This is a genomic window from Vibrio sp. Vb1026 (assembly GCF_033338745.1).
Lineage (GTDB): Bacteria > Pseudomonadota > Gammaproteobacteria > Enterobacterales > Vibrionaceae > Vibrio > Vibrio alginolyticus.
Genome location: NZ_JAWOTH010000022.1, coordinates 1 through 52,593, shown reverse-complemented (window position 1 = coordinate 52,593; position 52,593 = coordinate 1). Strand labels below are relative to the sequence as shown.

General features: G+C 43.4%; 44 protein-coding genes and 6 pseudogenes. 30 read left to right on the top strand and 20 right to left on the bottom strand.

Going from position 1 to position 52,593, the window contains the following annotated elements:
• The first annotated feature begins 95 nt into the window (after positions 1–95).
• The 8 genes from R7E47_RS21810 to R7E47_RS21775 all read left to right on the top strand — a co-directional run bounded on the left by R7E47_RS21810 (position 96) and on the right by R7E47_RS21775 (position 4,945).
• Positions 96–713, top strand: a complete 618-nt coding sequence (locus R7E47_RS21810) for a LysE family translocator (protein ID WP_258483146.1) — start codon at positions 96–98, stop codon at positions 711–713.
• 646 nt (positions 714–1,359) lie between these two features.
• Entirely contained in the window at positions 1,360–1,758 is a 399-nt protein-coding gene (locus R7E47_RS21805) for a DUF6232 family protein (RefSeq protein ID WP_025539256.1), read from the top strand.
• 133 nt (positions 1,759–1,891) lie between these two features.
• Positions 1,892–2,227: a hypothetical protein gene (locus R7E47_RS21800; RefSeq protein WP_258483147.1), complete on the top strand. Its 336-nt coding sequence runs from the start codon at positions 1,892–1,894 to the stop codon at positions 2,225–2,227.
• Positions 2,228–2,230: 3 nt separating this feature from the next.
• Positions 2,231–2,677 (top strand): hypothetical protein, encoded by a 447-nt coding sequence (locus R7E47_RS21795; RefSeq protein WP_258669389.1) that lies wholly within the window; start codon positions 2,231–2,233, stop codon positions 2,675–2,677.
• A gap of 360 nt (positions 2,678–3,037) precedes the next feature.
• Positions 3,038–3,358: a type VI secretion system amidase effector protein Tae4 gene (locus R7E47_RS21790; RefSeq protein WP_250156243.1), complete on the top strand. Its 321-nt coding sequence runs from the start codon at positions 3,038–3,040 to the stop codon at positions 3,356–3,358.
• On the top strand, positions 3,340–3,711 hold the full coding sequence (locus R7E47_RS21785; RefSeq protein WP_250156242.1) for a hypothetical protein: 372 nt from the start codon (positions 3,340–3,342) through the stop codon (positions 3,709–3,711). The genes R7E47_RS21790 and R7E47_RS21785 overlap by 19 nt, the downstream gene beginning before the upstream one ends.
• Positions 3,712–3,848: 137 nt before the next feature.
• Positions 3,849–4,376, top strand: a complete 528-nt coding sequence (locus R7E47_RS21780) for a CbrC family protein (RefSeq protein ID WP_318085056.1) — start codon at positions 3,849–3,851, stop codon at positions 4,374–4,376.
• Between the two features lie 143 nt (positions 4,377–4,519).
• Positions 4,520–4,945, top strand: a complete 426-nt coding sequence (locus R7E47_RS21775) for a hypothetical protein (RefSeq protein WP_258483165.1) — start codon at positions 4,520–4,522, stop codon at positions 4,943–4,945.
• 185 nt (positions 4,946–5,130) lie between these two features.
• Here R7E47_RS21775 and R7E47_RS21770 read toward each other — a convergent pair whose 3' ends face one another.
• The 3 genes from R7E47_RS21770 to R7E47_RS21760 form a co-directional block, all read right to left on the bottom strand.
• A complete protein-coding gene (locus R7E47_RS21770) occupies positions 5,131–5,496 on the bottom strand; it encodes a hypothetical protein (RefSeq protein WP_025998596.1) in 366 nt (121 codons plus the stop codon).
• Between the two features lie 740 nt (positions 5,497–6,236).
• Positions 6,237–7,679 carry a tetratricopeptide repeat protein gene (locus R7E47_RS21765; RefSeq protein WP_318085055.1) on the bottom strand — a complete coding sequence of 481 codons (1,443 nt, stop codon included), beginning with the start codon at positions 7,677–7,679 and terminating at the stop codon, positions 6,237–6,239.
• 22 nt (positions 7,680–7,701) lie between these two features.
• Positions 7,702–8,403: a Crp/Fnr family transcriptional regulator gene (locus tag R7E47_RS21760; RefSeq protein ID WP_318085054.1), complete on the bottom strand. Its 702-nt coding sequence runs from the start codon at positions 8,401–8,403 to the stop codon at positions 7,702–7,704.
• A 212-nt stretch (positions 8,404–8,615) separates the two neighbouring features.
• On the opposite strand from R7E47_RS21760, the gene R7E47_RS21755 reads away from it, so the two are divergent.
• The gene (locus R7E47_RS21755; protein ID WP_017634331.1) at positions 8,616–9,422 is read left to right on the top strand and encodes a class I SAM-dependent methyltransferase; all 807 of its coding nucleotides are present in this window, start codon (positions 8,616–8,618) and stop codon (positions 9,420–9,422) included.
• A gap of 3 nt (positions 9,423–9,425) precedes the next feature.
• The gene (locus R7E47_RS21750) at positions 9,426–9,749 is read left to right on the top strand and encodes a cupin domain-containing protein (protein WP_017634330.1); all 324 of its coding nucleotides are present in this window, start codon (positions 9,426–9,428) and stop codon (positions 9,747–9,749) included.
• A gap of 80 nt (positions 9,750–9,829) precedes the next feature.
• Here R7E47_RS21750 and R7E47_RS21745 read toward each other — a convergent pair whose 3' ends face one another.
• Together R7E47_RS21745 and R7E47_RS21740 are read right to left on the bottom strand one after the other, a co-directional pair.
• Positions 9,830–10,534, bottom strand: a complete 705-nt coding sequence (locus R7E47_RS21745) for a nickel/cobalt transporter (RefSeq protein WP_017634329.1) — start codon at positions 10,532–10,534, stop codon at positions 9,830–9,832.
• A 259-nt stretch (positions 10,535–10,793) separates the two neighbouring features.
• Positions 10,794–12,887: a TonB-dependent receptor gene (locus tag R7E47_RS21740; protein WP_017634328.1), complete on the bottom strand. Its 2,094-nt coding sequence runs from the start codon at positions 12,885–12,887 to the stop codon at positions 10,794–10,796.
• 186 nt (positions 12,888–13,073) lie between these two features.
• Here R7E47_RS21740 and fes point away from each other — a divergent pair, with 186 nt between their 5' ends.
• The 3 genes from fes to R7E47_RS21725 are packed head-to-tail and all read left to right on the top strand — an operon-like array spanning position 13,074 to position 23,127.
• Positions 13,074–14,393, top strand: coding sequence for an enterochelin esterase (gene fes, locus R7E47_RS21735; protein ID WP_053306971.1), 1,320 nt, complete (start codon positions 13,074–13,076; stop codon positions 14,391–14,393).
• Between the two features lie 23 nt (positions 14,394–14,416).
• Complete coding sequence (locus R7E47_RS21730; RefSeq protein WP_017634326.1) at positions 14,417–14,611, top strand: MbtH family protein; 195 nt, start codon at positions 14,417–14,419, stop codon at positions 14,609–14,611.
• A 53-nt stretch (positions 14,612–14,664) separates the two neighbouring features.
• Positions 14,665–23,127: a non-ribosomal peptide synthetase gene (locus R7E47_RS21725; protein ID WP_318085053.1), complete on the top strand. Its 8,463-nt coding sequence runs from the start codon at positions 14,665–14,667 to the stop codon at positions 23,125–23,127.
• 79 nt (positions 23,128–23,206) lie between these two features.
• Here the strand turns inward: R7E47_RS21725 and R7E47_RS21720 are convergent, their stop codons facing one another.
• From R7E47_RS21720 to R7E47_RS21710, 3 genes are read right to left on the bottom strand one after another with little or no spacing between them, the layout of a single operon-like run.
• The gene (locus tag R7E47_RS21720; protein ID WP_017634324.1) at positions 23,207–24,028 is read right to left on the bottom strand and encodes an ABC transporter ATP-binding protein; all 822 of its coding nucleotides are present in this window, start codon (positions 24,026–24,028) and stop codon (positions 23,207–23,209) included.
• Position 24,029: 1 nt separating this feature from the next.
• Entirely contained in the window at positions 24,030–25,070 is a 1,041-nt protein-coding gene (gene fepG / locus R7E47_RS21715; protein WP_054579173.1) for an iron-enterobactin ABC transporter permease, read from the bottom strand.
• Positions 25,070–26,149 carry an iron chelate uptake ABC transporter family permease subunit gene (locus R7E47_RS21710; protein WP_318085052.1) on the bottom strand — a complete coding sequence of 360 codons (1,080 nt, stop codon included), beginning with the start codon at positions 26,147–26,149 and terminating at the stop codon, positions 25,070–25,072. Before R7E47_RS21710 ends, fepG begins: the two co-directional genes overlap by 1 nt.
• Before the next feature lie 128 nt (positions 26,150–26,277).
• On the opposite strand from R7E47_RS21710, the gene entS reads away from it, so the two are divergent.
• The gene (gene entS / locus R7E47_RS21705) at positions 26,278–27,561 is read left to right on the top strand and encodes an enterobactin transporter EntS (RefSeq protein ID WP_017634321.1); all 1,284 of its coding nucleotides are present in this window, start codon (positions 26,278–26,280) and stop codon (positions 27,559–27,561) included.
• 31 nt (positions 27,562–27,592) lie between these two features.
• On the opposite strand, the gene fepB is transcribed toward entS, so the two are convergent.
• Positions 27,593–28,594: a Fe2+-enterobactin ABC transporter substrate-binding protein gene (fepB, locus tag R7E47_RS21700; RefSeq protein WP_236147244.1), complete on the bottom strand. Its 1,002-nt coding sequence runs from the start codon at positions 28,592–28,594 to the stop codon at positions 27,593–27,595.
• 216 nt (positions 28,595–28,810) lie between these two features.
• Here fepB and R7E47_RS21695 point away from each other — a divergent pair, with 216 nt between their 5' ends.
• Complete coding sequence (locus tag R7E47_RS21695; RefSeq protein WP_176311020.1) at positions 28,811–29,692, top strand: isochorismatase family protein; 882 nt, start codon at positions 28,811–28,813, stop codon at positions 29,690–29,692.
• Positions 29,693–29,734: 42 nt separating this feature from the next.
• On the opposite strand, the gene R7E47_RS21690 is transcribed toward R7E47_RS21695, so the two are convergent.
• Together R7E47_RS21690 and R7E47_RS21685 are read right to left on the bottom strand one after the other, a co-directional pair.
• Positions 29,735–31,354 (bottom strand): (2,3-dihydroxybenzoyl)adenylate synthase, encoded by a 1,620-nt coding sequence (locus R7E47_RS21690; RefSeq protein WP_017634317.1) that lies wholly within the window; start codon positions 31,352–31,354, stop codon positions 29,735–29,737.
• Positions 31,355–31,359: 5 nt separating this feature from the next.
• Entirely contained in the window at positions 31,360–32,541 is a 1,182-nt protein-coding gene (locus R7E47_RS21685) for an isochorismate synthase (RefSeq protein WP_318085051.1), read from the bottom strand.
• Positions 32,542–32,718: 177 nt separating this feature from the next.
• Between R7E47_RS21685 and R7E47_RS21680 the strand changes: the two genes are divergently transcribed.
• Positions 32,719–33,498, top strand: a complete 780-nt coding sequence (locus R7E47_RS21680; RefSeq protein WP_017634315.1) for a 2,3-dihydro-2,3-dihydroxybenzoate dehydrogenase — start codon at positions 32,719–32,721, stop codon at positions 33,496–33,498.
• 30 nt (positions 33,499–33,528) lie between these two features.
• Here R7E47_RS21680 and R7E47_RS21675 read toward each other — a convergent pair whose 3' ends face one another.
• A complete protein-coding gene (locus R7E47_RS21675) occupies positions 33,529–34,605 on the bottom strand; it encodes a 3-deoxy-7-phosphoheptulonate synthase (protein ID WP_017634314.1) in 1,077 nt (358 codons plus the stop codon).
• 296 nt (positions 34,606–34,901) lie between these two features.
• On the opposite strand from R7E47_RS21675, the pseudogene R7E47_RS21670 reads away from it, so the two are divergent.
• From R7E47_RS21670 to tnpA, 4 genes and pseudogenes are all read left to right on the top strand, one after another.
• Positions 34,902–35,139: pseudogene (locus R7E47_RS21670) on the top strand (transposase); the annotation flags it as partial.
• Between the two features lie 3 nt (positions 35,140–35,142).
• A complete protein-coding gene (locus R7E47_RS21665; protein ID WP_017634313.1) occupies positions 35,143–35,292 on the top strand; it encodes a hypothetical protein in 150 nt (49 codons plus the stop codon).
• A 214-nt stretch (positions 35,293–35,506) separates the two neighbouring features.
• Positions 35,507–36,202: a 4'-phosphopantetheinyl transferase gene (locus R7E47_RS21660; RefSeq protein WP_017821449.1), complete on the top strand. Its 696-nt coding sequence runs from the start codon at positions 35,507–35,509 to the stop codon at positions 36,200–36,202.
• Between the two features lie 109 nt (positions 36,203–36,311).
• Positions 36,312–36,527: pseudogene (gene tnpA, locus R7E47_RS21655) on the top strand (IS200/IS605 family transposase); the annotation flags it as partial.
• A 7-nt stretch (positions 36,528–36,534) separates the two neighbouring features.
• On the opposite strand, the pseudogene R7E47_RS21650 reads toward tnpA, so the two are convergent.
• Positions 36,535–37,038 (bottom strand): annotated as a pseudogene (locus R7E47_RS21650) (MFS transporter); the annotation flags it as partial.
• A 738-nt stretch (positions 37,039–37,776) separates the two neighbouring features.
• Here R7E47_RS21650 and R7E47_RS21645 point away from each other — a divergent pair.
• A pseudogene (locus tag R7E47_RS21645) lies at positions 37,777–37,938 on the top strand (group II intron reverse transcriptase/maturase); the annotation flags it as partial.
• On the opposite strand, the pseudogene R7E47_RS21640 reads toward R7E47_RS21645, so the two are convergent.
• From R7E47_RS21640 to R7E47_RS21630, 3 genes and pseudogenes are all read right to left on the bottom strand, one after another.
• Positions 37,938–38,169 (bottom strand): annotated as a pseudogene (locus R7E47_RS21640) (DDE-type integrase/transposase/recombinase); the annotation flags it as partial. The pseudogenes R7E47_RS21645 and R7E47_RS21640 sit on opposite strands and share 1 nt — an antisense overlap.
• 44 nt (positions 38,170–38,213) lie before the next feature.
• Positions 38,214–39,554: a relaxase/mobilization nuclease domain-containing protein gene (locus R7E47_RS21635; protein WP_191116302.1), complete on the bottom strand. Its 1,341-nt coding sequence runs from the start codon at positions 39,552–39,554 to the stop codon at positions 38,214–38,216.
• Positions 39,544–40,293 carry a chromosome segregation ATPase gene (locus R7E47_RS21630; RefSeq protein WP_182016525.1) on the bottom strand — a complete coding sequence of 250 codons (750 nt, stop codon included), beginning with the start codon at positions 40,291–40,293 and terminating at the stop codon, positions 39,544–39,546. The genes R7E47_RS21635 and R7E47_RS21630 overlap by 11 nt, the downstream gene beginning before the upstream one ends.
• Positions 40,294–41,035: 742 nt before the next feature.
• Between R7E47_RS21630 and R7E47_RS21625 the strand changes: the two genes are divergently transcribed.
• The 3 genes from R7E47_RS21625 (at position 41,036) to R7E47_RS21615 (ending at position 42,508) form a co-directional block, all read left to right on the top strand.
• The gene (locus R7E47_RS21625; RefSeq protein WP_012841704.1) at positions 41,036–41,326 is read left to right on the top strand and encodes a helix-turn-helix transcriptional regulator; all 291 of its coding nucleotides are present in this window, start codon (positions 41,036–41,038) and stop codon (positions 41,324–41,326) included.
• 154 nt (positions 41,327–41,480) lie between these two features.
• On the top strand, positions 41,481–41,966 hold the full coding sequence (locus R7E47_RS21620; RefSeq protein WP_318085050.1) for a hypothetical protein: 486 nt from the start codon (positions 41,481–41,483) through the stop codon (positions 41,964–41,966).
• 287 nt (positions 41,967–42,253) lie between these two features.
• Complete coding sequence (locus R7E47_RS21615) at positions 42,254–42,508, top strand: helix-turn-helix domain-containing protein (protein ID WP_017634307.1); 255 nt, start codon at positions 42,254–42,256, stop codon at positions 42,506–42,508.
• Between the two features lie 292 nt (positions 42,509–42,800).
• Here R7E47_RS21615 and R7E47_RS21610 read toward each other — a convergent pair whose 3' ends face one another.
• Positions 42,801–43,610: a class I SAM-dependent methyltransferase gene (locus R7E47_RS21610; RefSeq protein WP_104979426.1), complete on the bottom strand. Its 810-nt coding sequence runs from the start codon at positions 43,608–43,610 to the stop codon at positions 42,801–42,803.
• Positions 43,611–43,898: 288 nt separating this feature from the next.
• Here R7E47_RS21610 and R7E47_RS21605 point away from each other — a divergent pair.
• A pseudogene (locus R7E47_RS21605) lies at positions 43,899–44,914 on the top strand (IS110 family transposase).
• A 329-nt stretch (positions 44,915–45,243) separates the two neighbouring features.
• On the opposite strand, the gene R7E47_RS21600 reads toward R7E47_RS21605, so the two are convergent.
• The 3 genes from R7E47_RS21600 to R7E47_RS21590 all read right to left on the bottom strand — a co-directional run bounded on the left by R7E47_RS21600 (position 45,244) and on the right by R7E47_RS21590 (position 48,361).
• Entirely contained in the window at positions 45,244–46,017 is a 774-nt protein-coding gene (locus tag R7E47_RS21600) for a hypothetical protein (RefSeq protein ID WP_017634305.1), read from the bottom strand.
• Positions 46,018–46,031: 14 nt separating this feature from the next.
• Positions 46,032–46,874: a hypothetical protein gene (locus R7E47_RS21595; protein ID WP_104979425.1), complete on the bottom strand. Its 843-nt coding sequence runs from the start codon at positions 46,872–46,874 to the stop codon at positions 46,032–46,034.
• Positions 46,875–47,014: 140 nt separating this feature from the next.
• A complete protein-coding gene (locus tag R7E47_RS21590; RefSeq protein WP_318085049.1) occupies positions 47,015–48,361 on the bottom strand; it encodes a tyrosine-type recombinase/integrase in 1,347 nt (448 codons plus the stop codon).
• Positions 48,362–48,705: 344 nt separating this feature from the next.
• On the opposite strand from R7E47_RS21590, the gene R7E47_RS21585 reads away from it, so the two are divergent.
• The 5 genes from R7E47_RS21585 to R7E47_RS21565 all read left to right on the top strand — a co-directional run bounded on the left by R7E47_RS21585 (position 48,706) and on the right by R7E47_RS21565 (position 52,407).
• Positions 48,706–50,037: a hypothetical protein gene (locus R7E47_RS21585; RefSeq protein ID WP_318085048.1), complete on the top strand. Its 1,332-nt coding sequence runs from the start codon at positions 48,706–48,708 to the stop codon at positions 50,035–50,037.
• Between the two features lie 139 nt (positions 50,038–50,176).
• Entirely contained in the window at positions 50,177–50,671 is a 495-nt protein-coding gene (locus tag R7E47_RS21580) for a GNAT family N-acetyltransferase (protein ID WP_115386097.1), read from the top strand.
• Between the two features lie 137 nt (positions 50,672–50,808).
• Positions 50,809–51,159, top strand: a complete 351-nt coding sequence (locus R7E47_RS21575) for a hypothetical protein (protein WP_318085047.1) — start codon at positions 50,809–50,811, stop codon at positions 51,157–51,159.
• 157 nt (positions 51,160–51,316) lie between these two features.
• Positions 51,317–51,826 (top strand): GNAT family N-acetyltransferase, encoded by a 510-nt coding sequence (locus tag R7E47_RS21570; RefSeq protein WP_031779151.1) that lies wholly within the window; start codon positions 51,317–51,319, stop codon positions 51,824–51,826.
• A 134-nt stretch (positions 51,827–51,960) separates the two neighbouring features.
• A complete protein-coding gene (locus R7E47_RS21565; RefSeq protein ID WP_238762441.1) occupies positions 51,961–52,407 on the top strand; it encodes a GNAT family N-acetyltransferase in 447 nt (148 codons plus the stop codon).
• Positions 52,408–52,593 lie beyond the last annotated feature (186 nt).

Below are 52,593 nucleotides of genomic sequence, written 5' to 3'. Positions count from 1 at the left end.
GTATGCGGTGCTTTTGGTGTTGAAGTGCCATGCGGCGGCTTGGTCATTGCGTACTTCACACCTTAGCAAGGCGTTAGTTTTATGGAGGAAATATTGTGGAAATCTGGAAGTTATTGTTCTTTATACCTGCGTGTTTTGCGCTCAATATGACTCCTGGTCCAAACAATCTATTGTCCATGAACAATGCTCGCTGTTACGGTTTCAAGTCCGCTTTTATTGCTGGGCTTGGTCGTATTGCTGCATTCGCTGTAATGATTGCCTTGGCTGCTTCTGGCTTAGCAGTCGTGCTCTATGCTTCTGAGACTCTATTTCTAACGATTAAAATTGTGGGCGCGGCTTACTTGTGGTGGATTGCCTTTAATCTTTGGCGTTCGGAAGCAAGTCCTGTTTCTGAACTAGAAAATACTCGCAACCGATTAGGTTTGGCTAAACAAGAATTTCTGCTAGCCGCCGGTAATCCAAAGGCGATCTTAATCTTTACCGCCTTTCTACCACAGTTCGTCGATGTTTCAGCGAGTGTAAATGAACAGTTCTTTGCTTTAGGGGCTACGTCCCTCATTTTAGAAATGGGTGCAATATCGATTTATGCGATATTTGGAATTTACTTAAGGCAATGGTTTACGAAGCCGAAAATGGCAAAGCGCTTCAATAGAGGTTGTGCAACTTTTTTGGCGATGTCTGGAGCAAGCTTGTTACTGAGTCGCCAGCAATAAAACTAACAAACTGTTTAAGAGTGATTCGCAACGCGTGGCATTTTTACTATGCGTTGCTTTTAGTGTTTAAGGTGGTATGCGGAAGCATCGGTATTGCGTTGCTCACACCTTAACAGGGCGTTAGCTTACTCTCTAAAAATCAGAATCTTATAGCAAGTGTCTAGCTCCGAACTAAACCGAAATATCGTGCTCTGGCAATGTTTTATCTAGTACTCGTCTTGCTCCTATCTAAGCTGTATCGGTTATCGGTTTGATATTAAGGCGGTGCAAATTCAAGCATCGCCTCGCTAGGTGCAAGTGACAAAGTCCTCGCGTGAAATCAGCAATTCAAATGTCAGCTTTTGTATGTGAAGTTCCGTGAGTCTCCACGCTCGGCGGTTTTGGTCTGGTTCAAGGTAATTCAAAGCTCAAACCTGTAAATTCGGCTCAGTCGCATGTCTCAATTTCCTACTGCATGGCGTAGTGGGGTCAGTTTTTGGTATACAATGGCTTGCATGAATTAAGCTAACAAAGCGTTCAAGAGGGACAGTCAACGCGTGGCGACTTTGGCTTAAGTCTTGGTATTTGTGTTTATGGTGGTAAATTGAAGTTTGGTGGTAGCGCGTTGCTGCCCCTTAACGCGGCGTTATACGAATAGAGGGAAATTATGTACAAAAGTAATGATTTTAACTTGGATTCAAAAGAGTTCAGGTTTAAGAAAGACTCATATCCTTTGTCTAAGATAAACAATGTTAGGGTTAAAAAGTTAAGTTTTCTTGATAATTTAGGTCAAGTTTTATTTTGGGTATGTGTTTTTTCAGGGGCAGTTTGGTTAGTTATTCCAAGGTTGGAAGAGGTGCCACAATGGCTACTAGTTTTAGTTCTTAGTCTGACGGTTGTAGGTTTGGTTTTTGCTCTTTTTCGTTGTTCTAAATATGCACTTCAAGTCGAGTTTCGCCACATAGATGAAACGGGCGTTCAATGGGTTAATGTAGCTAAGTCATACTCAAAGTCAGATTGTGAGTTATTTGAACAGCAAGTGTTGGCACTGAAGAAATTCGTATAACAAATTGTTCAAGAGTGATTCGGCACGCGTGGCATTTTTACTATGCGTTGGCTTTAGTGGTTAAGGTGTTATGCGGAACCTTCGGTATTGCGTGCCTCACACCTTAACAAGGCGTTAGGGCTCAGGAGTAAATATGGACAATTTAGGTAACTTCCCCCCTCATTTTTGGAAGCAACTAGAGTGGATTGAAAAGGTAACTAATCCAGTTATTAACATAATTCCTCCTGCTTTAAGTCGGCAGCTTGAGCTGATAGATAAGCTGTTTCCTCCGGGTCTTCGTGATTTATTAAATGATATTGAGAATCAGCAAGATCAACTTAAAGAGGCTATCATCGCGTTAGCTAATAATGGTTGGTTTGTAGGTTTGTCTTTGCCTCTACGAATTCAAAAGCAAGTGCTTGAGAAAATTTCAGAATATCCTGAACAAGTCGATAGCATTTTGTGTGACTATTATGAATCAAACCTCTAAAGCATGGAGCAGACTCTAATTACTGGACAACCAGACCGGAGTTCCGTCATAAGAGATATTTTCGCAGGGCATAAAGCTAAACTTTATTCATTAACAGTCCCTACAGCATTTGCTCAAGTAGATGGTATCTGTGTTTCAAGCGAGTTTCAGGGGCATTTATTCATGCGCCCTCGTGGTAGCGAGTTATCTCAGTTTGGCAAAAACATAATTGAAGCCGATTTATGCGACTACCAAAAGTTACTGTTTAGTCCATTTATGATGAGCTTACCTATAGCATTCAACATGAAAGAACGTGAGAGTTCAGAAGTTAACAAATTAAACAGACATACTGTAATTCATGGTGAGTCAACAGATTACGGAAATAGGGTAAACTCATTAAAGTCGATAGTTTTGCTGTGCTACGTGAGTGAAGCCCTAACAAAGCATTTAAGAGTGATTCCCAACGCTTAGCATTTTTTATTCCATTGTTTGGTTTTGTGTTTACGGTGGTATGGTTAGGGTTTCGTGGTAGCGTTGCTCACACCTTAATGCGGCGTTAAGGCTCTTATATTATTGCGCAATCTTGAGAAAAGCATAATTTACTTGGCTAGTGTTATTGAGCTGGCTAATATGTTGATTTCTAATGTTCTTATTTGTTAAAGGAGTAATGTAAATGAATAGTAGACCAAGCCTGCTAAAAATGAAATAGCATTTGATCAGGTTAATATAAGTGTCAGCGATGTTGGAACTCTTATTGGAGGGAAAGTCAATTACAATATAAATGGGCTAACACCAAGTCAGGGACAGTTTCAAAATGCCTGTGCTATTAGAATGTCATATGCACTGAACAGTGCAGGTTATAAGATACCATTTATGCGTGGAAGCACTGTATCAGGTGGTAAGGGAAACTGGTATATCTACAAAGTGAAAGCTTTGGTTGATTTTCTGCGGAATGAGTTTGGTGAGCCAGATCAGACAATAGAAAACCCTACTGTAGAAAAGCTGTCAAAGTATAGAGGTATTCTAGTTGTTGACGTTGAGTCTTGGAGTGATGCGTCAGGACACGCTACTTTATGGTATGGATCAAGATGTAATGACGAATGTTATTTCCCATTGGCAAAAAAGGCATACTTATGGAAATTAGAAGACTAATATTACTTCTTTTGGTGTTTTGTAATGTTTCGTGGGCTCATAATTTAGACGAAATGTCTGAGGTCGAAAGGTATAAAGCATATGCTTTGTCAATGTGTTTGTCAAATTTCTATCAGAAAGGTGAGCTATATTCAGATGCTATAAAGGCAATGCAGGGGTATAGAGAGTATTCAAATCTACCACTAGAAGCTTTTCATGAACTAATTCCTCTTCTGGAAGGTGCTGATCTTCGTCTTTACTCATCTAAAAAGGGTGGAAAGGTGGAAATTGCTTACTGTATCGATTTTGCTCAATCAAGTAAGCTACTGAGCATATTCAACATTCATAGTGGTGATAATGAAAGTAAGCCTTAACAATGCATTTAAGAGTGATTCCCAACGCTAGCATTTTCAGTGCTGATCGTTGGGTTGTGTGTTTATGGTGGTATGGTTAAGTTTCGTGGTAGCGTTGCTCACACCTTAATGCGGCGTTAGCTTTACTCGGAGGTACAATGGAATTACCAACATTTAAGTATCATCCAGATCCCATTAAAACGGGTGCTTTAGAAGTTACAGATGAAAATTGTGAATGTTGTGGTGTCAGTCGTGGCTACAGGGCAACTTCTACTATTTACTCTGAGCATGACATAGAAACTATTTGTCCCTGGTGTATTTCTGATGGCTCGGCGGCGAAGAAATTCGACGGAGAGTTTGCTGATCCACATCCATTGATGAAAGCTAGACTTGATAAGTCTGTGGTGAAGGAAGTTTGCGAGAGAACTCCAAGCTATATTTCATGGCAGCAAGAAGTGTGGCTATCGCACTGTGGCGATGCTTGTGAATTTCATGGAGATGCAGAGAGGTCTGATCTATTACAGGTAAAAGAAGCTGAATTAGAGGTTTTACTAAACGATCAGCTAATAGGTATTAATGAGTGGCATCAAATAGTCACTTACTATGAAAAAGGTGGAAACCCAGCAATCTACAAGTTCAAGTGTAGATCATGTGGCATATTTACTTATTCGCTGGACTTTGCGTAAAGCTAACAAACTGTTTAAGAGTGATTCGCAACGCGTGGCATTTTTACTATGCGTTGGTTTAAGTGTTTAAGGTGGTATGCGGGAGCATCTGTATTGCGTTGCTCACACCTTAACAGGGCGTTAGCTTTCTTTGGGAGAATGAAATGAGCCAATATTTGATCGAACCAGAAGTTCCAGGAAGCTTGGGTGAAAATACGCTGGTAAATTTCGATTTGCATCCACCGATAATAGAAAAGCTACATTTTCAGTTTGATGGTTGGTTAGGTGATGATTTATTGACTTCATTTCCATGCTTTTTAGTCTCTGAGCGTTTAGTAATGGCCTTACGCTCATCGCAGTTGTCAGGATACAATCTGGAAGTGGCTGAAATATCTACTTCTGACGTATTTGCAGAACTATATCCAGAGTGTACGTTACCTCGTTTTTCGTGGTTCCAAGTCTCTGGAACTATAGATCAAGACGATTTTAGCGTGACAGATACAGGGCTACTCTTAGTTTCTGAAAGGGCAATGGTTTTGTTACAAAGGTATCAACTAAAAAATGCTGAAGTCGTAGAGTACGAAAGCTAACAAAGCATTTAAGAGGGATTCTGGTTTTTTGTTCAAGTTTTTGTTTTATATGAATAAAATAAATTTTGCCCTAGGTTGGGGTGACATTTGGGGTTACACCGGAAAATAACTTTTAAATGTGATTTGTATCACGTTATTTTTGTAGGTGATTCTTGTGGAATGGTCTTGTTCCATGCTCAGCCACTTTAGGTGGGCAGTGGTATTTTGCTGACCGAAACTTGCTTCATCTGGGAACCTACATTTACCACTTCAAGTTCCATGTGTTCTGGGATCTTGATGACTTCAATTTCGATTTTTTTTAAAGTCGTCTTGGGGGCTCTGGGATTGATTGGGATGTTTGTTTGGGGCGTGAAGTTATCTAGGAAAAACCATGTGATTGAGCAATTAGTAGATTGGATCCGGATAATAGTGCTTACCAAACCTTCCTTAACAATATAAGCATGAATATCGCGATCAGTTAATCGCCCACCGGATGAATCCATCGCTCGGGTCATAATATACGGGCGTAACTGCTTACGCTCCCCCTGCGCTAAGAGAAGCTGGTTGATCATTCATGTAATCCTTCAGCCTCCTCAGCTAGGAGTATTTGTACCTATTTGTTCAATCTGCTTCAGCTGATTTCGAGGAGCCTAGTGATTTGGATTCGAGACTGCGCGTCTTTGAAATGTGCTAATGCGAGCAAGCGCATAAACCTGCAAATCACCCGCAGCCCCACAATACATAATCTGCTGAGTTCCTAGTGATGCAATTCTTAGACAACCAAATCCTGTTTGAACTCTACCACAGCAAGTTAGAGCAGGAGAAAGAAGAGTAATGATATTTGAAGAACTAAGGTATAAAAGCGATAAACAAACCGAGCAAGACGCAGTTCAATCAGTACGCAATGGGAACTGAACTGGTGGTTAGTGTTGTTTAAGATCCACAAAACCTAGGCTAACACTTGAGAAAAGTGATCAAAATACAGCTGATTCGTCGAACGCATTTTCGACCGCGTCTATGGTTGGAGTAAAGGAGCCGGATGAAGTCACTAAAGACTGGTTTGTTTCCCCCCGACTTCATGACCTTACACCATAGTAGCGAATTGGGAATTTTGACAAATGACAAACCAAGATAGAATTGAGTAGTTTTCCACTATTTGCAGTATTTTTTTTCTAGAGAGCAGGCTGTTTCACGATCCTTATAAGCCTGCTCCGACTTCCCTAGATGGTCAGCTGCGATAGCACGAACATCAAAGTATACGGCTTTAGTCGGATCGAGTGCAATCGCCTTATTCAAATCAGCAAGAGAGGCATTATAGCGTTCTATAAGCCCTAAACCATATCCACGGGAAGCAAATAAGTTTGCCATTGTGATCTTGTCCTCGCTTCCGTCTTCTTTGATTGCTCCCAGATCGATCAGGTATCCACAAGCGCTGATTGATCTGATACCCGAGTGTATCCCAATAGGAAGGAGCGGACTCTGGGTTAGCTCTCTGAACCCGTTTGATGAGATCGGAAAGTAGTGCTTTAACTTGCCTGCAATTCGCTTGCCCCTTACAGAACAGTCCTGGTGGAATAAGTCCTCGTCGCGTTTCCTCTCCTGAAGCCTGATAGCTAAAAATGCCATCGTCAATACAATCGCGCCATCCTATTTTCTCTTTATCCTTAGTGTAGCCAAACTGAAGAATGGCTCCTTCACCTACAGAAATTGTTGAAGTCGGTTCAATAATATCAAGTGAGAATGGGTCTGCTTTTAAAAGATCGACCATTAGGTTTGAAACATTCCATTGTCGCAGGTCTTTCGGACATCCTTTAATAAGGCGCTCTCCTTTCGTAACAGGATGGAGGTCACTTTGAGGGCCATCGCTGACGCAAGTCACGTTAACGATCTGAAGATGACCTGATAGGGCGGGACGCAATGTCGCAGGGCTGGCTTTATATTCTATACGGTTCTTACCATACATGATCCACTTGCCACCACGTACAAGTTCTTTGATTTGGTGCAACAATGCTCGCTCTCCTTTTGCCTCCAGACGCGGTTTGAGGCGGTTGGAGGCAGAGATTCCCGATTGGTCGGCTAACGTAGGAATTCTGACCAGTTTTGACCTGAATTGTTTGAAGTCCTCTGGAGATTTTTCTTTAAATTCGATGAAACTGATATTTGCCTCATCCAGTTTTCCAGAATCTGCAAGCACGAGAATGAGAGCCTTGCGTGCTTCAACATTACTTGGTGCTATCGCAATCAATCTCCGGTAGTCCGTGATCGCTTCAGGAAATTGTCCAGCTTTTGTCAGAACTTGTGCACGATAAAGGAGATGACGATTATAGCTGTCACTTCCGGTATCTGACATTGAAAGAGCAGTTGTGTAGTCGGTTATTGATGAAGTTAAATTGCCTATACTGGCGTAACTGCTGGCGCGGTTGGCATAAAGCGCAGCCGATGGGATGACTCGGATAGCTTGGGTGTAATCTGAAATAGCGTCGTCATGTTTCCCTGCAAATGTGAATGCCATGCCTCGGTCAAAATGGGCACTAGCGCGTTCGTAATCGTTACGAGCGAGTATTAGGAATTTGCTTCGAACTTTTGCTGATTCATCGAACTTACTATTTGCGGAATAAGCTTGGGCGATGGTATCGAGTAAAACAACATTATTGGGCTGTTGGATTAGATCATAATTCGCGGCTTTGATGATGAGATCAGGGCAGTAAAACATCGCACCGGGATTTTCGGTGAGCTTATTGAGTTGTGGCAGCAATCTGAAGCCTCCTCTCACTGATTCAGTTTTGTTGACATCTGCGCTTCGAGCGTCGGAATATTTCTGGTGTCAGTTCAACGGCTTCGCACATGGCGGGAATGTCTAGCAGCGTGATATGACTTTCGCACTCAGTAATAAAACCATCGTTTTTCAGTTTTTTGAACGTTCTAGAAAGCGTCTCTGGCGTCATACCTAGCTGTGTTGCAAGCAGCTTTTTCGTCACGGGTAACGTAATTTTCCCTTCGCTTCTCGATTGAGCGCGATAGAAGTCAGCCAGCTTCATCACCAGTCTTTGATTCGCGTTTACTTGCGTCAAAATGTTCACGGTATCCATCAGCTGGTGGATGCGATTTGTCATGTAGTTCATTACTTTTAATGAAGTTTGTGGAGATTGAGTAAACACCGCTAACACATCTTGGTAGTGGAAAACAGACAGCTCGGTGTCCTGAACGACGCGGGCACTCATCGGATAGGTCCTTGGGGACATAAACATCGCCATTTCCGCAATCATTTCTCCCGCCATGAATACTCGAAACAGCTTTTCGTCGCCGTTTGGCATCAAACGAAACAATGAAACTTTTCCTCTCTCTACCAAATACATTTTTTCCGCAGGTTCGCCACGTTCAAACAGTTGATGCCCTGCATCGCAATGCAAAGGCGAGCGTTTTGAGAAGAGTTGTGTTTTTTCTTCTTCGTTAAGGAGCGAAACAATAGAGCCGGGCACGCTGTTTTCCTTAGCTTGATAATTATCAAGCAGCAAATTCGGACTTGGAGGATAAGATACAAATAATAATCATTATTGATTAATGTGCCAACTTATCCAACCTGAGAAAGGAGAACAGTTATGGACGGTATTAGCCACGTATTTCGATGGGTTGCCTTGTGCGGTCTGGTCGTTCTTTTTGTTCCCGTCGCCATCTTTGCTTAGGAGTCATTATGTCTAAACGATTAGCCATGCCTAATGAAGGGCGAGAAGTGACAAAAACACCGGGACACTGGGTACTCGCTCAACTGGGTAAGAAAGTGCTGCGTCCTGGTGGCAAAGAGCTGACACAAAAAATGTTGCAAGGGTTGGCAATTACCCGTGATGACCGCGTTGTCGAATTCGCGCCCGGTATGGGTTACACCGCACGTTTGTGCTTGGAAAAATCCCCAGCAAGCTACACCGCTATCGAACAAAATCAGCAGGCAGCCGAGATTGTTCGCTCTTACTTACAGGGTTCAAACCAACGTTGTCATGTCAGGAATGCACAAGAGACAGGGTTAGAGCCGGAATGCGCTTCTGTGGTTTACGGCGAAGCCATGCTGACGATGCAATCTGATGCGCGTAAAAACGAAATTATTGCCGAGGCTGCTCGAATCCTCGCGACTCATGGGCGTTACGGTATCCATGAGTTGTGCATTACGCCAGATACAATCGATGAAGATAAAAAGCGCGCGATTCAAAGAGAAGTTTCCGAGACCATTCAACACCCCGCCAAACCCATCACACCGGCTGAGTGGAAAGCTCTGATGGAAGAGAATGGCTTGGTCGTTGAATTTGAAGCCGTTGCTCCAATGCATTTACTCGAACCAAAACGTGTTATCGCCGATGAAGGCTTGAGTGGGTTCTTAAAAATCGTGAAAAACGTACTGACTAAACCGCAAGCGAGAAAGCGTGTGTTAGGCATGCGTAAGATTTTCCGCAAACACGAAAAGAACCTATCTGCGATAACGCTTGTCGCAAGAAAGAAGGAAAACTAAATCATGTTTGAATACACCTTGTATGAAGATCTCGCCAGCGAAGTGGATATCCCCAAAGCGGGCATTACGAGTTGTCCTATGTACAAAAGTGAGCGTTTGCGAGGCGTTATCTTCGGTTTCGCCGAAGGTGAAGAAATGAGCGAACATACTGCAGCAGTGTCAGCGATTGCACAAATACTCGAAGGAGAATGTACGTTCACGTTAGAAGAAGAGGCGAAGGAACTAAAAGCTGGCGCTTGGTTGTTGATGGACGCGCATTTGCCTCACAGCATTATCGCGAAAACGCCATTGAAGCTGATGCTGTACCTGTTGCGCGAGCCTAAGTAACACGTAGTATTGAAATACAAATCAATGTAAATTCAGCCCCAACCAAGTGTTGGGGCTTTTGCGTTTATTGCTGGCGGTACTTATCTGACGAAGTTCTGCAATCCTGCCACGCTGGCAAAGTTATAGAGAATAAAACCCGATGCCACCATGGTGACTGCTAACACGAGGTTAAGCGTATTGCTCAAGTTGGCATTGGGTTTGGCGCTGTGATTTTTCATTTGGCGTTGAATCGTTAAAGCGTTGAACACCAATATCGAGTTGGTCATTGCCGTTCCTAAAGCCATCACGAATGTCGCGACCATGCCCCACATTAAGCTGCCTAGCATGTTAGAGAGAAACAGAACCAACACCGCACCAGTACAAGGGCGGAAGCCGATGAGTAGCAGTGCTTTCCATGAAATATTGTCATTAGAACCTGCGGAATCATCATCTTCTTGAGATCGTGTTTGCTTGATGCGGCGCTTGACCACCGACGCAAACTCTTTCAGCGCCAATAAAACAATAAACACCGCACAACCTTGCGTCAGCAGACGAACATTATCGGAAAGGCTGAAAGCAAACTGCTCTGCAATCTTGGCAGTAATCACGAAAAGAATGCACGCGCTCGCGGCTTGTAGGGCGGCAATAATCGCCATTAACACAAGTGCTTGTCGGCGACGGTAGCCATGAATCAAGCTCATTGACGTCACTGCCGTTTTACCGTGTCCAGGGGCAACCGAATGCAGTAAACCATACAGAAAGCTGAAGCCCAACAAGTACAACAGTTGCCCTTGGCTGATGAGCATCAGGTATTCACTGATATACCGTAGTTAATCATTTTAGCTTTGTGAAGAAAAAAATGGATTCCTTTGGAATCCATTGAGTTGACTAATTGCGATTCTTTATTTTGTCTTTGGTAGGGAGTAATACTATTCTCTATACATGCCGTACACACAAGTCACGATGTACTTAATAAACGTTACGAAAAAAGCAGATTTATCTGCCTTAATAGACAATACATCCTTAAGTTACTATATAACAATAACATCGGAGCACTTTGTGTTGTTAGAATTGGTAATCAGCCACAAGACCGAATGTACGAGGTCCGCCCATTTCGATAAGATCATTCTTATGGCGAAGAACGTAATCTTCATCTGTTGCATTCTTAATGTAGGCCCGAATGGTGAGATCATTCATGGCATAACCTGCATTGAGATTCAATATGGTGTAGTCGCCTGCTGACGTACTTCGGGTGTTGGCGAGATCTGTAAAGTAATCCGTTACGTGATTAACACGAGCACCAAAGAAAATGCCCGAATCTAGCTGTTGGGTGAAGCCAAGACCAGCCGACACTTCAGGTGCATAGCTGAACTCATTCCCATTTAAGTTTTCAACAGTACCGCTTGGTCCTTCGGTGATTTCTGTTTTTAACAAGCCTACAAATGCGAATACGTCCAGACCTGAGTCAAACCAGTAATTGGTTTCAACTTCAGTACCGTATGTTTTTCCTTTAGGGATGTTTGCTATGTAATTGTCGAAACGATTTCCACTGTCACCATACACGACCGTTTGATAGTTTTCATAGTCGTTGTAGAAGACATTTGCAGTCAAACCAAGTCTATTTTCAAGGAAAGTTGAACGGGAACTTAGCTCATAAGTCCAGACTTCTTCCTGCTCAAACACAAAGACCTGTTGTTGGTACTCGTTGTATCCAAGTCCACCAGCGTTGTATCCTTTACGAGCAGTAAGTCCAAGCATTGAATTGTCTGATACATTTAAAGTTACACCGACTTTTGGTAGCAAAATACCGTTACTTTCATCAGCATTGAAATCGAGTGGGAACCTTGCGTGGTCAAAATCACGCTTCAGCTCATCTTTTTCGTAACGAGCGCCAAGTAGCAAGCCCCAACGGTTATTGAGCTGGACTTTTGAATCGAAGTAAATTGAGTTGGTCAGAACTTTATCTTTACGCTTCATCGAGTCTGTTTGCGTATCCTGATCTTTGTAAAAACTGCTTACCCCGACAATGGCATTGTATTTGTCATCTAACGAGTTATAAGATAGCTTCGCTTCTGCGGTGTAGTTTTTTTCATCAACATCACCCCACCAGTCCGTACGAGGATAAGCTTTGAATTTCGTATTATAGTCTCGGCGCGCAAGCAATACATCAAGGGTTAATTCATCATTGATTAAGTAATTTATGTCAAAATTTGCATTCCAGCTTTCGGTTGTTTGACGTCGAGTACCGTTTTCATCAATGTATTCAAACTTACCTTTTTCAGAAACCAGATTTGTATATTGACCTTCTTCATTACGGCTAGCCAATGTTAGTTTTAGCGTAAGCTTATCGTTAGACATCGGTTTGAATAACAGCTTACCTCTCACATTATAGGATTCAACTTCAGAAGGGTCCCATGGATATTGGTCATTATCGGGCAGCGAGTAATCAATTGGTGTATTACCCTTTGTGCCCTCGGCGGCTAATCGAAATGCGAGCTTTTCAGACACGATTGGGGCAGAAACAACACCAGCTAAGTGATATTTGTCATCTTCGTTTTCGTAGCCACCACGAACTTTACTTTCAAAGTGGAACGTTGGATCTTTGGTTTTGATGACCACCGCGCCGCCAATACTATTTCGGCCTTGGTTGGTTGATTGAGGGCCTTTATAAATCTCTACTTGTTCTGTATCCCACAATCCGGCTTTACCAAAGGCTTCACCAGTCCATGACTCTGACACGCCATCAACGGTTGTATTCACCCTTGGTGTCGCTCCTGTCATGAAGGAAAGGAAGCCTTCACCAGGCCCACGACCATCGACACCTCGAATATGTGGAATACCAGAAGGGGCATTCAGTACATTCGGGACGCGATCGAGTAGATCGTAGTATGTTTGATCTTCGCCATTGTCTGCTTCATCAGTAAAAACGGTGACTGAGCTTGTGTTCTCAGCAAGTGTACCACCGAGTTTTTCACCAAGTACCACAATGGTTTCTAGGGTTGTTAGGGTTTCTTGGCCTTTCTTAGTATTGCTGTTGTCCACTTGCTCTGCTGAAAGAGTGGTGCTGGCTCCAAGGCAAATTACACCAATGAGCATGGCAAGTTTAGTCTTGCCAGTATTAGTGATGGTGATGCCACTGTTTAAATCCATGGGCTTCATGACCTGAGTATTCCTTAATAAAAAAAGAAGAAAACATTTGATGTTGTAACAACATTTATGTAAAAAAGTGTTGCGGCAATAATACTAATGATAATTATTATTATTTACAACAATGATGATATAAGTTTGTGCTATCTCATTACTAGAAGATATGCATGAAGTATCGACGTACAAGTTGGATTTGTGATGGATATAAAGGCTTTTCGAATAATAGAAAATAAGAATATCAATAGTGTTTTAAGTGGTTTGCTTGAAGATAATGAAGAAGTAGGAGCCCCATGTTGGTGGAACGAGGTGCAGACAAAAGGAACACCTTTTATCCTTTCCCAAGATAATACAAGCGTTGAGCTGCTATTTCTTTGGCGAAACACGGATGACAGTGTTAAGGAAATATACATTGATATCAATGGTATTACTGATCATCACAGCTTTGATATGGCAAGGCTTACTCATGTCAAAGGAACGGATGTTTGGTTTTATAAGGCAAGGGTAAACAGTACGTGGCGTGGGAGCTACACGTTTATTCCAGTGACACATGAACGCGTCCAACCAGCGTACCACGGAACATACCAAGAGAAACGCACCAAGCATCGGGAGTGGTTGAGAACCATTTTTCCTCTTAGTGTTCGCGATGATTTAAGTAAAAACAATTTGTCAGCCTGCGAATGGGGACGTTCGAAAACGCCGCTATCTATGCCAAAGGCAGTATCGCAAAGTGCTTGGTCAAGGTTCGATACAAAAAATGGCAATGTTCAGGCAGGAGCGGGCATGCAGCTGGCTTGGACTAGCCAGTGTTTAGGTAATGAGCGCTATGTTTGGTTGTATTCGACAGCCAGCGCTGACCAAATGGCTGAACTGCCATTGGTTTTAGTCTTAGATGGTCAATTTTGGTCTCAATCCATGCCTCTGTTCAGTGCGCTGACCGATGCGACGAGCAGCGGTCAGCTTCCACCTGCCTTGTATGTCTTCATTGATGAAATCAATGGAGCGCTGCGTAGTGAAGAATTCAGTTGCAACCCTTTGTTTTGGCAGGCTATCACTCAAGAACTGCTGCCGTTGGTTGGTCATTATTTCCCAATTACTAATGAGGCTAATCGTACGGCTGTTGTTGGGCAAAGCCTTGGTGGTTTGAGTGCGATGTATGCCGGATTGAACCATCCGGACCGTTTTGGTGCGGTTGTTTGTCAGTCGGGTTCATTCTGGTGGCCTGATTTTTCGTTAGTGAAGCCACCTAGTGAATATTCTCCTCTTCAAACAAGCGAACCTTTAACTCAAATGAGTCAATTGGTTCATTCTGGCCTTGGTTCTAACGTAAAGCTAAGTGTTTTTATGGAAGTTGGGTTAGGGGAAGACATCATGGTGGACTTGAGCCAAGACCTATACCAGCAACTTAAGCAACAAAACCATCGGTTATCGTTTCGCACCTTTGATGGTGGACATGAACGCCTGTGTTGGCGCGGAGGCATCATTGATGGGTTGTCATATGTTTTTAATTTTGAATCCTGATTTTTCTATGATTGGAGTTAACTATGTCTGAGAAATACATTAATCCTTTTGACGAACCTGAAAACCAGTTCTTTGTGCTGATTAATCACAACAATCAATATAGTTTATGGCCTGAGTTCAAAGGGATCCCTCCTGGCTGGAAAAGCACATTTGGTCCGTCACTAAAGCAAGACTGCATTGATTATATCGAAGCGAATTGGCACGACATTCGTGTGTAAAAAACAAACAAATAGCCACGACGATAATAATTAAATTTCTAAGGAATAAACCAATGCGCACTCAACAAGTGCAAGATAATTTATGGCCTCTATTGGGCACACAACAAGGAATTTGGTTCGCTCAGCAAGTGATGCCAAACCCTGAAGAATTCAACGTCGCACATTATGTAGAAATTGAAGGTCAAGTTGATACGTCGGTTTTTAGGCAGGCAGTGGCCAAAGGGCTTAACACTGCAGATTCATTACATTGTCGTTATGTAGAAGTCGAAGGCGTAATCAAACAGCAATTTCTAGCCGGAACGGCTTTAGAAGATGTTCTGGAGGTTTTCGATTTTTCCCATTTAGAGCAGCCAAAAAATGCTGCATTGGAATGGATGGAAAAAGATCTGCAAACAGCCATTGATATTCAAGGCAATGTAAGACGCTACCGTCACTGTCTAATTCAAATTGGCTCCAAGCAAGCACCAAAGTGGCTTTGGTACCAGCGTTATCACCATATTGATGTTGATGGATTCAGTTTTAACGCAATTAGCCAAAATATCACCCGTCACTACAATCACATGACACTCGGAACGTCCGAGCCTGAAGGTTTTACACCAATGGCCAAGGTAGTCGCGGAACATGGTCAATTTATCGAATCAGAGCAATACGACAAAGCACGATATTTTTGGAAGGAGGCCGGAAGGTCGTTGCCCGCTCCGCCTTCTTTAACCACAGGTGGAACCGATAAGGCACGTTTTGGTGTTGTTAAGCAGCACATTAGTCTTCGTGGTGGCGATTGGCTACATGCGCAAGGCAATAATGTACTGCCTTCAGAGCTCGCAATGGCTCTTGTGTTTGCGTATTTACATTTACACAGTGGCAATGACGACGTCTGTGTCGGCTTCCCGTTTATGCGCCGAATGGGCAGTTCGGCAATGAGTGCCTCTGGTGCGGTTGTGAATGTACTACCTTTGGCATTTTCTGTTGATAAAACTATGAGTATTACTGATGTCGCTCGGGTGATGAATAAAGCCATCAGACAAGCTCGTCGTTACCAAATGTATGATGCAGAGCAAATCTCGCGTGATTTAGGCAAAGTAGGGCAACCCTTGTACGGACCAATGCTCAACTTCAAGCCATTTGAAGATGAACTGCATGTTGGTAGCAATAAATCGAAAACGAATATCTTATCTGCAGGTCCGATCGATGATATTGAATTTTCTCCTGCATTAAGTAACAGCAAGCTCGAGATTGAGATCACAGCCAATGCGCAAAAGTATAATACCCAATCATTAACGATTCATGCTAATCGATTTGCCAACATGGTAGAGCAAATCGCGCAAACCCCATCCATTACACTCGCTGAAATTGCACTTGTTCCTCAAAGTGAACAGCAAAGTATTGATGATTGGTCTGTTGGCAATCGATGGCAAGATCCGTATCAAGATAAGTCTGTTCTTGATGTTTTGGAACGCAATGCTGCACAAACACCAGATGAAACTGCGCTCGTTTATAAGCAACAAAAATGGAGCTTTCAGTCACTGCGTGAAGCCATTGAGCAGCGCGCTGCTCAGTTGCGTACTTTGGGTATAAAACAAAAGCATGTTGTAGGCGTGGCATTGCCTCGAAGTCCAGAAACCGTGGTTACTATGCTGGCTATCATGCGCTGTGGTGGGGCTTACTTGCCAATAGATCTTGATTATCCCCAAGAGCGTATAGAGACTATCCTTGAACAGGCTCAACCTCAAACAGTTATTGTTGAAGATAGAGAAAACCTGTCATGGGGGGAATTAGCAAACTGCACAACACTTGCTGAATTAACCGCTCAACAGATTTCAACCCCAGAACAGATTGATATCTCCAAGCATGATGTCGCCTATATCGTATTTACCTCAGGCTCAACAGGTAAGCCGAAAGGTGTTATGAACACACATGGCGCGTTACTTAATTTACTTCATTCTCATCAAAACTCTATCTTTGGGAAGGCGATATCAAGCCTAGCGACAAATCGTTCAACTGAGCCGGAAAAGATTACGGTCAGGGCCTCACATACGACTTCATTTTCATTTGATGCTTCTTGGGAACAAGTTATTTGGATGCTATGCGGGCACACGCTTTATCTTTACGATGATGATCAGCGCAAAGATGCCTATGAATTAGTTAAATGTGTAGAAAACGACCGCATCGATGCAATGGACTTACCCCCATCGCTGTTTAATCAGATGCTTGATAGTGGGCTTATGGAGCAGGTTTATACTCCGACTCTGGTTCTCATCGGCAGTGAAGCGATACCAGAAAAACTGTGGGAGCGGGTGGGGAATTACCCTCAATTGTTGGTAGAGAACTTCTATGGCCCAACAGAATTTACCGTAGATGCCGTGAGTGCTCCTCTAAATGCAGATACCACCCCTGTGATTGGCCGTCCGATACTCAACGCTAAAGCCTATGTTTTGAACAATGCATTGCAAGAAGTGCCTGTCGGCGTAGCCGGTGAGTTATACCTTGCAGGTGCAGGGCTGGCGAAAGGCTATTTGAATCAACCGGGAATGACAGCAGATCGATTTGTTGCCAATCCATTTGAGCACGGTCAGATAATGTACCGTACGGGTGACTTAGTAAAATGGCGCGAGAATGGGCAGTTAGACTTTATTGGTCGAACGGATGATCAAGTCAAAATTCGTGGTTTCCGTATCGAACTTGGGGACGTAGAAAGCGCAATCAACAATATCCCAGATGTGGATTCATCCGTGGTGATTGCAGAACGTTTTGGAGATTCACACCGTTTAATTGCGTATTGCACATTAGTCAGTCATGCGAAGGGGCATACCTCTGAGCAGCAATTACTCGATGAAATGAGTCAGGCATTACCAGAATACATGGTTCCGGCAGGTTTGATGATCCTTGACGCGTTTGCGTTAAACGTCAACGGGAAAATCGACAGAAAGTCATTACCAAACATTGATCTTACCAATCGCGAAGAAGTGATAGCTCCGGTTACAGCAGAAGAAGTTGCTCTATGTAGTGCCATTGCAGAATTGCTTGGTGTTGCTGATGTTGGCATTTCAGATGATTTCTTTAACCTCGGTGGGGATAGTATCTCCGCAATGGGGCTTGGCACCATTTTGCGTAAAGTTGGCTTCGAACTCCGCCCCAAAGAAATCTTTGCCGCCCGTAGAGTCGGTGATATGGCAAAAGTGATGAAGCTACTTAACCAGCAAGAGCATGTGGCGCAAGAAGGGCAAATAAAGCCGTTGCCAATGTGGCGATGGTTTGAAGATACCTTCTCGGAGGACACCAACTATGTTCAAAGTGTCTTTGTCGAAATCGAAGCTGATGTTACGTTGAGTGCGCTACAACGAGCGCTGGTGAAACTGGTATCGATGAATTCGGTGTGTCGCTTAATAAAGAAAGAATCGCAATATTATATCGAATCGATAGATCAACTTGATGTCGCATCGTGGGTGGAGCATCTAACAGTAGGCGAGCTAAAACATGCCGATATTGATGCCATATTTGATCAGTATGGTAAGACAATGAGCTTGGCTAATGGTCAGTTATTACGGTTAGTGATGTTAAGTGATAGTAAAGGGCAATGTGGCCTGATGATCTTAGCCCATCACTTGTTGATTGATGGTGTCTCTTGGCGTGTGTTATTGCCTCAGCTTAAATCACTAACTCGCGCGGAAGTTTCCGGTCATGACATCGTTATTCCAAATGAAGTCACGGGTATTAATACCTGGTCTCATGCGCTGCACAATTATTTGGATGTTGCTGCTCAGCAAATGGCGGATTGGCGAGTACGAGAAAGTCGTCCTGTCATACCGTTCAAACCTGCGCAAGAGGATTGCCGAGTTAAGCATTGCCGAAATAAACTGGCAGCTGCTACCACAGAGCGTGTGCTTGAGTTCGGTCAACTGTCAGAGTCGATTGATATTGAAGAAATCTTACTTTCATCCGTAAGTGCAGCCATTGCTAATGTGTTTGGCAACGAGGCGATTAAATTCAATCTTGAATCTCATGGGCGGGAAGAGTTTGACTCGTCCATCAACCTAAGCCAAACCATGGGTTGGTTTACCACAGAGTATCCTTTGGTTGTGGCGTTGCCGGAATCAGGGACAACGGTTGACTTGCTGCGTGAGGTAAAACAAGCCAAACGGAGTATCAAGGATAAAGGGTTGGGGTATATGGCCTTGCTCCATCTTGATAATCCGCATCGTAACGAGTTAAAAGGATTAGCAAGTCGTTATAAGTCGTCGGTACTCTTTAACTATTTGGGCCGATTTGAGCAATCGTCAGAGAAATGGTCGCCGCAAAGTCGAGCTGGAAAATTTGCTGATACCTTTGCTGTTCTGTTAGACAGTGAACAAGCACTACAGCACGATCTCGAACTGAATATCTTTGTCGATGAAAATGCAGCGGCGCCCGCATTTGCATTGAACTGGTCATGGAACGAATTCCAGTTTAGCCAAAATGAAATCGATGTTATTAGTGACAAAATTGAAGAGAATCTGAATTCTATTGCTGATTGGCTTTCTTCGAGAACAAGGTTGGCTGAAGAGCTAAAAGTGCCAGCAGAATTGACGGTTGCCGGTATTTCATTGCCACAAGCTTCAAGTCTTGAAAAGCGATATGGGGAGCTTTCAGATGTGCTTCCTGCCTTGCCTTTACAAGAAGGGTTGTTATTCCAGTCGCAACTGGGTGATGAGAACAGCAATTACAATTCAACAACGCGCTTAACCTTTAATGGTGAGATCAATATTGAACATGTTAAGCGTGCTCTTAATGTGGTGATAAGCCGTCATCCTCAATTAAAAGCTAAGTTTGATAGCGATATGTTGGGTAAAGCCGTTCAGCTTATTCCCAAGGTGCTCGGTGAGTGGCCAATCGAAAGTCATAGCATTACTTCGATGGAAGAAAGCGAGCAGCAAGCGTATCTGACTCGTTTTGAGAAAAGTGAACTGACGCGCCAGTTTGATCTCAGCAACCCTGAACAATCACTATTAAATGCGAGTGTGATTTATCATGGTGATAACCAAAGTACTTTGTACATCTCAGCTCATCACTTGGTGGTTGATGGTTGGTCGACGCCGATCTTGTTGAGAGATTTCCTAGCGGCATATGCATGTGGTGCTGATGTCTTAACGCCGATTAGTGCAAGTTATGCCAGTGTTGTTGAGCAGCTTACGGGAAGAGATAAAAAAGCCGCTCAGCAACGATGGGTGGATGTGTTACAGGGCGTGAACCCAGCCATTGCATTTGAAGATATCCCCGTCACAGATAAGCTCAACGAGCTCGAACTGTTTATCCCAGAAGACAAGACTCGAGCGATCAATCAGCTACTTCGCCACTATGGCCTTACCATGAACTCATTAATGCAAGGTGTTTGGTCGAGCATTCTTGGCAGCATGATGGGCAGAGAAGATGTGGTTTTTGGTACGCCGATATCTGGTCGCTTTGGTCATGTGGAAGGGATTGATGAACATATTGGTTTGTTCAGCAATACCATTCCGGTAAGGATGAAACTCAAACCAGAGCTAAGTTTGCTTGAGCAGCTAAAAGCGCATCAAGAAATTCAGATTCAACTACTAGAGCATGATGAGCTTGGTTTGGGGGAAATTCAGCAATTGGCTGGCGGCGAAACGCTATTTGATACGCTGCTGGTGGTTGAAAATTATCCAGATCATTCAGATTGGTTTAACAAAGACTATGCTGGAGCGCAGCTGTGCGATATTCATAACCGTGGCTACACTCATTACCCATTAACGATCTTAGTGTTACCCGGTGAGCAGATCCATATTCTGTTTGAATACCGCGATACAGCGGGTGTCGCTGAGCAAATAATGCAGCGCCTTGAACAAGTGTTAGATGCGATTATCGCGTCACCAGAGGCAAGCTTGACCCAGTTAGATTTACGTCTTGCTGATGAAGTTGAGTTACAGCTGCGTGTCAACCAGACCAAAGTTGCGTTACCAGAGCAAACCTTGCGTTCGTTGATGGTGCAACAAGCTGAGAAAACGCCCGAAAAATTTGCTTTGATTGATGAAGAACGAAGTTTCACTTATCGCGAAATGAGAGGGCAGGTAAAAGCGATAGCGGAGTTACTTTGGCAGCATAATGTGAGTGTTGGCGATATTGTTGCCGTTGCTTTGCCAAGAAGTACGAAGTTAAGTCTTGCGTTCAATAGTATTATTGAATGTGGGGCCGCTTACTTACCGCTTGATGTGGGTTATCCAGACGAAAGGTTGGCGTACATGGTCAATGATGCGAAACCTAAGCTGATCATCACGACATCTGAGCACCAAGCGCGCTTTTCTGCATTCGGAGAGTTGTTGATTTTGGATGACCTTCCTGAGCCAGTGGCTTCCACGCTGACTGAAGAGAAGGATGGACTTGCGCCTTATCATGGGGCCTACATCATCTATACCTCTGGCTCGACAGGGAATCCGAAAGGCGTGTTAGTTTCGCATCAGGCTATCGTAAACCGCCTGAAATGGATGCAGCATGAATACACACTCAATGCGCAAGATGTGGTCTTGCAAAAAACGCCATGCAGTTTTGATGTTTCCGTCTGGGAGTTCTTCTGGCCGCTGATTGAAGGTGCGAGCTTGGTCATGGCACCACCGGAATCGCATAAAGATCCGGAGTGGTTAATGCAGATCATCAATGACTACAAAGTGACAACCATGCACTTTGTACCGTCTATGCTTGCTGCGTTTATGGCATCGATAGAAAACAGTCATGAACAAGGTGAGCGTGTCGCTCGAAGTTTGCAGCGTGTTTTCTGTTCTGGTGAGGCATTATCGAAAGAACTGTCTAATCAATATGCACGCTGGATAGAGGCGCCATTACACAACTTATATGGTCCAACTGAGGCGGCGGTTGATGTGACGTATTGTCCGGCTTTTGGTTCTGCTTTAGCTGAAAGCTTAGGGACGAGTGTGCCGATCGGTCTACCCGTGTGGAATACGCAGGTGTATGTGCTAGATAGCTTCCTGAGAGAAACGCCAGTGGGTGTTCCCGGTGAGTTGTATTTAGCTGGTGATCAATTGGCTATCGGTTACTTGAACCGCAGTGGACTAACGGCAGACAGGTTTATTACGAATCCGTTCTCGAGTGGAGATCGTATGTACCGTACTGGGGATGTTGTTCGTTGGCTGCCCTCTGGAAAAATCGAATACCTTGGTCGAAGTGATGATCAATTAAAAATTCGTGGTCAACGGATTGAACTGGGAGAAATCGAAACTGCGCTTCAATCGCTTGCAGGTGTTAAGCAGGCCCTTGTCTGTGCAAAATCCTTGAGTAATGAAAAGGCTATGGCGGGTGCGGATGATCGCCAGCTTGTGGGTTATGTGATCCTCAATGATGGTGTCGAAACGGAGAGCGAAACTCTGCGCAACAAACTGGCAGAGCATTTGCCAGCGCACATGGTTCCTGTTGCCATTATCCTGATGGAAGAATACCCGTTAAGTGCCAACGGCAAACTTGATCGCAAAGCATTGCCTCTCCCGAGTGACGTTGTCACTGGGTCTGGGCGAACAGCACGACCAGGGATGGAAACGCAACTTGTGAGCATATTTGCTGATGTGTTAGGGCTGGATACTCTGTCTGCAGAAGATGATTTCTTTGCCTTAGGTGGTCACTCATTAATGGCAATGAAGCTGGCAGCAGATATTCGCCGAATTCTTAATGTTCCTGTGACCATTGGTCAAATTATGGTGAATCCAACACCAGAGAAACTGACGGCATTATTGTTAGATGATGAAGCGCTAAACGATCCAACTCTTGCTGGCTTTGGTGAAGTTCTGCCAATAAGAGCGGGATCTGGTCCTGCGCTCTTCTGCATCAATTCCGCCTCTGGTTTCGCGTGGCAATATACAGGTTTACCTAAATATCTGGATGGTCATTATCCAGTGTTTGGCCTGCAATCACCACGTCCAAATGGTGCCATCTCTGCGGGGCGAGATATGGAAGATGCTTGTGATATTCATATGAAAGCATTGAAGCAATTACAGCCTGAAGGACCATACCATTTACTAGGCTATTCCTTTGGTGGAACAGTAGCTCAAGCATTGGCATCTAAACTGCAACGTCAAGGTGAAGAAGTTGCATTCCTAGGCTTGCTAGATACTTATCCACCTGAAGGTCAAGATTGGGAAGGGCCAATGAATGAAGAGGCGCAAGACGAGATCGAAAGAGAAAAGGATTTGTTCTTAGCAGCAAATGACATCACAGATGATGAGTTGGACAAGCAACGTATGGCGATGTTTAAAGATATTACCTCGAACTATGAAGATGCTGTCCGGCTATTATCTAGTGCAAAATCATCACTTTATGATGGTGAAGTGAACTTATTTGTGGCTCAACGTACCTTACCGGAGGGGTATGACATTGATGCGCATTGGAAGCCATTTATCACCAGCTTGCACAAGCATTATTTTGAGTGTTCACACGAAGATATTATCGCGCCTGAAAACGTTGGTGATGTTGGGGAGCAGCTAAATATGTTGCTTAGTGGGCTCCCAAGCTTGAAATAACAAAAATAAAACCGGCGAAATCGCCGGTTTTTTATTGGTGTTAATTCTTTATGTGAAACGCATGATATCGTCAGAAACGCTAATCGACTCTAGAATCTCGAGGAATGATCATTGGCGTCTTGGTGAGAGGGTCGGGCATTACTAAACAACGTAACCCATATACGTGTTGGATCAGTGTTTCTGTGATCACCGTATTGGGTGTCCCTTCTGCAATGACTTGTCCTGAATTCATCACGATTATGTGATCAGCATAACGACATGCATGATTGAGATCGTGCAGCACCGCAACGATGGTTGAACTGTTTTGCCGATTCAGTTTCCTGAATAGATCCAATAATTCGATTTGATGTGCAATGTCTAAATAAGTTGTCGGTTCATCTAACAACAAATAAGGTGTTTTTTGCGCCAGAACCATAGCAACCCAAACACGTTGTCGCTGTCCTCCGGATAATGCTTCAACGTTTTGGCCTAGTAATGGCTCAACCTGAGTTGCCTCTATTGCCTGTTGTACGGCCTGTTCGTCAGCTTGTGTCCAGCGTTTCAAAAATGATTGATGAGGGAAGCGCCCTCGACATATGAGATCGTGAACAGTTAAGCCAGATGGCGCAATTGCAGATTGGGGCAGTAGTCCCAGCTGCTTTGCCAGTTCTTGACGAGGAAAGTGGCAGAGATTTTTGCCGTCTAACAAAACAGATCCAGATTTGGGCATGAGCAGATTGCTTAATCCGCGTAGTAATGTTGATTTACCGCAGCCGTTTGGTCCTAAGATGACAGTGAATTTATTGTCTGGGATGCCAACTGACAAAGATTGAGATATGACGTTATCTTGGTAGGCGAGTGTGACTTGTTCCGCCTGCAATCGATAGCGCGAGTTTATTTTATGTTGTGTTGCGTTAGTCAAATTATGATCTCTCTGATTGGCGAATAAGTAAATACAGCAAGTAGATACCTCCAATACTTATGGTTATTACGCCGACGGGTAATTGGTTTGGTGCAAATAAATTAACGGCAGTGAAATCGGACAGAGTGAGTAACATCGCTCCCATCAATGCAGAGGCCATCAGTCCCACCGAGCCATCTTTGGTTAGCTTTCTAGCAAGTTGTGGGGCGACTAAAGCGATGAATGAAATCGGGCCCGTAGCGGCAGTGACTGCTGCTGTCAAAATGACGCCAGATAGCATCGCTAACCGCCGAGTGCGTTCACCACTTACGCCAAGCATTGCGGCATTGTCATCACCCATTTCTAAAATGTTCAACTTTCTGACAAGTGTTGCAGATATGACAAAAGCGACAGCAATAAAAACAAACGATGGCAAAATTTTACTCCATCCCAGTCCATTCAATGTTCCAGCACCCCATATGGCGGCTGTCATTGCTGTCTCCAACTTGCTTGTGAGCATCAGCCAGCTATTAAAAGCGCTTAACATGGCGCTGATGCCAATACCAATGATGATTAATCTAAATCCTTGGATTCCTTGTTTGTATGCCAGCAGGTATACAGCCGTTGCGGCAATTAAGCCGCCTGCGATTGCACCAAATGCAACCTCAAAATAGCTTCCCCCAAATACAATGATGACGACTAGTGCACCTGTGTATGCACCAGTGTTAAAGCCAATAATGTCAGGGCTTCCTAATGGATTACGGATGAGTGATTGAAAAAGTGCACCACTGACTCCGAGCGCTGCGCCAAAAACAAGCGATGCAAATAACCTCGGTAGTCGCCATTCAAGAATCACAATTGAAGTGAATTGTTCAGCGGTGCCGAATGCGACCTCAACAAGATCGGTCAGGCTTGTTCTTAGCTCTCCTTGAGACAAAGCGAAGGTGGCAATGATTGTTGTGGCTATCGTAAGCAAGATGCACCAAGCGACAGTTCGTTTGGATAATAGAAAATTGAAACGACCACTTTTGCGGCCAAGCAGGTAAGTACCTGATGGTTGCATTAGAGTTTACCAAAGGAGTTCAGTTTACGAGCGAGGTAGATTAGGACTGGAGCCCCGACAAATGCTGTCACAATAGAGACTCGGACTTCATTGACAGCAATAACACGGCCAATGATATCGGCGCTAATCAAAAGGAGAGGACCAAGAACCATTGCATAAAGCGTCAACCAGCGTTGGCTTGAAGAAGCCAGCTTTCGAGCTACGTGTGGGATCATCAAGCCAACAAAGCCAATTGGACCTGCAAGCGCTGTGGCACTGCCACATAAAATAGCGATCACTAGCAGGGCTAAAGCTTGCGTCTGTTTGACATTCGTCCCCAGTCCTTGCGCAACATCTTCACCAAGGGCTAAGTTATCCAACCCTGGTGCAATCAATAACGCGACGATCAATGCAAATGTAATGGGAGCGATGGCCGCAAAAGTCAAAGAGAGGTTTCTGATATCTAATGAGCCAGCGTCCCAGAAACGCATTTCGTCAAAGGCTTGTGGGTTTAAAAGCGTCACTGATGACGACACCCCCGCAAGAAGTGCACCTAGAGCCACACCGGCAAGCGTAATTTTTAATGGATTCACTCGGGCTTCTTTATATGTTCCTATGAAATAGACAAACAAACTCGTAGTGAGAGCACCGAGAAAAGCGAACCACAGGTGTTCACTCATCAAATGGTTACCGAAAATTGCGACACCAATAAGCACGAAAAAGCTGCTACCAGCATTCACACCGAGGATGCCGGGATCTGCAAGGGGATTTCGTGTCAAAGATTGTATTAAGGCTCCTGCCACAGCTAACGCCGCTCCGACCAGCAACCCAACGAGGGTTCGTGGGACTCTTGCTTCGAGGATTATTTGGCTTGCTGTTGATGTTACTGTGCCTCGCAAGCTCTCAAACACAATGCTTGGCGATATACTTTTGGCACCGATCACCAAACTTAAGATGCATGTGAACAGCAGTAGAACACATAAAGAAAATAACGTTAAAGAGTGGCGATAAGTACGTTTTTTACGGGAGTCTGGCGTTTGGGGGAGTGCCGTTTTACTTGGTAAGAGAGAAGAGATTGAAGGCAACTTATGAATACTCATAAATACAATTGTAAATAATTATCATTGCCATTATTGTAACTTGATGCGTAGAATGTTCAAGCAATAAGCATCCTCTTTCAACGTGTTGATTTCACGACTCACAATATTTGACGTAAGAAATAATGAAAATGCCCAAAATTATGCTGGATTTCAGCTTACTTAAAGAAAACCCGAATTTTAGAATGGTATTTATTGCAAGGATGATGTCGATTCTTGCTCTTGGCATGATGACCGTCGCTGTACCAATGCAGATACATCAAATGACTGGCTCGACCCTTCAAGTCGGAATGATCATGGCATTAGATGGCATCGGCATGTTTGTCGGGTTGCTCATCGGGGGCGTTTTGGCAGATAAATACGACCGACGCAAACTGATTCTATTCGCCAGAACAACGTGTGGCATAGGATTTGGGGCGTTAGCCTTAAACAGCCTATTGGCGGAATCTTCCTTGGTTGCACTTTATGTACTTTCTGTGTGGGATGGTTTTTTTGGCGCGATGGGAATGACGGCCTTGATGGCTTCGTTGCCCGTTATTGTTGGGCGAGAGAATTTGCCCTCAGCGGCGGCACTGAGCATGCTTACCGTTCGCATGGGAATGGTTTTGTCACCAGCGATTGGTGGGTTGCTCATCTCGTTTGGTGATGTCAGTTGGAACTACCTTGCTGCTTCAATTGGTACCTTGTGCACCTTATTCCCGTTGTTCAGACTTCCTTCCATGAAACCGAGTCATGACGCACCAGAAAATCCGTTGTTGTCATTGTATGAAGGCGTAAAGTTTCTCTTTTCGAACAAGGTTGTGGGGTGTGTGGTTGTTTTTGGTACCTTAGAAACACTCGCAACAGCGGTTAGAGTTATGTTTCCTGCGTTGGCTCTTGAAACATTTACCGGGAATGCCGCGAATGCTGGTTTGATGTACTCAGCGATCCCATTAGGTGCAATGGTCGGTGCATTAACATCAGGCTGGGTAAAGCAATCTCAACGGCCGGGAATGGTTATGATCTACGCAACCATGGGAACATTTTTAGCCATTGTGGCCATGGGATTGGCAGGAAACTACTGGTTATTCCTTGGTATATTGGTGATATACGGATACTTAGGTTCTGTGGCTTCGCTTATTCAATATTCTATTGTCCAAGGACATACACCGGATCATTTATTAGGCCGTGTAAGCAGTTTATGGACAGCGCAAGACGTAACTGGAGACTCAATGGGTGCTATTGGATTAGGTGCTTTAGGTAAGGTTATGGCGCCAGCAATGTCGATATTTTCATTTGGATTGGGGGCGACAGGGGTAGGGATGTTAATGGTTATTCTGTTCCGACCGCTGCGCCGAGCAAAGCTATTTGATCCTGCTTTGGCTCCGCCACCAGAGCCAACCGGTTCAGCAAAAGAAGCCACAGCGACAAGTTAGAATAAACCGCCCTATATGGGCGGTTTGTTTTCTATTGAGCACTGAAAAGTGTTTCAATGTTCTCAAGTAAATTCATGGAGCTGTAATAATCAAGTCTAAATGAATCATTACCCATTGCGTAAACATGGTGATCTCGAACCGCTTTCAAATGGGCGATGAACTTATTTTCTCGTAATTGCTGAATCACAGGTGCTTCTGCGGCGAACAAAAGTATGGATTGACCTGTTATCGCATCGGCAAAGTTCTCACCATTGACTGGAACAATATCTTTTCGTCGTCCCATTTGATGATTGTCTGTGAGTGGTTCTGGGATTTCACTTAACTCAAACCCTAAAGCTTGCAAAACTCTTCCTTGGGCGGAGTTTACTGTCCAAAAATTAGCGCCACGACCATCGCCATAATACACCATAGCAGTCGTTGGTTGAGGTGGCAGTTTAATGCGTTCTTTGATTTCTGCGACCCTATGATTGAAGCGTTGAATTGCGTTTTCCGCTTGCGTTTCCCGATCAGTAAAGGATGCCAATAGTCGGGCAAGCTCTTGCCAGCTCTTATCGTCATAATTAATAACCAGCGTCGGAGCGATAGCTGAGAACTGGTCATACATTTTTATTGCTGAGTCACCACCCGTTGCGGACACAATAATCAAATCTGGTCGTTCTTTGGCGACGGCTTCTGCATTAGCTAGGCCTTGATACAGTGGTTTAACGTTTCTTTCATTGGCAACGGAGCGCCATTGATAAAAATACCCGTCTTTATCTGCGACAGGACTGTTGGCAAGCGTCCCACCCGAAGCAATTACTGGAGCATCAATAGCCAAAAGTGTTCCTGTGATGGAAACACTGGTGGAAACGATTCGCTTGGGTGGCGATGTCAGTGTGATGTCACCATAGCTTGACGTTATTTTCTTCGGCCAACCGTCCGAAACAGTTAATGGCTTAGACTGCTGGTCTGAAATTGTAGCGTCATTGCATGCCGACAATAAGGTCAGAAAAAGCAGCCCTATAAAAATTCTCGCATAGTGGTGTCTCATCATCAGTTCCCGTGGTTAATCGCTCTATAACGAACGCGTATGACTTCATTATTGGTAGAAGGTAGCTACTTTATTGCGAATTACTATCATTATCAATTGATTTTGTCTTTGTTGCTGCTTACCATTGGTTAAATGATAATTGTTACCATTTATTTCTTTGTTCATAAACAACGTCAACCAATTCCTATATAGGAAATAACTTACTAAGGATTATAAAAAATGGCGATTCCCAAGATTGCTGGCTACGAAATACCAGAAGTTGATACTTTCCCTGATAACAAAGTCAACTGGAGTATTGAGCCAGACAAAGCGGTGTTATTGGTTCACGACATGCAGGAATACTTTATTAACTTCTTTGATAAAGCCAAGCAACCTATCCCACATTTACTTCGCAATGTACAAAATATCGCACAGACAGCTCGTCATGCGAATATCCCCGTGGTTTATACGGCGCAACCTGCGAATCAAGATCCTAAGGAACGTGCTTTACTAACGGATTTCTGGGGAACTGGGCTCACGCAAGAAACAGAAATCATTGCAGAAGTTGCCCCCGAACAAGGTGATATTCAGTATAAAAAATGGCGCTATAGCGCGTTTAAGAAGACGCCTCTATTAGATTGGATGAGAGAAACGGGGCGTGACCAACTGATTATTGTCGGGGTTTACGGTCATATCGGTATTTTGTCCACTGCGCTAGATGCATTTATGCTAGACATTAAGCCCTTCATTGTCGGGGATGCGATTGCAGACTTTTCTTTGGAAGATCACCAGTACGCGTTGAAATACGTTGCAGGCAGAGCGGGTTGCATTAAATCAATGTCGCAGGTTATCAATGAAATAGCACAGGGTGGGCAACTGAAGTCAGAGCTGAGCCTAGCTTCCATGCGCGTTGATGTCGCAGAGATTCTAGATATGGATCTTGAAGACGTTGATGTTGATGAGAACCTAATGTTTTTAGGCCTAGACTCCATAAGAGCAATGACGTTATTTGAAGCTTGGAGAAAGCAGGGCATTGATATTGCCTTTTCGGACATCATGCAAAAAACCACCTTAAGAGAATGGTGGCAAATGATTGAATCGAATTTGGAAGTTGCCGCTTAGAGCTAAAGTAAAAACCGATTTCTAATGAAATCGGTTTTTTTATTATGAAGAGAATTGTTCTCTTAACACTTTCTTGTTTATTTTGCCCACCGGAGTTTTCGGTAAGGCTTCAGCAAAATGGATTTGGTCAGGAATCTTGAATTGAGCAAGTCCTTGACTGTGCAAGAAGCGTTTTAGTTCAACAGGCTTTGGTTTCTGGTTGTTTTCAGGAACAATAATCGCACAGCTTCTCTCGCCCAGAAACTCATCAGGTATGGCGACTAAAGCGACATCATGTACGCTGTCATGTTGAAGTATTAGGTTTTCTACTTCTTCTGCGGCGATTTTTTCTCCTCCTCGGTTGATTTGGTCTTTATCACGTCCAGTAACAATGATGTTGCCGTCAGAGGTTAGTCGAACGAGATCTCCCGTGGCGTAAAATCGTTCTGTGTTAAATGAACGTTGATTGTGTTCTTTGGCGCGGAAATAACCTTGGATCGTATATGGGCCTCGGGTTAATAGTGCACCTTCTTCACCAACAGGGACGGGTTTGCCTTCGTCATCAACCACGAGCACTTCATCGTCTGGCGACATTGGCCGCCCTTGTGTTTTTACGATGACATCAATCGGGTCATCTAAACGTGTATAGTTGACCAAACCTTCCGCCATTCCAAAGACTTGTTGTAATTGGCAGTTTAGCTTATTAGGTAGCTCTCTGGCTGCGGTTTCACTGAACTTGGCGCCGCCAACTTGCACAAATTTAAGACTAGAAATATCGTCACCGGCAGTCTCTGCATGTTTCATCCAAAGTAACGCGAGTGGTGGTACAAGAGCGGAGACAGTGATCCTATGTTGTTCAATCAGCTTGAACGCATTTTGTGGTGAGCTATCTTGTGCCAGTACCACACAGCCTCCAGCAAAGAAAACGCCTAGCGCACCCGGGGAACTTAATGGGAAGTTATGTGCTGCTGGTAATACGCACAGATAGCGTGTTTGTTCACTGAAGTCACAGATTGCATTACTTGCGATAACGCTATATGCATAGTCATTGTGTGTTCTTGGGATCAGCTTTGGAGTGCCTGTAGTGCCACCAGACAGCTGGAAGAAAGCGACATGGTCAGCATTGCTGTTTTGAGCAATACCTTGTGCTTTATAAAGCGTACTTAATTCGGTAATTTGAGAATCTACCGATTGGTCTGTGTGAATGAGGTATGACAATGATGCACATTCATCCTGCAAAATTAAGGCCGTCTTTTGGGCATCAAAACCCGGCGTGTCATCAGAGAAAATATACGCTTTTGCTTGTGCGTGACGACAGAAATAGCCGAGCTCAAGAGTTCGGTGGGCCGGCAGTGCAACAACTGGCTTTATCCCTTGTATGGTCAGAGCAAAGAAGCAGATATAAAACTCCGCTCGATTACTGATTTGCATGACAACATTGTCACCCGATTTCAGGCCTAATGTAATGAATCCTGCAGCGAGCTGGGTGATTTTGTCATGCAACTGTTGATAGGTGTATGAGCATTCACCACTGATGATGGCTAAAGCATCTGGATGAGTCTTAACCGAGTCCAGAAAATGGTCGAATAATGTTTTATCTTGCCAATATCCCTTTGCTCGATAGTACTGAGCGGACTCTTTTGGCCATGGTGTAAAATCTAGCGTGTGCTGTGTGTTCGTCATGCGTTCTATACCGTAAGTAATTCGTCAATTTGAATGCCAGCAGCACGTAAAATTGTTCCCATCTTTGCTCCTGTTTCATCTAGCTCACTCTGAGGTGAAGAGTCCGTGACGATACCTGCACCCGCAAACACGCACATTTCGTGCTGGTTTACTTCTGCGCAGCGAATGGTTACCACCCACTCACCATTACCCCTTGCATCACACCAACCAACCATGCCGGTAAAGTAGCCACGGTCGAAGTTCTCTATCTGCTTAATGGCTTGATAAGCCGAATGTCTCGGGAACCCACAAACCGCTGGAGTAGGGTGGAGCTCAGCCGCGATTTGCAGTGCATTTGTTGTTGGATCGTCTGCCTGACCTTCCAATACGGTCGACAAGTGCAGCATTGTTTCCGTTTCAATCACTGAAGGCACCATTGGAGTAAACAGGTTGTGGCAATAACGACTCAAGACTTTTTCGACTTCCTCGACTACAAAACTATGTTCATTCAGATCCTTTTGGGTATCTAACAAAGAAGCACGTAAATGAAGGTTTTCTTGAGTGTTTTGAGACTTGGGACGAGAGCCGGCTAACGGGTTAGAAATTACATGGCCACCTTTTTTGGCCAGTAGTAGTTCCGGACTGGCTCCCATCAACTTAACCCCACTTCCAATGTCTGAAGCAAAGGTGTAACCATTGGCATTGATGGACAATAAGTTACGCAGTAGCACTGTTTGGTCGATTGTGTGATCTGTTGCCAGCCTGAGTGAGCGTGAAAGTACGACCTTTGATAGCTCTGTGGTATCAAACAAATTCAAGAGAGTAGATACCCCTTGTTTATAATCGTTTCCGGTTGGAGCAGACACTATGGTCGCTTTATTTGAACTTTGTTTATCTTGTCCTCTTGCTCTGTGGCTACTGGAAACATAAAGCTTCTCTGGGATAACAAATCTTGTTGGCGTATTTTCATCAAAAGGAACGGTGGCAAACAAGACAGGGTTGTCGTTGTATTCAGACTTTGCTTTTTCCAACATTTCATTGGCTTGAACTGCCAGTTGTGAAAATGGAATGGCTTGCTCAAGTTGTTGTTCAATACCGACGCCTAGCATCGAACTATGGGGGGAAGCAAAGAAGAAAGGGGACTCATCTAATCGCGCATCCAAAATCTCATCAGTCATTTTGGAGAATCCAACAACTTCACGTTTCATAAACCTAACCTCTAAATATTACGTTACTCATATTTACAAATTGTTTCACATGCAAATGTAGTGCTAGAGTATAGGTGAGAATGATTATCAACATCAAACGATAATTAATTGCATTTTAATAAGGAGCGATAAATGACGTCAGATTTCTGCTACCACTTGAATGTTGGGGTAAGGTAAATGAATAGTACTTTTGAAACGGTACTCCTCACTGGATCAGGTAAAGGTATTGGTTATGCTGTGTTGGAACATCTGTTAGAAAATGGCTATCGAGTGGTAGCGACAGATAAGGATATTTCGTTGTTGAATCAAAGTATTGAAGCTCTTCGAGCTCGCTTTGATGAATCTAGGTTATGTTGTTTCGAATTGGATTTATTAAAACACGATGAGGTGAATGACAAAGTTTGCCAACTCGATCGTGAGTTTCAGTTTGACCATTTAGTGAGTTGTGCTGGAATATTGCATCTGGGTGCCGTGAACGATATGTCTTTGGATGAGATCAAACAAATGTTTGATGTAAATACCTTTGGTGCTTTGGCGTTAATCCAAGCGATTTCAAACAGCATGAAAGATAGACAGCAGGGAAACATTGTCGTAATTGGCTCAAATTCGGCAAATACACCTAGGTTGAATATAGGGGCATATGCAGCAACAAAATCAGCCTTACATATGCTAGTGAAGTGCGTTGGTTTGGAACTTGCTGAAAAGGGCATTCGCTGCAATCTTGTTAGCCCTGGTTCAACGAGAACAGACATGCAGACCCAGCTATGGAACGTCAACTACGGCGAGAATGAAGTCATAAAAGGCAACTTAGAGCAATATCGGCTGGGGATTCCATTGGGGCAAATGGCAGAACCAGAAGACATAGCTAAAGCAGTTCTCTTTCTGATGTCTGATGGTGCTAAACAGATCACAATGCATGATCTTCGTGTGGACGGAGGGGCTACGTTAGACAACTAATGAAGCCGGGCGTTATGCCCGGCTAAATAGTTAAGCGATCTCAGAATGAAGGTATTCGTTTTGGTAAGCAATCTTAACAGCTTCATCGAGTTTAGATAAGAAGCTTACGGAATCATCCCAGTTCAAACACTCGTCGGTAATCGACTTGCCGTAACACAACTCTTCTGAATTCAATGCTTGGTTACCACCTTGCAAAAAGCTTTCACACATCACACCTGAAATGCTCGTTTCACCTGCGGTCAATTGATCGCAAATGTTATTGATAACATTGAGTTGGTTTTTTGCAATCTTACCACTGTTGCCATGACTGCAGTCGATAATGAGGCTAGGTGCTAACTTGTTGTACTCAAGGTCATAAGCAGTACTACGAACATTTGGACTAAAATAGTTTGGAGCCAATCCTCCACGAAGAATGACATGACAATGGGGGTTGCCTGGTGTCTGGAGTACGATTGGATGCCCATTGGAACCGAAAGTCACCAGTAAGTGAGAGTCTCCTGCCGCATGTATTGCGTCAATGGATATGGAGGTGTTTCCGTCTGTTCCATTTTTAAAGCCAATAGCACAATGAAGTGCTGATGCAAGTTGTCGATGAGGTTGTGACTCTGTTGTACGTGCTCCAATCGCCCCCCAGCAAACAAGGTCAGCAATATATGGAGCAATGTTTGTATCGAGAAATTCTGTTGCAGTAGGGACGCCTAGCTCTAGTATCGATTTCAATAATGAGCGGCTTTGATAGATACCTTGCTCTAAATTGAAATCGCCTGTTAACTCTGGGTCGACGATAAAACCTTTCCAACCTTTTCGTGTTCTCGGCTTTTCGAAATACGTTCGCATGACAATTTTTAACGTTTGACTAAATTGTTTTTGAACTTTGGCTAATCTATTCGCGTATTCCAAAGCTGCATTAGGGTCATGGATTGAACACGGGCCAATGATCACAAGCATACGCTGATCTTTTCCCGATAGAATATCTTTGATCTCGTCACGTTGAGTCTCTATAAAACGCTCTAAGCGCTCATCTACTCCAGATTTAGATAACACAGTGTGTAGTGTAGGGAGTTGTATGGCTGACGCTGCGTTGATGGTGTTGTGTAAAGGTTGCATGACTAATATCCAAATAAACCAAAAGACGGAAAATGTAATGATGTTTTATTAGAATTGATAATGGTTCTCATTTCGATTCCAGGGTAGATAGTGTGAAACATTTTGTAACTTGTCAATACTGGTGGTAGTAAATAAGAGCGAAATTGTATATTTAAATTATGCACTGGCTTTGTTGCGGAAATCGAATGGACTAAACCAAAATCTTACGATCAGATCAGGGAGATTCATTCACAGACTTTGATTTCATGCCTAAGCCTCGCTACAAAACTATTAACTAGAGCAAGTACAATAACTCCTTGGCTAACTGAGGTTCACTCACGTTTTGGATTGACGAAGAGGCGATAGCTGAGTGGAAGCAACCCAGACAGAATAGACGTGGTCGCCCCGGATTGTTTAGTGACCTTGCTATCACGACCGCTCTCATTGTAAAGCGCGTCTTTTCCTTACCTTTAGCCTACAAGGCTTCATCGATTCTGTTTTTAGATTGGCAGAGTTCCCATTGGTTTGTCCCAATATTCTTGTATCAGTCGCCGAACTATGTATGATTTTGATGTTCATGCGTACAAATGGATCAACCTACGGGGCGTACATAGTGGTCAATCTAAAGCGGTGGCGTTATTGATTCAAAATGGTGCTGATGCATGTGCTCGTGACGAACGTGGTAACACCGAATCGATGGGGCATTAATTAAAGGTGAGCTATCAATCGCTAACCCCCTTTTTCAACAGACCTATTCTGACCGTCCCAATAAAGATCGGTAACATTATCTGAGTTTGCCAAGATGTCTGGGCAGGCTGATACGCTGAAAGAGTTTGTGAACAAAGATAAGTGACAACAGCTTTCAAAACGCTCATCGATATAAGATAATAATTCTCATTATAAAATAATTTTTGTAAGTTTTATGAAGCTTTTTCCGTGGTCTGATAACTTGGTTTCCCTCTACCTAAGCGTGGATTACAGCCCTGATTTTATATCGAATATAGAGTTGCAAGGTATCCATTTACCAAGTAATTTTTGTAAAGCGGCACTTAAGCGCCGTTGTGAATTCTTGGCAGGACGAGCGTGTGCGCACCAAGCGTTAACCTATTTAGGTCATGAAACTGCCGGCAGTATTGGTATTGGTCGTGGGAATGAACCTGTTTGGCCTGAAAATATTGTTGGGTCTATTTCCCATTGTGTGGGACATGCTGTCGCATCTGTTGCTCACTGTAGTGAAGATGTCGTTGGGGTAGGGGTAGACATTGAGAAAGTGATGTCTCGTCAGTGGGCGAATCAACTATCATCACAAATTGTCTCGCTTAATGAACGGCATCACGCTGCTCACTTTGATGATATTTGTCAGTTTCTAACGCTAATATTTTCCGCAAAAGAGGCTATCTATAAAGCGATTTTCCCTACCGTTCAACAGATTTTAGATTTTGATTCAGTCGTTCTTGAGCAGATTGATTGCGATAGACAAGAACTGACTTTTGCGACAAGCCTTATTCTCGATGAATATTTGAACAGTGAGGTGAATATTAAAGTCCGCTATTCAATGATGGATGATACACATTACATTACATGGTGTGTGATTGGTGAACATCACCTGAAACACTAACTAATTAAATACTGGTAAATCCCCAGCTAAGCTGGGGTGACTCGCATAGGTTTGACCATGACAACGGTGTAACTTCTTTTCTCGACCAAAAGTAAAGAGGAAACAACCTATGCGAGGCTATAAGAGTCTGTCTCATACCCGTTGGGATTGTAAATACCATGTGGTTTTTATACCGAAAAAGAGACAAAGATTGATATATGGTGCACTGCGAAAACATCTAGGTTCAACGTTTCATGAGTTAGCGAAACGGAAAGGCGTGACTATTGAGGAAGGGCACTTGATGAAAGATCATGTTCACATGTGTATCAGCGTCCCCCCCCCCCACACACACAGACATAGAAGAGCTTTTGTGGGTGCGCCAGCGCTAGAGTGATGCCCACCAAGGGCTCGATAGATCCACCGAGATTGATCAGAAAATAGCGCATATTCAGCGCCAGTTCGCGGTCTTTTTTGTCGGGCAGAGAGCCGCTAATCACTGCCTTGGAGGGTGCCTCAATGGTCGGACGCATCAAGCCAGTGATCAGCAGCAAGGCAAAGAAGTGCCAGATTTGATCAGCCAGCCCAATGCCAGTATACGCCAGCGCAGCGATCACATTACCGCCGAGCATCATCACTTTGCGGCCAAATTTATTTGATAGGTAGCCGACATAGATCCCAGAGGTGCTGCCTACCAGCGCCGAAAGCGCCAACATGGTGCCGATGGCGATCTCGCTGGCAGCGTAATCTTGATAGAGGAAGACAATCAGAAACGGCCAGGCCAGAAACAAGCTAATGCGTGAGAATAGGGTACCAAACAATACGATCCAAACCGGACGAGAAAGCGCTGGTACGTAAATAGGCTCTGATGTTCCATATAAACCTTCTTATTGCACAGAATCTATTCAGTATATCTACTCTTAATTTCAGTGCTATAGGTCAGATTTAGAGCAGTGCAATTAGTTGAATTAGTTAATTTGGTAACATTTTTATTTGGATTTTTTCTAACGGAGAGGCTGGAGATTGGTGAATTGCTCTGTGCATCAAAATCACTGATAAAAAATCATATTAGCAGGATTAAATAAATTAACCCATTCGTTGCAACACTAGCTAGTGTTGACCTGAGGGGGCTAAGAAACTTTGGGGCGTGCGACGTGAGGTCGTATGAAGCGCTGTTCACCGCTCAACGAGTAAACCTTCTGTATCACCAGATGAACCTAGGACTCTGAATAAAGTAGCGAGTCTGACAATGTAACGAAGGTTGGTATTTACCAATCGGGATTGAAATCGCGAGAGGACGATCCTCCTGATAACCACATGAATCGGGCGAGTGCTAGGTAGTCAGCATGATGAACATACGTGAATCCGTCTAAGGTGCGTTATGCTATGAAACAGCGGAAGTGGTTAATACGCTGTGGCCAAAAGGCATGAGAGTCGGAAAGAGATTGCCCCATGCTCTTTCGTGATCGTTGAACTCTCCGCACTATAGCGGGCATCTACACTGACATACGGAACACGGGAAGCCTGTATTGTAACGATGCAGATACAGATACTTATCTGGCACGAAAGTGAGCTGACTTCCGACTGGCCTTCCGTTGCAAGAGAATTTGAAGAACGATATCAAACCGTTGATTGCTGATTTCTTAGCAGAAAGAGGCTTAAGACTCTCCGAAGAGAAAACGCACATTACCCATATCAGCAGAGGTTTTGATTTCCTAGGTTTTAATCATAGGAAGTTCAAAGGGAAACTGCTCATTAAATTACCTCGACGGGTCATACTGGCTTCCAGTCCATGTTGCTTTAAGAACTTATTCCAGTCGTGACTCGTATAGACTGCCTTGCTCTGAATGCGCGAGTACCTTTTGGATTGGAGAACGTCACCATATAGCCATTAAAAGCGCATCCCAAACCAACTTTTTAGTTATTCGACTTTTCATCGACCAGCTAATCACTCTTCTTTAGAAAAGATCGACAACAACGGCAAGATACAACTAGCTTAGGTTGCATAATGACCAATCCAGCTACCAGTTTTCAATTATGGATTCCTGAAGTGATTTACAGGCTCTAGCAAGTCAGTTTGTCGTTTATCTAGCTGTATTTTCTCAGCTTGTATTTCCTGTAGCGGAGAAATAGTTACTAAGTCTTTTGCAATTTGTGAGTACTCAAACATGATGAGTAAGATGTGATAAAACCATTTGCTCATCGTATTTGAGGCTTGATAAATCCCGCGCTCACATTCATAAATAGCCCGTACGACCGCTTTATCCCGAACCGCGTGTATTTTTTTAGCGTAGTCACACCAAAGCTCAAACTGCTCCTGTGCTTCCGTGTGCTTCTTGGCTATCAATAGCAGGTGTCGGTAACGCTGGTGGTTGTATTCTTCTATTTGTTTTTTTACCTCATCAGCATGAGCGATCGCCAGTTTTCGTGTTGCATTGAAGTGCGCTTGTGCCTGCTGTCTCTCGACATGATGTTTATCGTAGTCTGAGATGGTCAGTGCTGTTGGCGCGAGGACACTATTTTTGATTAGCTTTCCTAGTGTGTACTTGTTACCACTTCGCAAGGATGAGCCAGCAAAACGATACTGATGAAATCGGTAGGCGATACCTTTAAATCGAGTGTTTGTCCTGTCTGGTATCAGTTCGATTTCAATACCTTGTTTGAGCAGCGCCGTTTCAAGTTGAGTCAGTGAAGATGAGGGGGGCAGAGTACGAATCGCCGAATCCACTTTTCTTCTCATCACGCGAATAACCGTTTTCTCTTTTTCGCCTAGTATATCAGTGTCATAACTTGAGTGGTGTACCCCTGAGCTTTGTACTGTTTGTAACCCTAGCGCCACTTCTTGCTCCCTCATAATTTCTTGGGCTTTGAGGTGCGATTGCCAGTTAGAAATGATTTTGCCTGTGAGTAAATCGGTGGTCGAAGCGACAATATGGACATGTTCATTATCAGTATCGGAGTGTTTAAACGCGATATAACGAGCGTTTTCATAGCCAAGATGGGGCATGAGCTGTTTAATGGTGTTTCGCCACTGGTTCAGGGATAACTGTTCCCCCTCCGCTAGGGAGACTACAAAATGGCGAAAGGGTTGTTTCGTATTAGTATTGGCAAGATAAGCGCTTTGCAGTTCAGCAATGGCGCGACTCCAGTCAACTTCTCTAGCATCTTGGCGCTCTGCGCCAAGGGGAACAGAAGCGATTTCGTTCGCACAGATGAATTGCGATGTTCCCCTGTGAAAAACATCTTTCGACTGGCTGGATGAGTATTCAATCAGTTGAGTAATGTCGTCCGTCTGTTTTGCCCCATAGCGGACGAGTTGAGCCGCATCGTGGGTGGTTTGTTTATCGTTTTTGCATTTTAGCTCTTCAAATATCATCTCTTCTATCCTCCTGCTCCAACTTGTTGCGGTAGAGTGCTCTCAACGCGTTGCTGTCTAAGTAATGCATGGCCAACAGCTCGGCGGTTTGAGAATTATGAGCGTCGATAGCGAGATTTCGGGTGAGTTGTAAATTCTGTTTTAGTTCATACAGAGCATCACCCAGTTGATGGGCAATTTCATGGTCGTACAGGGGATTATCTTGCTCAATGAGTGATTCCATTACATTAGCGATACGTTTAGTTTGCTGAAAATATTCTGAAATCGCATCGTTTTGTTGTGGCTTAACCGTCAGTTTATGTGTGATGACATCACGAAGAAATCGGCTTGCTGATTTGTAATGGTAGCTTTCCATGGTTTGCAGTAACTGTTGGTATTCGCTTCCAGTGAGATTGGTTTTCACTGCTTTGCAATACAGCTCTTCGTCACTTTTTCGTTGTTTTTTAAAATTCGCCTGAACGATACGAATTAACTTGCGAGCATCTATCAGTTGATTTTTATCGGCGTCATTGGGATGCTGGTGGAGATATAAAGCGTGAGAAAGCTCTGAAATAAAGGTTTGTTGTGAAGCGATGGTTACCCCAGATTCAATCGGCGAGGGTAACAGTCCTGCGAGTAGTGTAGTCAACTCCTCTGCTGAATAGCTGTGACTTTCAATGAATGCCGATAGTATTTGTTTATGTTTTCTAGATGTGCAGCGAATGACAGTCGCTGCGACTGTGTTGATATTAATATCCATTTTTAAATTTCTCTATTTATTATTTTAATTATTTAGAGTGTTTTGTGTTTTCAAGCGATAACGCCGAAGGCTGTTAGCGCAACCTCGCGCAGTGAGGCATGGCTTTCGTGTGTTTTATTTGGAACAAATAATAACGCGCGATACCAGCTTGTTACTATTTTTGTTCTGAGTGTTTTTATTATAACGATATAATTAACGAGATTGAAAGTGTTTATTTTAATTAAGTTAATTGGATATCATATGGCGGTTTGAATAATCCTGTATTTACTGCGTAATATGACACAGAATTTGTCGAGTGCGACAGGGAAAGTGCGCGTTACGACATCGAAATGCCGTTTGAGACAAAGCCTTTGCGCTGCACTATCATTGTGTCTCTGGTGCTTTCAGGCGCTTTCAGACCGTCTCACTGGAGCTGAGTAAGTCGTTGTCGGGGCGGGTATTACATGGATTAAGCTGAGTTTAATGGGGCGTGAAAACAAATGAGAAGTGTGATTATTGAGTGAAATTAATAGAGAGATTGTATTGATGCTTGTCTTTTTTTAATTGCTGTGACAGGCTATATCGACATGATGTTTAATATATGAAGTTTATATATTTTGCTTTCCGTGAAATATATAAGGTAGGTATATTTGTTTTGGGTTAAATAAATGCGAAAAAGTGATTGCTTTTCACTTTGAAATGCGAATATTATATTTGCAACGACTCCTTGAGTCATAATAACAAAAATAAACGGAGGCGTCTCATGACGCTTATACACCCAATTAATCAACTGAAAATAGAAAAGAAAGCTGACGTATTAAAACGCGTTGGTTTATCTCAAGCTACCTTACATCGCCGAATTAATGATGGCACATTTCCGCCCGCTGTACAACTGGGTCCAAAGGCCGTGGGCTTCATGTCGCATGAAGTCGATGCGTTTCTTATTGCCTGTGCAATAGGAGAAGATAAAAAACGGGTGGTCGCTGAGCTGCTTGCTCAGCGTCAGACGCTCAAACAAGCGAATCCGCTTCTGCAATATATGAACTTTCAGTAACAGGCCATCGAGTTCTGCGCTAAAGCGCAGAGCTTAATTCAGTCAATTGTACGTTTATTCATGTCAAGAGAGTGCATGCGTTTCTTCGCCTCTCTAATGATACGCGCCTTATCTGTACCTGATTAAAAACAATAATAAAAATAGGCATTACTATATGACTTATCGAATTACCAGTGAATTGACCATAAGTGGCGATTCAGAGAAGTGCAAAGCACTGTACCTTAATATTGTTGACCACTTTGGTCAAATTGACTTCAACAACATTGTCCCGATGCCAGCGGCGATACCAAACGCCACGGATTACTTTATAAAAGAGCCGTGGATGATGCGCCATTGGGGGGCCTGCGATGTATTTGAATGCGGTGTGCCTTATCGATGCTTTAATCCATGGAAAGATGACTTTCCTGCAGATATGGGGGACTACATTAATTTGCTTCGGTTTCAAGAAGCATGCGAAGAAGGAACCCCGCATTTAGAGCCAATCATATTCACCACCCTAAATACGTATCCTAAGGAGATAGTTTTTGCTTTGTCAGACCAAAACCCAGGGTTAACGTTTGACGTTCGTTTTTATGACGAGAGAGCAGTGTCAGTTTTGGGAAAACTATGCGCATCAGTTAGCGGGATTATTGCCATTTGAAGCGACGTTTTAAGCCATCGGTACACTATGTGATGTGGTTTGGCAGAGGTTTGAGAGCAACAAGTGCATCGTAGAGCGGTTTTTGGCATCGCTGTCCACGCATCGACGAGAGAGTTTAAAAGCACAAATTGACAGCAAATCGGATGACGCTTTGGACCTAGGACTATTTGACGCATCTCAATTAATCTCTCCATCAAAAAAAACGCTACTACTATTACCTCTAACCCCTGAAGGGGATAAGGTGCTAATATCCCCTATAGAGGATAATTTTTACATTGGAGGCAGATATGCTCATAACAAGTCCTATGCAACTGGGAATATACCTACGTGATGTGCGTAGAACTCAAGGACGAAACCAGACTACAGTCGGGGACATTGTTGGGTTAAAACAGACAACAGTATCAAAGCTTGAACGTGATCCGGCCTCTTCTAGCATCGAAAGTCTGATGCGCCTTCTGTCATCTCTCGACTTAGAACTACATATTCAAGATAAAGCTGTAAGTCGACAACAAGCAAAGCTTCGTGAGCCAGATGATTGGTAAAACGCTGTAAAACAAAGCCAACTTTATAATTAAGTTGTTCTCTCACAATTATCATCGAGTTAGCAAATCGATGAATGGGCGACCAGCTTATTTTGCCCCATTCCGTACTGGCAACTAGGAAGAAATCCTTCTCAGTTGCTTTTCAACTCATAATTTCCCTCAATAGTTTCTTCCCCCAGTCACCGCGACAAACTTCTGCCCCTTTCTGTGTCAGTAGCAATGAAGCCCCATTGTGTACCGACTCCAATTTGAATTAGTTTTTCTAATTGCTTGCAACTACTTAAAACCAGAGCTACGCATTTTTTGACGCAATAATAAGCGCATGGTGACTTTTTAACCTAACTTTGCTTACCTCTGTGTTCCAAGCATCAGTTACGTACTCTATAAAATCAGCATAACGATCTTTGGGTATATAGTCATAGATAGGCTGACTATCGAGTATAAAATCTAAATCCCTGTCCGAATTATTGAATGGGTAGTAAGACTCTTCTTTTGAATAGAGGACTGTAAAACCGATTAGTTCAAGCTGAGTCAAGAACCTTGTTAGAGTTAGTTGTGAATAGAAAAAGTCGTCAACGTGTGCTCCGTTAAATTCAACGATTTTGTTGTGGAGATATCTTTTTATATTTAGAGCGTTATCACTTAATGAAAATCTTAAGGCGATCATGCCATTATGTTTCAATACTCGGTAGCAATTCAATAGAACAGGGGTGAGTTGCTCATGCGTACCCAACCAATGAAATACAGCGTTAGAAAAAATTACATCAGATGAAGACTCTCTTTGTTTATCTAGCCACAATGCGATGTCTGCATGTTCGATTTCTGTAAAATCAGAAGAGTGCTTGCGAGTAAAAACATCGATCATTGAAGCGTCAGCATCAACACATTTCACTGTCATATTGGTATGCTGAGAAATTAACGATGAAAGCTCACCATTTCCACACCCCAAGTCAATTACCGACTTACCATTCAGATGATTTAATTCTGTAAGTTTTTCGAGTAAGGCTAGGCCTGAATGGTACTGGTACTCCTTTTGGAAACAGTCATATTTATTACCATTCCATCCCATAGCTAACTCCAAATTGTTGAGCATCTCGTGCATGGATACTTGCTGATTATTGCTTTGTCCGACATTAGATTGCAAACGCTTATCGGTACAGTGAGATCTTGCTAACACGAATAGTGATACGTGTGAAGTTGAGCAAATCAAGCGTAAGGAGTGGTTTGCTTGTTGGAAGATATGAGTAGTGTTTTTCGATACCAAAATTATCCATACAAATCTAAATTAGTAAAAGCCCTAAAATGGAATTGATGTGATGGACGCCCCCATTAACGGCTTCGATGAGCCAGAATTAAGGTGTTAGCACTTAATTACGAAGGAGCATCCATCATGAACATTAAAGTTGTTGGTATCGATATTGCCAAATCCGTCTTTCAGGTTTGTGTTCTACTTCATGATAACAACGTGGCAATCACCAGAAGTGATTTGATGAAGAAACTGAGTCAGCTTCCTGAGAGCACTCTCATTGCTATGGAAGCTTGTGCATCATCCCACCATTGGGCCCGACAAATGAAACAGCACGGGTTTGAAGTCATGCTGATCTCAGCTCAATTCGTTAAACCATTTGTTGGGCATCAGAAGAACGATGCCAATGATGCCAGAGCAATATGCGAAGCTTCCCAACGGCCAGATGTCCACTCCGTTCAAGTAAAAACTATTGAGCAGCAAGATATCAAGGCATTGCGAAATGTTCGTCAGCGCCTCGTCGATAATCGCATTGCTTTAGTAAATCAATCTCGTGCCATGGCCGCTGAATACGGTGTGATATTCCCTAAGCATGTAACTAAGTTTCAAGAACTTCTACCATTAGCCATTGAAGATGCGAGTAATCAGCTATCACACGTTATGAGGCGTCTATTGCTTGAAAACTACGATGAGCTTAAACAGTTAAATAGGGATATTCAGCAAGTGGAACATGACTTACTGGAGCTGTGCAAAACCAACCACCGTTTTAAAACGTTACAAGAAGTTCCTGGATTTGGCCCCATTATCAGCTCTGCGTTAATCAGTGAACTCGGTACTGGAAAGCAATTCTCTAATGTCCGTCAGTTTTCGCTTGGTGTGGTTTAGTTCCGAAGCAGCATAGCTCAGGAGGTAAGTCCTGCCTGAAAGGTATTACCAAAAACGGTAATAAATAGTTACGAACGCTTATTTTGCATGGTGCTCGAGCGATCGTTCGGTATGCAGATAAACGTCAGGATAGGATGGGGACTTGGCTACGGGAGTTAATTGCCAGACGAGGTAAAGTTAAAGCAGTTGTGGCCTTGGCAAACAAGCTATGTCGAATTGGGTGGCGCCTTTTAAGTTCAGGCGAACAATTTGATGTGAATAAAGCCTTTGCGTAACAGTTAATTTATAGAATTATTTACAGATAAATAGCAGTACCCGAGTTTGCAAGTATTGATGAACAAACGGTCAACGTCGCTGCTAAAACTTGATTCTGGACAAGGCATTATTTATGCCGCGGAAATGTAAAGGAAGCTGAGAGCAGATTACATCATGGCGCGAGCAGTAAAAGCTCATAGAGACGTCGGATAGATGTCAGCGAACCGAACCTAATCAGTTCTTGCAATCACAGGGGCGTCCATAAATGTCCAAAAAAGAGTTTAAACAGCTTTCTTAAAAGAAAGCTGTATCTCTAGTTCTAATGCCATGTTTGAGATGTTCAAGGTGCCTAAGTTGGTATTGTGGTGTTACGTGTGTTTCTCTCAATCAGGGTTTTAAAATCCAGAATTTTTCTCTGATTTCTGAGCTTAGTCATGGCTTGAGCGTCATCCACGACACATATCCCAGCGGCGGTGTTTTGACAAAATTGCGAAGCCAGGCAACGCACTTCAATGACTGCGGCTTTATCGCGGCGATGCGCTTGTAAGGTCAGGAGCGATTTCGATTCGTCATACTCAATGAATTCGTAGTCTCGGAACAGCAAAGCAAAACTCACCGCCGCTGCTTCGGCGTCCGTAGCAGGAACGGTGGCGTAATGGCTTCGGGTGATAGGAATAGAGTGAATAGGGTAATCATCATTGAGTAATACTGATAGGTTGGGATGCATGTCAGCAATATGGCCATGGATGTAGTCTCTGCGTATATCTTGATAAAATTTCTGGTATTGGAAGTACGAGAGTGTGATGCCGTGGTTGATATCCCAGTGATTGTCTCGTAGTAAATCGCTAAAACAATAATCATCAATCTTCAACAGTTGCTTGAAGTTGTCAAAACCACCCAACGTCCGCTGGATTTGTTTTGGGCTCACCCCACGCTCGAGCAGGTCGGCTTCATTGAGATACGGTTCACTGCGCAGAATCGTGGTGACCAGTTCAATGAGACCGATGTCCACGGCACTGATACCTTGCATCAGAAGCGGGGCGAAGTAATCGGAACTGGAGTAAGCCAAGCCTTCATCGAGTGCAGAAATTACGCTGAGGCGTATAGGGTTAGTTATCATCATGGTTAAACTCCTAATTAAGAGAAAAGGGGGCGTGTCAGTCTTGGGGCAGTGCAATAGCCTCGATAGCTCAACCAGCGAAAGTAAAAGTGTACGGCATCAATACGCTGTTTTTGCTCTTTGTGGCATAGGTTCGATTGGCCGAGTTCCTTATGATATTGACGAATGTCTCGCGTCTGTATGTATAACCTTTCATTGCTGCTGGAGTGGTTGTCGTCAACGAAGCGTAAAAACTGATGAAGGTAATCTGCAATCTGATTGAGTCTGAATCGAGGCATTCCTGAATGCTCGCGCTCTTCCATCAATTCACTTAACCAGTTGAGGTATGGAAAACGAATGTCCTCTTCTGCGTTGCACAAATCTAAAGAGGGCAAGGTTGGGAAATCGTCTTTTGTCGGTTTGTGTTTGTAAGCACGAACCACAGGAAAATGTTTAGCCACTAAGTGGATTTGCACTAATAATTGCTGACTCAATGACAGAGAGTTGGGAAGGGCATGGGGGTTGTTTTGGAAAAAGCACTTAGCTTGTAAGCGCACTGCTTTCGCTCTGCTTATTGCATGTTGCGGTTCATCTGTTTTCAGTGCCACAAAATAATGAGACTTAGTGCAGCCTGAGATTCTTAAGGATAATGGTGGTGTGATTTTGACTTGATAAATGCCATGCTGATTGGTGGAGATATGATGGGCGCTAAGCTGACGGTGTTGCTTTATTCCGATGTTTTCAGTTTGATGAGTGACGGTTGGGCGGCCTTTTCGACGTATACGGCGCAGTGCTTGCATTTCACCAAAGCGAGGATGTTCGCTGATGGGTTTTACCTCAAATTGGCTTAAGTGAGCTTGGTGTAAGTTCAAATTTGGCATAGGCGTGATTCCTTCTTGGCTGAATTTAGGGTGCAGAAGTCTGCCCCCTAAACTGGTTAAGGGTGTCATAAGTGACGGTGAGTTAAGTTAAGTGGTGTTAAGCCATTCAGGCTCAGTGGTAATGCATACTGAAGCGCTGGTTATGCGCTCTGTTTATTCTCCGCTCGATATTGTCCTGCAATCGAATAGTAGTTGCCTGTCGATTCCACAATATAATCGCTCCAGAATTGAAGAATTTCGTATCGTTCATCGAGATACAACGCACTGTTGTATGAAGCTCGAGTGGTGTTCTTATCTAAATGAGCAAGACACATTTCGATGGCATCTTCACGGAATTGTTTGTGTTCATTGAGATACGTGCTGGCAATGCCCCTAAACCCATGACTGACGAGCCTGCCTTTCAAACTAGTGAGGTTGAGTGAAGAATTCACGGCGTAAGGACTTATGTGCGGGAATTTAGTATTCGGCTTGTCAGATGGAAATACGTGGACGTGCTCTCCTGATATTGGTCGAATGAACTCTAATATCCCTAACGTGTAGTCATTCAGCGGCACCAAATGTTCACGTTTGCCTTTGGTGTAGAAAGCTGGGATTGTCCAAAGTTTATTCTTAACGTTGATATCACACCAGCGCATGGCAGCGAGTTCATCTGCGCGAGTCATCGTGTGCATTTGCATTTCGAACGCGCAACGGGTGACGGGTTTCATTTGGTTGTTTGACATGATAGCCATCACTTCACCAAGTTCGTTTGGCGGTACTTTGAGCATGTGAGTGACTTTTGATTTGGCAAAGTTGTCTTTAATGTCGGCTAAGCAATTAGATTTAATGATGTTTGAGTTTACCGCGAATTTCATCACTTGATTGGCAATACAGCATGCACGTTTTACATTTTCTAATTGTCCTTTAACCTGCATAGGTTCGATGACCGAAATGACTCCAGCGGCAGTGATATAGGTTAGGGGGAGGTTGCCTAGTTTAGGGTATAGGTTACGTTTTAAGAAAAGACGCTTGCGATGTGACGAGCGTACTTTGTTGGTGATGCGGTCGATTTCATCTAGCCCGAATGCCGTGCCATAAATTCTAGCTCTCTCACGTTCTTCGACAATCAGCTTTTCTCGGTTAGTGGTCTCTTGAATTTCTTCTTTCAGAAGCATCTTTTCTGCGACCGCTTTAAAGGTCAGTTGGCTTTCAACCAAACGGTCTAACTTCTGCTTTTCACGAAACAGTTTTGGGTCAATGCCTTTCGTCATTTGCTCACGAAGTTCTTTGGCGACCTTGCGTACTTCGTCCAGCGTCATATTAGGGTATGAGCCAAGCCCCATTTTTTTACGCTTTTTAGTGCTAAAGTCTGTGTAGATAAATAACCAGTTCTTAGAGCCATTTTTACGTATTCTTAGGTAGAGATTTCCACCATCTGATAGTGAATATTCTTTGTCACTTTTCGCTGCATTCTTGATTTGTGTATTTGTTAATTTATTGATAGCCATGCTGCTATCCTCCTGTTTATTTGTTTGTTCCCCTTCAACTTATCAATCGATTTTGGGGTACGCAAGGGGGTGCTAGAGCTGTGAGATGTAGTGAGAAAAGGTGACTGTGAAAGAGTGTTATATTATTTAAAATCAAACGGTTAGGTTGCTTTTTGAGAAGTGGTGAGTCATGGTGATTAGTGTGTGGGAATTCTTAAGAGTGATTCCCAACGCTTGGCATTTTTCATTCCTTCGTGGGTTTTGTGTTTACGGTGGTATGGTTAGGTTTGGTGGTAGCGTTGCTCACACCTTAATGCGGCGTTAGGTGTTTAGTCGTTGCGCCTGTGTATAAAGAGGTAAATAGGTTGGGTAAGAAGAAGCGCAAGAAGTCCAAATATGACTTAGTTAAAACTTTAAGTCCAATGGCATTTCCGTCTGAATATGAAGAGGTTACAAAGTCTCTTTATATGAAAGCGTGTCAGGGTTCTCGTCATTTGTGGGAAGAAATTACCAGCTTAGAAGAATTGCGAAATAACGCTGAACTTAGAAAGCAATTTTACAGCTCTGCGAATAAGGGCATGATGTCAGCTCAGGATGATATCGTCGCTATGGTTCAGAGTGAAGACAAGCTCGATTTCCCAAAAGAGCTATTGCTTCGGGGAATTGCGGATGCAATGGCATGGCAACTTTTAGGGCATCAATTGGCTCATGCTAGGCGGTTTTTCAAATCAACAGCTCAACCAGATCTATATAACAGTAACTTTGAGTCTGTAGTGTTTGCGGCTAAAGAGTCATTGAAAGATAAACCCAATGCAGTATCACTGATATCTGATTTAACTTCATTTATACAAGTGGGGGATTTACTTGTATATGAACCAGAAAAAGGTTTAACGATTGCTGAAGTTAAAGAGGGTTCTATGAACGCCAAAATTGGCGATTTCATGAAACTCTACGCAGAGTCCCAATGCGATAGAGCTCTCCACTACTTTGCTAATCGAGAGGGGGAGCAAGCCGTAAAACAACTTCAGCGAATGGCTCGCCAAGCAAGTAGAATGTCTCATGTCACATCGGTTATTGGTACAGGTCAAGGTGTTGATCCCGATACAAATGAAAGAATTAGAATACCAGAGCCATTCTTCCCTATCGAAACGTGGGACGATAGACTCAACAATGCACTAGAGCAGGCAAACAGTAAGGGGTGGGCTTTAGATGTAATTGATAACTGCCTTTTCCTTGGTGTGTATGCATCAGACCATATGCGAGTTGGCGGACACGTAGCATTCAACACATGGTTTGACAAAATGGGTGGTACTCCTGAATGTCCAAGATCTCGCTTGATTGACTGCATGCGCAACCCTTTAGCACTACCTATATTTAGCCGGAACATTTCAGATGAAGACAAATTTGATGTGTTGTTCGGTCGAAAGCAAGTTTGTATGGGGATTTGTATTGAGTCACTACTGAGTGAATGTGAAAAAGCAGGCTTTTCCGTAAGGTTTGCTAGTAACAAAGAACGTGGACGCTTAGATCAAACGGGTAATCGACCATATAAGCACAAAGGTAATGCCATATTCATAGGTAAAGGAAGCCATGAAGTTGTCTTAATGGATGGTGTTTTTTTACGTGCTATGTTCCATGGACAAAGCCCAATATCTGTAATTAAGACCATTTTGGAAGATGTTGAAATAAACACCTAACAAACTGTTTAAGAGTGATTCGCAACGCGTGGCATTTTTACTATGCGTTGGTTTGAGTGATTAAGGTGGTATACGGCAGCTTAGGTATTGCGTTGCTCACACCTTAACAGGGCGTTATGTGCTTTTGAGGAAAATTGACATGGAAGTAGTAGAAGCGAGTCCAGATTTAGCTCCAATATTAGCGAGTTACGCGAAAGAATGTTTGGAGTCGGGTATCCCTAAGTATTTAGGCGTTGATCAAGATCCTGAAGCTTATTTATCAGGTTTGGCTGAACGTTCTAAGGCAACTTCTGAATTACCAAACGGTTATTTACCCAGCACAACATATTATTGCGTATCTGGCTCTGAAATCTTAGGCGCTATTCGAATTCGTAAAGGTACTAATGCCAATGTAGAAAATGTCATTGGGCATGTTGGTTACGAAACTAGACCGTCAGCTCGTGGTAAAGGTATAGCCTCATTTCTCCTCGCTTGGGTGCGAGACCATGTTGTCACTGACTCAGTTATTGTTACTTGTTCAATTGACAATCCAGCGTCCCAAAAGGTTATCGAAAACTGTGGTGGTGAGTATCTTGGCAACCACACAAGTGAAACCGAGGGCACTGTAAGGCGCTACCGTTTAGCACGCACATAACAAAGCGTTCAAGAGGGGTTCTCAACGCTTGGCAGTTTTGGTTCAAAGTTTAGCTTTTGTGATTATGGCACAATGGTTTAGGTAAGGTGGTGGCGTTGTTCACCCCTTAACGCGGCGTTATGCTCTAGGAGATGATTTTGCTCGATTTATTAAAGAAAGTGTTTCTAATTAACCTCTCAGCGGCTCTTGTTGTTATCGCTCTAGCCCAGTTTGTTCCATTCTTTGCTACTACTCAGTTGGTCGACTTTCTTTTCTTTGTTGTCATCGTCATATGGGTTTTAGCGAAGCTAATGTGGGAAGGTGGTGTCCATAGTAAGACGACTCGGTTAGATGATCTTAGAAGAGATAAGGTTTACAAAATGGTAGAGGGGCATGATTTCGAAAAAGACGAACGAGAGCACTATCGAATGAACTACCAAACAGGCTTAGTTTTCTTCATAGCCGGTCTACCGGCGTTTATTGCTTGTTTAGTCCTTCAATTTCTTTGAGTACGAGCATAACAAAGCGTTTAAGACAGATTCGCAACGCTCGGCATTCTTAGTTTGAATCAGCTTTGGTGATTAAGGCACAATGGTTTAGGTTCGGTAGTCAGCGTTGCTCACTACTTAACGCGGCGTTATAAAGCTCGAAGAAAAAGGACATTTCGTGGAAATTCGAACAGGCAAACTTGAAGATGTTGCTGGTATCACCGACATCTTTAATTTTTATATTGAGCATACTAATGCACGTTTTGAGGAAGTTCCATTTACTCTGGAAAATCGTCAGAAATGGTTTTCTCAGTTTTCTAGCACTACCAAATATCAACTATATGTAGCCACAGAAAACGGCGTGTTGCTAGGTTTTGCCTGTTCCCAACAGTACAGAGCAATTTCAGCTTTTGACGACACCGTAGAAGTGACCGTTTATTTGGCACAAGAAGCAAAGGGGAAAGGTTTAGGTTCTAAACTATATACTCAGTTGTTCTCATCAATTCGTGCTTATGGTGTCCATCGTGTATTGTCGGGTGTTGCATTACCAAACGACGCATCAGTTGCATTACATAAGCGGTTTGGTTTCAGAGAAGTTGGAGTTTTCAATGAGTATGCAAAGAAACATGGACAGTACATTAGCTCGGTGTGGTTAGAAAAGGCGTTTAACGTAGAGTCAGCTTTATAACAAACAATTTAAGAGTGATTCGGCACGCGTGGCATTTTTACTATGCGTTAGTTTTAGTGGTTAAGGTGGTATGCGGAAGTATCGTATTGCGTGCCTCACACCTTAATTGGGCGTTATGTGCTAGGGAGATAAACGTGAGAATCGAAGAAACTCAAGAATCTGACTTTCTCCAAGTTGTTGACTTGGTTAAGCGCGTTGTCGATAAAGACATACTTCCTCATTTCAGCAATGAAGGGCAGGCGCTGTTTACTTCAAAAGTGCGGTCTGATGTTGAAACTACATTTGATAAATCAAAGTTTCAAAACCTTAAGCTGATAGAAAATAACAAAGTCATTGGTTTTGCTGCGTTGAGAGAGAATAATTACATTACTCATCTTTTCATTGACACTAGCTTTCAAAACAAAGGGTTAGGCAAACTATTGCTAGACAATTTGTTATCACTTACTGAGTCCAGTGAAGTAAGATTGAGGGCGTCTGTTAACGCGAAAAATTTTTATGAGTCTCAAGGTTTTGTTGCCACAGAAGGTGAGCAAAATGTTGATGGCGTAAGGTTTGTTCCAATGCGACTTGTTCGCACATAACAAACAATTTAAGAGTGATTCAGCACGCGTGGCATTTTCGGTATGCGGTGATTTCGGTGTTTAAGTGCAATGCGGAGGCATAGTCATTGCGTGCTTCACACCTTAATTGGGCGTTAGTACCAAAATTAAATTAGGTTTCGGAGTATTTGAAAATGTTCTTTTCTAGTTCATCTCAACCCTTAGTTA

Coding starts and splice junctions, on each gene's coding strand:
- R7E47_RS21805 (WP_025539256.1), top strand. CDS start 1,360: ATGTACAAAAGTAATGATTTTAACTTGGATTCAAAAGAGTTCAGGTTT.
- R7E47_RS21800 (WP_258483147.1), top strand. CDS start 1,892: ATGGACAATTTAGGTAACTTCCCCCCTCATTTTTGGAAGCAACTAGAG.
- R7E47_RS21795 (WP_258669389.1), top strand. CDS start 2,231: ATGGAGCAGACTCTAATTACTGGACAACCAGACCGGAGTTCCGTCATA.
- R7E47_RS21790 (WP_250156243.1), top strand. CDS start 3,038: ATGTCATATGCACTGAACAGTGCAGGTTATAAGATACCATTTATGCGT.
- R7E47_RS21785 (WP_250156242.1), top strand. CDS start 3,340: ATGGAAATTAGAAGACTAATATTACTTCTTTTGGTGTTTTGTAATGTT.
- R7E47_RS21780 (WP_318085056.1), top strand. CDS start 3,849: ATGGAATTACCAACATTTAAGTATCATCCAGATCCCATTAAAACGGGT.
- R7E47_RS21775 (WP_258483165.1), top strand. CDS start 4,520: ATGAGCCAATATTTGATCGAACCAGAAGTTCCAGGAAGCTTGGGTGAA.
- R7E47_RS21770 (WP_025998596.1), bottom strand. CDS start 5,496: ATGATCAACCAGCTTCTCTTAGCGCAGGGGGAGCGTAAGCAGTTACGC.
- R7E47_RS21755 (WP_017634331.1), top strand. CDS start 8,616: ATGTCTAAACGATTAGCCATGCCTAATGAAGGGCGAGAAGTGACAAAA.
- R7E47_RS21750 (WP_017634330.1), top strand. CDS start 9,426: ATGTTTGAATACACCTTGTATGAAGATCTCGCCAGCGAAGTGGATATC.
- R7E47_RS21745 (WP_017634329.1), bottom strand. CDS start 10,534: ATGCTCATCAGCCAAGGGCAACTGTTGTACTTGTTGGGCTTCAGCTTT.
- R7E47_RS21740 (WP_017634328.1), bottom strand. CDS start 12,887: ATGAAGCCCATGGATTTAAACAGTGGCATCACCATCACTAATACTGGC.
- fes (WP_053306971.1), top strand. CDS start 13,074: ATGGATATAAAGGCTTTTCGAATAATAGAAAATAAGAATATCAATAGT.
- R7E47_RS21730 (WP_017634326.1), top strand. CDS start 14,417: ATGTCTGAGAAATACATTAATCCTTTTGACGAACCTGAAAACCAGTTC.
- R7E47_RS21725 (WP_318085053.1), top strand. CDS start 14,665: ATGCGCACTCAACAAGTGCAAGATAATTTATGGCCTCTATTGGGCACA.
- fepG (WP_054579173.1), bottom strand. CDS start 25,070: ATGCAACCATCAGGTACTTACCTGCTTGGCCGCAAAAGTGGTCGTTTC.
- R7E47_RS21710 (WP_318085052.1), bottom strand. CDS start 26,149: ATGAGTATTCATAAGTTGCCTTCAATCTCTTCTCTCTTACCAAGTAAA.
- entS (WP_017634321.1), top strand. CDS start 26,278: ATGCCCAAAATTATGCTGGATTTCAGCTTACTTAAAGAAAACCCGAAT.
- fepB (WP_236147244.1), bottom strand. CDS start 28,594: ATGATGAGACACCACTATGCGAGAATTTTTATAGGGCTGCTTTTTCTG.
- R7E47_RS21695 (WP_176311020.1), top strand. CDS start 28,811: ATGGCGATTCCCAAGATTGCTGGCTACGAAATACCAGAAGTTGATACT.
- R7E47_RS21690 (WP_017634317.1), bottom strand. CDS start 31,354: ATGACGAACACACAGCACACGCTAGATTTTACACCATGGCCAAAAGAG.
- R7E47_RS21685 (WP_318085051.1), bottom strand. CDS start 32,541: ATGAAACGTGAAGTTGTTGGATTCTCCAAAATGACTGATGAGATTTTG.
- R7E47_RS21680 (WP_017634315.1), top strand. CDS start 32,719: ATGAATAGTACTTTTGAAACGGTACTCCTCACTGGATCAGGTAAAGGT.
- R7E47_RS21675 (WP_017634314.1), bottom strand. CDS start 34,605: ATGCAACCTTTACACAACACCATCAACGCAGCGTCAGCCATACAACTC.
- R7E47_RS21665 (WP_017634313.1), top strand. CDS start 35,143: ATGTATGATTTTGATGTTCATGCGTACAAATGGATCAACCTACGGGGC.
- R7E47_RS21660 (WP_017821449.1), top strand. CDS start 35,507: ATGAAGCTTTTTCCGTGGTCTGATAACTTGGTTTCCCTCTACCTAAGC.
- R7E47_RS21635 (WP_191116302.1), bottom strand. CDS start 39,554: ATGATATTTGAAGAGCTAAAATGCAAAAACGATAAACAAACCACCCAC.
- R7E47_RS21630 (WP_182016525.1), bottom strand. CDS start 40,293: ATGGATATTAATATCAACACAGTCGCAGCGACTGTCATTCGCTGCACA.
- R7E47_RS21625 (WP_012841704.1), top strand. CDS start 41,036: ATGACGCTTATACACCCAATTAATCAACTGAAAATAGAAAAGAAAGCT.
- R7E47_RS21620 (WP_318085050.1), top strand. CDS start 41,481: ATGACTTATCGAATTACCAGTGAATTGACCATAAGTGGCGATTCAGAG.
- R7E47_RS21615 (WP_017634307.1), top strand. CDS start 42,254: ATGCTCATAACAAGTCCTATGCAACTGGGAATATACCTACGTGATGTG.
- R7E47_RS21610 (WP_104979426.1), bottom strand. CDS start 43,610: ATGCACGAGATGCTCAACAATTTGGAGTTAGCTATGGGATGGAATGGT.
- R7E47_RS21600 (WP_017634305.1), bottom strand. CDS start 46,017: ATGATGATAACTAACCCTATACGCCTCAGCGTAATTTCTGCACTCGAT.
- R7E47_RS21595 (WP_104979425.1), bottom strand. CDS start 46,874: ATGCCAAATTTGAACTTACACCAAGCTCACTTAAGCCAATTTGAGGTA.
- R7E47_RS21590 (WP_318085049.1), bottom strand. CDS start 48,361: ATGGCTATCAATAAATTAACAAATACACAAATCAAGAATGCAGCGAAA.
- R7E47_RS21580 (WP_115386097.1), top strand. CDS start 50,177: ATGGAAGTAGTAGAAGCGAGTCCAGATTTAGCTCCAATATTAGCGAGT.